This window comes from Nitrincola lacisaponensis (assembly GCF_000691225.1).
Taxonomy (GTDB): Bacteria; Pseudomonadota; Gammaproteobacteria; order Pseudomonadales; family Balneatricaceae; genus Nitrincola; species Nitrincola lacisaponensis.
Map to the genome: position 1 here is coordinate 684213 of NZ_JMSZ01000016.1, position 57671 is coordinate 741883.

The window sequence follows — 57671 nt, forward strand, 5'->3', positions numbered from 1 at the left end:
TTCGGCGGCGTTCAGTCAGCGTATATCCGCTTTCCTGGATCTGTTTCGCGCTCCGGGTCAGTGTCATTTCCGCGTGACGACACGCAACTCGATTCCAACCGCTGCCGGGCTGGCATCGTCGGCTTCCGGGTTTGCGGCCCTGGCCCTGGCGGTCAATGACAGTTTCCAACTGGGACTGAACACTGAACAATTGTCGGTACTGGCCCGTTTAGGCAGTGGCAGTGCCTGTCGTTCCGTGTTCAAGGGGTTTGTTGAGTGGCAGATGGGCCAGCGTGAAGATGGCCTCGACAGTCATGGTGTCGTGCTGCCAGAGACCTGGCCGGGCTTGTGTGTCGGACTGATCAAAGTGGATGCGTCGGTAAAATCCACAGACTCACGCAGTGGCATGAAGCGTACAGTTGAAACCGCACACCTGTATCAAAGCTGGCCCTTACAGGCAGCCGCCGATCTGCAGCAATTGCGGCGCGCGATTACCGTTGGTGATTTCACCCTGCTGGGACAAACGGCTGAACATAATGCGCTGTCGATGCATGCGACCATGATCGCATCCTGGCCTCCGCTGGTGTACTGGCAGCCTGAATCCCTGGCGTGTATGCAGAAAATCTGGCGTTTGCGTCAGGAGGGACTGCCTGTGTATTTCACCATGGATGCAGGCCCTAACCTGAAATTGCTGTTTGAGCGTGATCAGTTGGAAGAGCTGATGCGTCACTTCCCCGATATGGAAGTTATCCAACCCTTCGGTGATGACTGACAGCTGCACCGGGTTTCCACTGACCCGGCATCAGCGCGATACGGCTGCCGGAATTGAGCTGAGCTACTGGCTGGTGACAGATCAGGGACCACGCTGTGTCACCATCCCGGCACAAGAAGCCGTATTCTTTGTCCGTCAGCAGGACCTGGAACGTCTGGCATCTGTGCTGGCCGATCTGTCGGGCTGGCGTTGTCAGCCTCTGCCGTTAAATAATCTGCATAACCAGCCTGTCGCTGCGCTGTACACGCAACGCTTGTCAGTGATGCACAGCATCATAGAGCGCCTGCGCCAGGAAGGTATTCCGATGATGGAAGAGGATATCCGTCCGGCAGACCGTTACTTGATGGAGCGCTTTATCCATGCTGGCGCACGCTGGACGCAGCGCGAAGGGCGCAGTCGGTTGATAGCGGCGGACTACCAGCCACGTTTCCGGGTACTGTCACTGGATATTGAAACCACCCTGCGTGCCGACCGTATCCTGTCGATTGCACTGCAAAGTGAAGAGGCCGCGCAGGTGTTGATGCTGGGGCCAGAGCGCGCTCATGCTGAGATCCGCTACTGTGCCGATGAGAAGCGTCTGTTGCAGGTGTTTGTTGACACGCTTCAGGCATGGGATCCGGATATTCTGATTGGCTGGAATGTGATCGGGTTTGATCTCAGGGTCTTGCAGCAACGTGCAGAAGCCCTCGGGGTCAGGCTGTGTCTGGGACGCGATCAGCAGCCATTGAATCTGGGTCAGTATGGCAGCAATCGTCATTATGCCCGGTTAGCGGGGCGGGTTGTGCTGGACGGAATCGACAGCCTCAAGGGTGCCACCTGGCATTTTGAGCGTTATGCCCTGGAGTACGTTGCCCAGACCTTGCTGGGACGGGGTAAAGCCATTGACTCAGTGTCTGATCGTGGCGCCTCCATTCAGCGTATGTATGCCGAGGATCAGCAGGCTCTGGCGTATTACAACCTGGAAGACTGTCGCCTGGTGAGTGACATTTTTTCCAGAACCGGCCTGATTGAATACTACACGGAACGCACACGTCTGACCGGTCTGGCACTGGACAAAATCGGCGGATCTGCACAGGCATTTGATAATCTCTACCTGCCAGCCCTGCACCGTGCAGGTTATGTTGCCCCTGAATATGCCTCAGGACAGACCGGTGACCATGTGCCAGGCGGGCATGTGATGGATTCACGCCCGGGGTTGTACCGTAATGTGCTGGTGCTGGATTTCAAAAGTCTGTATCCGAGCATCATCCGTACTTTTCAGATCGATCCACTGGGATTGACGTTGGGGCTGCAGCAGTCTGAGTCCTCCTCCAACTGTCTGCCGGGATTTCTGGGCGCCCGTTTTGACCGGCAGCATGCCATTTTACCGGGAATTATTGAGCGTCTCTGGCATGCACGAGATCAGGCCAAAGCCGCCGGGCAGCAGGCCGTTTCTCAGGCGATCAAGATACAGATGAATGCCTGTTACGGAGTATTGGGCTCAGATGTGTGCCGCTTTTATGATCAGCGCTTGTCGGCTTCAATAACCTTGCGTGGTCAGGAAATACTGACACAGACGGCGGCACAGATTGAGGCCGCGTTTGGCTATCAGGTGATTTATGGTGATACTGATTCCGTGTTTGTCTGGCTGGGGGATTCGCTCAGTCCGCAAGCCGCACATGCAGAAGGGCCGCGACTGGCTGAAGCACTTAACCACTGGTGGCAGCAGCGACTCCGGCAGGAGTATGACCTGGAGTCGGCGCTGGAGCTGCAATATGAAACCTGCTATCGACGCTTTCTGATGCCCCGCATGCGTGATTCCGAGCTGGGCAGCAAAAAACGCTATGCCGGATTGCGCTGGTCAGCAGAGGGTGAAGATGTCCTGGTGTTCAAGGGACTTGAACAGGTCCGCAGTGACTGGACGCGGCTGGCAAAAGATTTCCAGCAGGATCTGTTTGCGCAGATTTTTAATGACCAGCCCTGTGCTGACCTGGTAAGGCAGCGAGTGGCCGCACTGCTGGCCGGAGAACTGGATGAGCAACTGGTCTATCACCGGCGCCTGCGCCGACCTTTGCACAGCTATCAGCGTAATGTGCCGCCGCATGTGCGTGCCGCTCGTCAGCTGTGCGAACATTATCAGCAGCAGGGGTTGCCGGTCCCGCTGCAGCAGGGCGACAGTGTGGCCTATGTGATTACGTTACAAGGGCCAGAGGCCTCAGAACTCGGCACCCAAACGCTGGATTACAGCCATTATATTGACAAGCAGCTGCGCCCGGTAGCAGACAGTATCCTGCCCTTTGTCGGTCTGAATTTTGATAGCCTGATTCGGCCACAATTGCCACTGTTTTAACCTCTATTCAGGCAGGCTATTTCCGCGTTACAATAGCGCCAACCTGTTCAGGGTCTTTCAACATTATCTATCCTGTATTGACCATCAGCAGTCGCTGATCAAGCTATAACTCATTATCGCAACACCCAATCAACGTGTATATTGAACCAACGATCTGGTCGCCGACGGCGGAGTGCCTGTATGAAAATTGCTATTCTTTCACGTAACCCCAAGCTCTACTCAACCCGCAGGCTGGTCGAAGCCGCCAGGAATCGCGGGCATGAGGTCAGAGTCGTGGATGCGCTGCGCTGCTATATGAACATTGCTGCGCACAATCCACAGATCCACTATCGGGGCGAGGTGCTGGAAAACTTCGACGCGGTAATTCCGCGTATCGGGGCATCTGTGACCTTTTATGGTACGGCTGTACTGCGCCAGTTCGAGATGATGAACGTCTATCCGCTGAATGAATCCGTCGCCATTTCCCGCTCACGGGATAAACTTCGCAGCCTGCAGCTGTTGTCGCGGCGTGGTATCGGTTTGCCCGTGACCAGTTTTGCCCACTCTCCTGACGATATCGAAGACCTTCTTAGTATCGTCGGCGGAGCACCTGCTGTGATTAAGCTGCTGGAGGGGACTCAGGGTGTTGGTGTCGTGCTGGCGGAAACCAATCAGGCTGCTGAAAGTGTTATTCAGGCGTTTATGGGCCTGAAACAGCACATTCTGGTACAGGAGTTTATCAAGGAAGCCAAAGGCAGCGATATTCGTGCATTTGTGGTTGGCGGCAAGGTAGTCGCAGCGATGATGCGTCAGGCGAAGGAGGGTGAATTCCGCTCCAACCTGCATCGTGGCGGCACCGCAACACTCTGTCGCATTACCCCGGAAGAGCGTGCTACAGCACTGCGTGCTGCCAAGGTGATGGGATTGAATGTGTGTGGTGTGGACCTGCTAAGATCCAATCATGGTCCGGTGGTGATGGAAGTCAACTCATCACCAGGGCTTGAAGGAATTGAAGCGGCTTCCGGTAAAGATATTGCCGACCTGATTATTCAGTTTATCGAAAAAAACGCAAAACCTAACCGTACCCAGACTAAAGGGCAGGGATAAGCATGGCGCGGCGCAATCAACCGATTACTGTTGGATCTGTCACAATACAGCCGGGAGAGCGCTGCACCGTTGATCTGGAAGTGGGTAAACTTTATACCCATACACCTGCTGTCATGCCGGTACAAGTGATCTGTGGACGTCAGGCTGGCCCCGTGCTGTTTGTCTGTGCTGCCTTGCATGGTGACGAAATCAACGGTGTTGAGATCATTCGTCGCCTGATGCGCTTGCCTGCACTGAACCGCATGAAAGGCACTCTGATGGCGGTGCCGGTCGTTAACCTGTTTGGCTTTATTAACCAGAGCCGTTACCTGCCTGACCGGCGCGACCTGAACCGCAGCTTTCCCGGTTCTCCAACAGGTTCGCTGGCGGCCAGAACTGCACGCCTGTTTTTGAAAGAAGTTGTCAGCAAGGCGACTCATGGGATCGATCTGCATACCGGTGCAATCAACCGCTACAATCTGCCACATATTCGTGCCAACCTGGATGACCCGGAAACCCTGGCACTGGCTAAAGCCTTCTCCACCCCGGTCATCCTGAATGCACCCTTGCGACAGGGGTCCTTGCGTCAAACCGCCTTCGAGAAGAAAACCCCGATTCTGGTGTACGAAGCAGGAGAGGCGTTACGCTTTGATGAAGTCTCCATTCGCGGTGGCGTGAACGGTATTCTCAGTGTTATGCGAGCACTGGACATGTTGCCTAAATCACGCAAAGCCGGATTCAAAGAGCCGCTGGTAGCCCGTTCCAGCAACTGGGTCAGATCTCCGCAAAGCGGTATCTTTCGTGCACAGGTCAAGGAAGGGGATCGCGTTACCCGCGATCAAACGCTTCTGGGCGTGGTGGCTGATCCTTTCGGTGAAGCGGAAGAGGAAATCTGGTCGCCCATGAGCGGGATCGTGATCGGTCAACTGAAACTGCCCTTGGTGAATGAAGGTGATGCACTGATTCATATTGCCCAGTTCCACCGTACTGATCTCGTTGCAGATCGTGTGGGAACCTTTCAGGAAACGCTCGAAGCGGATAATCATCCGTTTGCGGATCTGTTGTGATCCTCTGTATCAGTTAATGAAATGATGAATCCGGGTTTACCAATTCATCATTTCATTAATTTTTTCTGCCTTAGCCATCCATTTCAAGGTCGCCTCTAAAAATCTGCCAGTCCTCCTGTTTTGAAAAAACCATTCATTTTTAATGTGTTGAGTTTCTAAATGGCTCTATTTAATCGCTATTTCGAGAAACTGGCACAGCCTTTGCTCTAACACTTCTGACAATGACGATATAACAACATAAAAAGTCAGAGGTTACGCAATGCCAGATTTGCATGTTTACCACAATCCCTTGCCCCGTCTTCGAACAGGTGTCGATGGCCTGAAAAAATATATTCGGGTTCGTAGTGAGCCGGGTGCCCGTTTTGTCGAATTCGATTTTGCGATCGAAGATCCCTCTCTTTTTGTTGAGCTGATTATGCCACCCGTCGCATTTGAAGCCTTCTGCAAAAACAATCACGTCATTCACATGACCGATGAGCAGATGGCGGAAGTTGATGCGGAATTAGAAAAGTGGCGTTACGGCGAAGATACGCTAATGAGCAAGAATCACAACCGTTCTGTTGAATAACAATAACATCAACTTTGAGTGACGCTTATGACCATTGAAATTAAAACTTCAACACTGGAGCCAGTGCGCAATACCTTTGCCAATATCGAACGTCGATTTGGTGATAAACCCGCATCACGTTATCAGGAAGCAACCTATGACCTGCAGGCAGAAACTAACTTTCATTATCGCCCACTATGGCAACCTGAATTTGAATTGAACGATAAAAACCGTACCAAAATCGTCATGGAAGATTGGTATGCGTTAAAAGATCCACGCCAATTCTATTATGGTGCTTATGTTCAACAACGCGCCAAAATGCAGGAATCGGCAGAAAGTAGTTATGGTTTTTTCGAAAAGCGTAACTTGGCAGGCTATTTAAGTGATGATGTTGAAAACTTACTTATTACTTATTTAATACCCCTAAGACATATCGAGAACACTGCTAATTTAAACAATATGTACGGCTGTGCTTTTGGTTATGGTACGGCGATAACTCAAGCCCTGTTATATAACGCCATGGATCGCTTGGGCATTGCTCAATACTTATCACGTATCGGTCTGATGCTGGATGGTAATACCGGTCAATCCTTAATCGAATCCAAGCAGCATTGGATGGAAAATCCTGCCTGGCAGGGTATGCGTGCGCTGTGCGAAGAGATGACCACTGTCGAAGACTGGTTCGAAGTGGTGCTGGCGCAGAACCTGGTCATGGATACGTTGGTGTTCAACCTTTTCTACGAACAACTGGATGGCAAGCTCGCAGCAATGGGTGGTCGTGACATCGCTATGCTGACCGAGTTTATGCAGGCTTGGAACAAGGATGTAAGTAAATGGTTCGATTCTGTGTTGAAAACGGTTGCATCAGAATCAGATGAGAATAAAGCCCTGCTGCATGCTTGGACTGAGAAATGGCAGTCGAAAGTGCTGGATGCCTTGAAGCCTGTTATTCAAGAACTGCTTGAACCAGAAGCGCTTAATTTGGCCGTTGCAGAACTTGAAAAGCGCATTAAAAAAGCCGGAATAACAGCCTAAGGGGTTTAGCAACATGTCCAAAGTATATATCGCGTTACAAGACAACGACGAGTCACGCTACATCATTGAGGCCATTGAACAAGACAACCTGGATGCCACGGTGATTCACCAACCCGCCATGATTCGCATTGAGAATGAAAACTATCTGGTTGTTAAACGTGAAACTGTCGAAGAAAAAATGGGTCGTGATTGGAATGTTCAAGAGTTACATCTCAATCTCATCACGCTGGGTGGCAATGTCGATGAAGATGATGATCAGCTCAGTTTAAGCTGGAATGTTTGATTGTTATTAAAATAAAAAGGGTCAGAAAATGTCAGCTAAAAAACTTAATTTAAAAGACAAGTACAGATTGTTAACTCGAGATCTCGATTGGGAATATTCCTATGTCGATCGTAAAAAAGCATTTCCTTATGAAGAGTTTGAAGGCATCAAAATTACCGATTGGTCTAAATGGGAAGATCCCTTCAGATTAACAATGGATGCCTACTGGAAATATCAGGCTGAAAAAGAGAAAAAACTCTACGCCATATTTGATGCCTTTGCACAAAACAATGGTCATTTAAATGTCACTGATGCGCGATATGTGAATGCCATTAAAATATTTTTAACCGGTGTCTCTCCTTTAGAGTATCAAGCCTACCAAGGTTATGCGCATGTCGGTCGTCAGTTTGGCGGTGCAGGTGCTCGTGTGGCTTGCCAGATGCAATCGATCGATGAGTTGCGTCATGTGCAAACCCAAATTCACGCCATGAGCCACTACAACAAGTACTTTGATGGCTTCCAGGATTGGACACACATGCATGATCGCGTGTGGTACTTGTCAGTGCCGAAATCCTTCTTTGACGATGCGCGCAGTGCAGGGCCATTTGAGTTCCTGATTGCCATCAGCTTCAGTTTTGAATATGTCTTAACCAACCTGCTGTTCGTTCCTTTTATGTCGGGTGCGGCGCATAACGGCGATATGGCGACCTGTACGTTCGGCTTCTCCGCTCAATCCGATGAAGCACGTCATATGACCTTGGGTTTGGAAATCATCAAGTTCCTGCTGGAACAACACGAAGATAACGTGCCGATTGTGCAGAAATGGATTGATAAATGGTTCTGGCGTGGCACGCGCTTGCTATCCATTGTTGCGATGATGATGGACTACATGTTGCCTAATAAAGTGATGTCCTGGAAAGAAGCCTGGGAAGTCTACTTTGAAGAAGCTGGTGGTGCGCTATTCAAAGACTTGGCTCGCTACGGCATCCGTATGCCGAAGTTTGTTGAAGTGACTGAAAAAGAGAAAGAGCACGTTTCTCATCAAGCTTGGTGGATTTTCTACAACTATGGCCACGCCGCTGGTTTCCACACCTGGATCCCCAGTGATGAGGAGCTGGATTGGTTGAGTGAAAAATACCCCGATACCTTCGACAAATACTATCGTCCTCGTTGGGAGCTGGCGAAGAAAATGGAAGCGGAAGGTAAGCGCTTCTACAGCCAGGCACTGCCGCAACTCTGTACTACCTGTCAGATTCCGATGGGCTTTACCGAGATGGATGATCCCACCCAAATTGCCTATCGCTCAAGCGATTACGAAGGGGAGAAATACCACTTCTGCTCTGACGGCTGTAAACACATCTTTGATGAAGAACCTGAAAAGTATGTTCAGTCCTGGTTGCCCGTGCATCAGATTTATCAAGGAAACTGTGGTGGTGCCAGCGTGGAAGAAGTACTGCGCGACTACTACAAACTGAACCTCGGCGCTGACAACTTAGACATTAAGGGTTCACCCGATGAACAGCGCTGGAAAGAGTGGAAGGGTGTCGCTTAATTCTCTTCAGCGTTCATCCCTCAAGGTTAATCCTTAAAAGTAATCCGTAGTAGAGCCACTTCGGTGGCTCCAGAGATAGGAAACGATTATGTCAGTAAGAGCCATTACGCCTGACTACAAAGTGCAGGCACGGGACAGAGTTGAAAATTTTCACGGAAATCAAATTGTGTATGTCGCGTGGGATCGTCATTTGATGTTCTGTGCGCCCTTTGCTTATGCACTGCCCCCGACCATGACCTTTGCCGAGTTGCGTGACCAAGTCATTCCTGAAGCGTTTGGACTGCATGAGGAGTTCGCAAAAATCAATTGGGAAAAAGCGACTTGGTTGCTGGATAACCAGCCTTTCACCCCCGATCTCAACCAGTCACTCCAAGCACAAGGTGTGGGCCACAAATCGGTATTGAGATTCCAAACACCTGAGCTGACAGGGTTTCAGGGCAAAGCGGTTTAAGGAGCAGGTCATGACTTACGAAGTGACAGTGGAACCTACGGGTGATGTGATCGAAGTAGAAGAGGGGCAAACCATCTTGGATGCTGCGCTCCGTCAAGGCGTTTGGTTGCCGTTTGCCTGTGGTCATGGCACTTGTGGTACCTGCAAAGTTCAAGTGGTGGAAGGGGATGCAGATTTGGGTAATGCATCACCCTTTGCCCTGATGGATGTTGAGCGTGATGAAGGTAAGGTGTTGGCCTGCTGTGCCATTCCGGAATCTGACCTAGTGATAGAAGCGGATATCGATGTTGATCCTGACTTTGAAGGCTATTCTGTTGAAGACTTTAGCGCCAAAGTAATCAATATTGATGATTTATCCCCCACTATTAAAGGGATCACGCTTGAATTGGATCATCCGATCACCTTTCAAGCGGGGCAGTATATCAATCTGGAAATACCTGATGTGGAAGGCAGTCGCGCTTTTTCCATTGCTAACTCGCCCTCTCATTCAGCGATTGTCGAACTCCATGTGCGATTAGTACCTGGCGGTGCGGCGACGACCTGGTTGCATGAAACCCTGAAAGAGGGTGATGAGCTGTCACTGTCAGGTCCTTACGGGCAGTTCTTTGTGCGTAAGTCGGATGTTAAAGATGTGATCTTTATCGCTGGGGGATCGGGTTTATCCAGCCCTCAGTCGATGATTATGGATCTCTTGGAGCAGGGAGATACACGTCAAATCTATCTGTTCCAAGGCGCACGAAACCTGTCTGAGCTCTATAACCGGGATCTGTTAACCGAGCTGGCTGAAAAACACAGTAATTTTCATTACATCCCGGCTTTAAATGCCCCTGCGGCTGAAGATCAGTGGCAAGGTTTTACGGGTTATGTTCATGAAGCCGCTATTGATCATTTTGACGGTAAATTTGCAGGCCATAAAGCCTATCTGTGCGGCCCTCCACCGATGATCGATTCTGCCATTAGTGCCTTGATGCAAGGGCGTGTCTTTGAAGCAGATATCCATATGGAGAAATTCCTGACCGCCGCAGATGGTGCTGAGTCTGAAACTCGATCAGCACTGTTTAAGCGAATTTAGGCATGAGGGTCTGATGAGATGAATGCCCAACGTCATTTTCAGATTCAGGTTACCAACCGACAGCAAGCATTTTCAGTGCCCGAAGGTGAGCTGTTGTTACACGCCATGGAGAAAGCGTGTCAACAGGCCATCCAGGTGGGGTGCCGAGGGGGTGGTTGTGGACTGTGCAAAATCAAGGTGTTGGAAGGTGCCTTTCACACCAAGCGGATGAGTAAAGCCCATATCAATGAACATGAAGCAGAGGCGGGTTTTGCTCTCGCCTGTCGAGTCTTTCCAGAGAGTGATCTGGTGATTGAATCAGACTACTTCAACGATCTATCAACACAACAAACAGCGTGACATAACAAATATAAGAGGAAACGATCATGAAAAAAGGTGTAATGCGTCCAGGACATGTTCAAATTCGTGTATTGGATCTTGAAGAAGCCCGTAAACACTATGTTGACCTACTGGGCTTGATTGAGATGGATGCCGATGACCAAGGTCGCGTGTATCTCAAAGCCTGGACGGAAGTGGATAAATACTCCGTTATTCTTAAAGAAGCTGATGAGCCAGGTATGGATTTTATGGGTTTTAAATGCCTAAACGAATCCGTTCTGGACTCTCTGGCTGAAGAAATCCGTGCCTTGGGTATCTCTGTAACCGAATTACCATCTGGTGATTTGAAAGATTGCGGCCGTCGCATGCAGTTTGTGGCGCCGACAGGTCATACCTTTGAACTTTTTGCCACCAAAGAGCAAACAGGCAAGTGGGGAATTAGCAGCGTTAATCCAGAGGCTTGGCCACGCGGCTTAAAAGGAATGCAAGCCAACCGCTTCGATCACTGCTTGCTATACGGCGATGACCTTGAAGGAAATCTGACGCTCTTCCGAGATGTACTCGGCTTTGATTTAGCTGAGCAAGTCGTTGACCCTGAGCAGAATCGCGTTGCGTTGTTTTTAACCGCATCAATGAAAGCACACGACATTGCATTTATTAAACATGCAGAAAAGAACAAGTTCCATCACGCCTCTTTTTATCTTGAAACTTGGCAGGATGTGCTCAAGGCCGCCGATCTCATTTCAATGACAGACACTTCGATTGATATTGGCCCAACCCGTCATGGCTTAACTCATGGCCAAACAATCTATTTCTTTGATCCATCCGGTAATCGTAATGAGGTTTTTGCTGGTGGTGATTATCACTACCCCGATCACGAGACGGTGACTTGGAAAGCGGAAGACCTTGGAAAAGCCATTTTCTATCACGATCGTCAACTGAATGAGCGTTTCTTAACGGCGTTGACCTGATCTTAATCGGCGCTAATGCCGTGTCATTAGCGCCTGTCTTTTAGTCTGTGTATGAGAAAGCACGATGAATGAATTTAAACATTTCATTAACGGGGCCTATGTCGCTTCCGCGAGTGGAAAAACTTTTGAAAACCGTTGTCCGGTGGATAACAGCCTGATCGGTCTGGTACATGAAGCTAGCCGTGAAGAGGTCGACCAAGCGGTAAAAGCGGCTAAAGCCGCCTTAAAAGGCCCATGGGGCAAGATGACTCAAGCCGCTAGAACCGCGATGTTGAATCGCGTAGCGGATCGAATTAATGAGCGTTTTGATGAGTTTTTAGCAGCAGAATGCCGCGATACCGGTAAGCCATACAGTATTGCTAGCCATATCGACATTCCACGCGGTGCGGCCAACTTTACTGCCTTTTCGGAAACCCTGGCCAACCATCCCACGGAAGCCTTCAAACTGGATACGCCTGATGGGTTGGGCGCATTGAATGTCGGACAGCGCACTCCTAAAGGTGTTATAGCTGTTATCAGCCCATGGAACCTGCCGTTGCTGTTGATGACCTTCAAAGTCGGCCCTGCACTCGCTTGCGGTAATACCGTGGTGGTGAAGCCTTCTGAAGAAACGCCAGCCACCACGACTCTGTTGGGCGAGGTGATGAACGAGTGCGGAGTACCACCGGGTGTCTTTAACGTCGTGCATGGCTTTGGTCCTAACTCTGCCGGTGAGTTTTTAACCACGCATCCCTTGGTCAATGCCATCACCTTTACTGGTGAAACCCGTACCGGTGAAGCAATCATGAAAGCGGCATCCGTGGGTTTGCGCAACATCTCCATGGAACTGGGTGGTAAAAACCCGGCCATCGTATTTGCTGATTGTGATCTGGAAAAAGCGGTGGAAGGCACCATGCGTTCCGCCTTTGTGAACTGTGGTCAAGTCTGCTTGGGCACCGAGCGTGTCTATATTGAGCGCCCAGTCTATGACGCTTTTCTCAAGCGCATGAAAGAGCAGGTGGCCAAGCTGAAACTCGGTCGTCCAGAAGATCCTGCCGCCAACTTTGGTCCGCTGGTCAGCTTAGAGCACCGTAATAAGGTCAAGTACTACTATGACCTAGCCGTTGAAGAAGGTGCCACCGTTGAAATCGGTGGGGGTATTCCGGATATGGGTGAAGCGTTAAACGGCGGCGCTTGGATTGAACCGACCATCTGGACAGGTCTATCCGATGATGCCCGCGTCATTCGTGAAGAGATCTTTGGCCCATGCTGCCATATCCGTCCTTTCGATACTGAAGAAGAAGCGATTCAACTTGCCAATGATACGGAATACGGTTTGGCGGCGGCTATCTGGACCGAAAACTCCTCACGCGCCATACGTGTGGCCGAACAGATTGAAGCCGGTTTGGTGTGGGTGAACTCTTGGTTCCTACGCGACCTGCGGACCGCTTTCGGTGGCGCGAAACAGTCAGGTATTGGCCGTGAAGGTGGCGTGCATGGCTTGGAGTTTTACACCGAGCTCAAAAACATCTGTATCAAGCTATAAGGATCACGACGATGGAAAAGCAACAGATTCAAGCCTGCGGTGATGAACTCTTTGAAGCGATGGTGCAGCGTAAGGCGTTGCGCCCTCTGACAGAACGTTTCAGCGATATCACCCTCGATGATGCCTACAACATTTCTCTACGTATGCTGGAGCGTCGTCTTGCGGCGGGTGAGCGCATCATCGGTAAAAAGATCGGTGTGACCTCAAAAGCGGTACAGAACATGCTCAATGTGCATCAACCCGACTTTGGTTACCTGACCGATGCCATGGCCTTTAGCCAAGGCGAAGAGATGCCGATCTCCACGCGCTTAATGCAACCGCGTGCCGAAGGTGAAATCGCCTTTATCCTCAAAAAAGACCTGTTAGGCCCCGGCATTACCAATGCCGATGTGTTGGCCGCAACTGAATGCGTGATGCCCTGTTTTGAAGTGGTCGATTCCCGCATTGAAAACTGGCAGATCAAGATTCAAGACACGGTGGCAGATAACGCCTCTTGCGGTCTGTTTGTTCTCGGTGATCGTGCCGTTGATCCACGCAAAGTCGATTTAGCTACCTGCGGTATGGTGGTGGAGAAGAACGGCTCCGTGATTAGCACCGGTGCCGGTGCGGCTGCTCTGGGCAGTCCGGTGAACTGTGTTACCTGGTTAGCCAATACCTTGGGTCACTTCGGTATTCCACTAAAAGCGGGTGAAGTGATTCTGTCCGGTTCGCTGGTGCCACTGGAACCTGTTCAGGCAGGGGACTTTATGAGCTTGAGTATCGGTGGTATCGGCAAGGCTTCTGTGCGCTTTGTTTGATCCGACACACTTGATTGACTCAGCGAACAGCATAACGACAGGAATATAAATCATGAGTAAAAAACTCAAAGCGATCATCATCGGTCCCGGCAATATCGGTACCGACTTGCTGATGAAAATGCAGCGTTCAGAATGGATTGAACCGGTGTGGATGGTTGGTATTGACCCCGAATCCGAAGGCTTAAAACGTGCGGCCGCAATGGGCATTAAAACCTGTGCCACGGGTGTGGACGGCGTCTTACCTCACGTGATCGAAGACGATATCCGTGTCGCCTTTGATGCTACCTCCGCTTATGTGCATGCAGAAAACAGCCGCAAGTTGAATGAACTGGGCGTGATTATGATCGATCTGACACCGGCGGCGATTGGTCCTTATTGTGTGCCCCCAGTGAATCTAACCGATCATGCCAAAAACCTAGAGATGAACGTCAATATGGTCACCTGTGGTGGACAAGCGACGATTCCGATGGTGGCGGCAGTCTCACGTGTCCAACCCGTTGCCTATGGCGAAATCGTCGCCACCGTCTCTTCTCGATCTGTCGGTCCTGGAACGCGTCAGAACATTGATGAGTTCACCCGTACCACCGCCAGTGCAGTAGAAAAAGTAGGCGGTGCCAAGCAGGGTAAAGCGATCATCATTATTAATCCGGCTGAACCGCCACTGATGATGCGTGACACCATCCACTGCTTGACCGAGAGCGAACCGGATCAAGCCGCAATCACCGAATCCGTGCATGCCATGGTGAAGGAGGTACAGAAATACGTACCCGGTTATCGCTTGGTCAATGGCCCGGTCTTTGATGGCAATCGCGTGTCTTGCTTTATGGAAGTAGAAGGCCTTGGTGACTTCCTGCCTAAATACGCAGGCAACCTCGACATCATGACCGCAGCAGGCCTTCGCACGGCGGAGATGTTTGCTGAAGAAGCTGCCAATGGTGTTATTACATTACCTGCCCGTGGTTGAAGCCCAGCCAAGGTTAAGGAGAAGAAAATGAATTTACAAGGTAAACAGGTCACTCTGCACGACATGAGCTTGCGTGATGGGATGCATGCTAAACGTCATCAAATCAGCATTGAACAGATGGTCGCTATTGCCAAAGGGATGGATGAAGCGGGGATGCCGCTGATTGAAGTCACTCACGGGGATGGTCTCGGCGGTGCGTCCGTGAACTACGGCTTCCCTGCCCACAGCGATGAGGAATACCTCAAGGCCGTGATCCCGCAGATGAAAAACGCCAAAATCTCTGCGTTGCTATTACCTGGTATCGGCACCGTCGATCACTTAAAAATGGCGAAAGACTGTGGCGTCAGCACTATTCGTGTCGCGACTCATTGTACCGAAGCCGATGTATCCGAACAGCATATCGGCATGGCGGCCAAAATGGGGATGGATACCGTGGGCTTTCTGATGATGGCGCACATGGTTGAGCCTGAAAAAGTTCTGGAGCAAGCCAGATTGATGGTCGGTTACGGTGCGAACTGTATCTATGCCACTGACTCCGCCGGTTACATGCTGCCGGATGATGTGACCGCCAGAATCGGCCTACTCAAAGCAGAACTGCCGTCTAACATCGAGATCGGCTTCCACGGTCACCATAACCTAGGCATGGGTATCGCCAACTCACTGGCCGCGATTGAAGCCGGTGCGACACGTATCGATGGCTCGGTTGCAGGTCTTGGCGCTGGGGCAGGGAATACGCCGTTAGAAGTCTTCTGTGCCGTACTGGATCGCATGCAGGTCAGCACTGGAATCGATCTCTACAAAATCATGGATGTGGCCGAAGATCTGGTCGTTCCGATGATGGATCAACCGATTCGCGTTGACCGTGATGCCCTGACGTTGGGCTATGCCGGTGTCTATTCCTCCTTCCTGCTGTTTGCGCAACGCGCTGAGAAGAAATACGGCATTCAAGCCCGTGACATCTTGGTAGAGCTCGGTCGTCGCGGCACCGTGGGTGGACAGGAAGATATGATCGAAGACCTTGCCCTCACCATGGCAAAACAGAAACAAGCCCAAGGAGCCAAGTAATGGGAAATCTAACACGCGCACAAATTGAAGAACTGGCCACCTACTGTGAAGAGGCGGAATTGAAAGCCTACGAAATCACCAAGGTCACCGATCAGTATCCCGAGATGACCTACGAAGATGCCTTTGATGTGCAGTGGGAAGTCAGACGTCGCAAAGAAGCTCGCGGCCATAAAGTCGTGGGCATGAAAATGGGCCTGACCTCTTGGGCGAAGATGGCGCAGATGGGTGTGGAACACCCGTGCTATGGCTACCTAGCGGATTACTTCAGTGTGCCGGAAGGCGGCGAGATCAAGATGGATGAATTGATCCATCCCAAGATCGAAGCGGAAATCGCCTTTGTTACCAAAGCGCCCTTAAAAGGCCCAGGTGTTCACATTGGTGATGTGATGCGCGCTACTGACTTTATCATTCCTGCCGTGGAAGTGATCGACTCACGCTACAAGGACTTTAAGTTCGATTTGAAGAGTGTGATTGCGGATAACTCCAGTTCGACTCGATTTATCACCGGCGGTCGTATGGCCCGTTTGGAAGATGTGGATGTGACCACCTTAGGCGTGGTGATGGAGATCAACGGCGAAGTGGTGGCTACGGGCGCGGGTGCGGCTGTACTCGGACACCCTGCAGCCTCCGTGGCGATGCTGGCAAATATGCTGGGAGAGCGAGGAGAAGAGATCCCTGCAGGTACTTTCATTATGACGGGGGGTATCACCGCCGCTGTCACGGTGAATCGAGGCGATTCGATCAATATCCGTTATCAGGATCTGGGAACGATTACGGCTAAATTTGTTTAACCTGAATGTTGTATTCCAACAATAACAGTAATAAAGGAAACATGATGAATACGTTAAAAGCCTGCGCATTAACTGCGTTACTACTATCCCCCTTAGTCTCTCAAGCCGGGCAATACGTGCCTGGCATTGAGGGGGTGAAATCAGCCGTTGTACCGCCGCCGGGTGTCTATTACCGTGGTTACGCGGTTCACTATGATGCGGATAAAGCGGATGGTTTACCACCGAATAGCAGTGTGAAGGTGGATGCTTTGGCACACCGTTTTATCTGGGTCACCGAAACCGAAGTGCTCGGTGGTCAACTGGGTTTTGAGGCGATTTTGCCCATGGTCAGAACGGATCTGGATATTGGGAATGGTATGGTGCGTGACAAACAAACCGGACTCGGTGACCTGTTCGTCGGCTCCTTGATTGGTTGGCATGGTGATCGCTGGGATGCAGTCGCTGCCGCTGGTATTTGGAGTCCCACCGGTAAAAGCAGTCGTCCCGCTGATCCTGGATTTGGCTATACCGAACTGATGCTGACGCTGGGTGGCACCTATTTCTTCAACGATGAAAAAGATCTTTCTTTCTCGGCTTTATCACGTTACGAAATCGCAGATAAGAGCAGTGTGAATGACGAGTTGGTGGTTGAATGGGGGCTAGGTAAACATCACGGACTGCTGGATCTGGGTCTTGTCGGTTACAGCCGTTGGGAGCTGGAAGGTGGTAAAGCTGAAACCCATGCCGTGGGTGTTTCAGCAGGTTATTTCTGGCCACAACTGATGATGGGAATTGATGCCGGTGTCTACCAAGAACATAGCGTCAAGCAAGGTTTTGAAGGCACTAAGTTTAGAGTCGCGCTAACCAAGGTGTTTTGATCATCTTTATTAATAGGGGATTCATCATGATGCTTAGCTAAACCTGCCAAGTAGATGGTGAATCCCTGATAGGAGAGTGTTATGCCAATTGCTCAGCTCTACATTATGGAAGGGCGTAGTGATGCTCAAAAGGAGCGCTTAATTGAATCTGTGACTGAATCCATCGCTTCATCGCTGGATGCGCCGATTGAAGCAGTGAGGGTTATTATTACCGAGATGCCAAAGCAGCATTTTGGTATAGCTGGAAAATCGGCTAAGGCACTGGGTCGCTAATCTTAAGGCTCTTCACTACGCTTTAATCGATAGGCCAAAGCAGCCCGCGTTAACCCGAGCAATCGAGCGGCAGCAGAAATGTTGCCGTCAGATTTCTGCATCGCTTTGTCGATTAAGGCTTTTTCAACCGCTTCAATACTGATCTCTTGAGACAGTACCTGTTCCGACAGTGAGTCTAATACTAGCGATTCAACAGATCTGTTTTCCAGCTGTCCAGAGCGTGTATTGATCTTTCTGACTTGAGCACTTTCCGGCTTCTCTTGCTTCCAGCGGGTATTGAACAAGCTTTGTTCGTTAATAAAGCCCTGCTCATCGGTCAGAATAATGCCGCGTTCGATGGTATTTTCGAGCTCACGAATATTACCCGGCCAATCATGCTCATGTAGCGCCGCTAATGCCCGATCCGTAAATCCAAGCGTAGCTTTTCGGTACAATTTTTCGTAGCGTTTGCGAAAGTGCTCTGCTAACAATGCAATATCATTTTGCCGCTCTCGCAAGGGAGGAATCACAACCATATAGGCATTAATCCGATAGAAAAGATCAGCTCGAAAACGACCGGCTTTCACGGCTTCTGCTAAGTCCTCATTGGTTGCGGCAACAATACGTACATCGACTTTGCGTGTTTGATCATCACCTACACGCTCGAGTTCGCCTTCTTGAATAACGCGTAACAGGGCGGCTTGTGCTCTTGGTGAAAGCTCAACTACCTCATCTAAAAAAATAGTACCGCCATTGGCACGTTCAAAACGGCCTTTACGAGATTGAGTGGCACCGGTAAATGCACCTTTTTCAACCCCAAAGAGCTCTGACTCAATCAGCTCAGGAGGGATTGCAGCACAGTTAATCGCTACAAAAGGGCCCTCTTTTCGGGTGCTCATACTATGCACGCGTCGGGCGAGTACTTCTTTTCCTGTGCCGGTTTCACCAATCAGAAGCATGGTTACTTCTGCATTGGCGCCACGATCAATCATTTCTAATGCACTGGTAAAGGGCGGTGCTTCACCGATGGCTTTGGGCAGGTCTTCAGGAAAGCCCAGACTTTGCTCTAAATCAGCAATGCGTGATTGAAGCTCATACAGCTCATCAATTAAGGGAGCTTCTCTAAAAAAGTGGCTAAACTCTTCATGATCAGGCCATTCAGTTGCCACCTTGCCAACAATATAGCAATGTTGATCACCTTGGCCGCGACACTCCACTTCACGAAATTGAATATCGAGCCCGGTAAAGTGACTAGAATAGGCACAGGCATAACCCAACAGCATCCAGCAGGCTGGCTCGTTTAATTGCCCTAGGCTCATGCGGCAAATTTCTACTTCAAAGGAGTCAATCCATTCAAATTCGGCATAGAAGTGTTTTTTCTTCGGATCATACTCCAGCACCAAGGGCACGACTTTAACCATACCACGTAAGCAATGCAGTTGAGGGCCGGTTAAAAAGGCTTCATCAGGAGTTGCGTGGGGATTTAGTTTTTTGGCTAACTCGGCATCACGCATCCCGGAATAATAGCCAAGGCGCATGAAAAAGCCTTTGCCACGCTCCATGCCCAGTGTGGTGATAATTTCTTTACGAAAACTGGATAGCGCACCTAAACCCATCAGAACAGTTCGTTGTTCAGCTAACCAGATTTTGCCTTCTTCAGGGTTAAAGTGAAGCTTATCAACTAGGTGTTTTAGGTCTGGAAATGCCAAACGTGTATCAGACATGCTCTACCTGTTTTTGTATTTATTATATGCATTTACAGGTTATATCATTTACATGTACATGTGTACAGGCGGGGCCTTCATCTTAAGAAGAATACACCCGCCTTACCTTGAACCCGGGTTGATCAGGCCACCAGAAAAATCACCAGCCGACGAGGTCCATGTGCACCCATCTGCAGTTTTTGCTCTATATCTGCACTGCGTGATGGACCTGTGATCATGTTGACGGTACGCGGAAGGCTATCCGGGTAACGTGCTCTGAGTTGGCTCCAGGCTTCTTCATAGACACCGACGATATCACTGCGCTGCAGGATGACCAGGTGATTGTCGGGCAGGAAATTCAGTGTAGTGGGGCTCTCAGGGCGGGAGTAGAGCATCAAGGTGCCGGTTTCCGCAATGCCCAGAAAGGACAGGGTCAGGCTGGCCAGGTCACCTGCCTGAGCGACTCCCTGACGCACCCGCAGTGTCTCCGGCAATTGTTTGCACAGCTCCGGTAACGGATTATCACTGGCCACCACCAGCTCATCAATACCGGTTTGTTGCAGCCAGTTGGCGACAGCCGATGGCACCTGTTGCAGGCTGGACAGTTCAATCACTTCTGCAGCAGCTTCACGCGCCATCTCAATAAACAGTGCCTGACGTTCCGCCTCGGGTAGCTGTGCACGTGCCGGAATCGCATTACGGGCTTTGGCAGCCAGACGCGCGGCAACCCGTTCACGCTCGGCGGCTGTGGGTTCAATACGCCCGAGTCCACGGCCAATACGGCCCAGTATTTCTGCTTTACTCATGATGACTGTCTCGCTTTCTGCTGTTCCTGCCACTGTTGCATAAAGGTTTTGCCACTGGGTGCGGGCATCTCCCGTCCATCTGTCCAGCCACTGGCCAGAGGCAACTTGCTGATACGGCCCTTCTTGCCTGCCAGACTGCGCAGTACCCGACTGCCGATGCGGGTCAGTTGTCGATACAGGGCAGGACGCCTTGCTACAAAGCTCCATACGCCTAAGCCCCAGCGTGCAGCGCCTGGAGTCAGGTGCTTTTCAAACTCATCACGGCGCCAGTGGCGCATCAGCTTGGGCAGTGGAATACGAACAGGGCAGACTGATTCACACTTGCCGCAGAAGGTCGATGCATTGGGGAGCAGGGCTGCCTGTTCGATACCGATCATCTGAGGTGTCAGTACCGACCCCATCGGACCGGGATAGACCCAGCCATAGCTGTGTCCACCGATGGCCCCATAGACCGGGCAGTGATTCATGCACGCCGCACAGCGAATGCAGCGCAACATCTCACGCAGCTCACTGGCGATCATGTCACTGCGGCCATTGTCGACCAGGACAACATGATAGTCTTCCGGACCATCCTGATCACCGGGACGTCGTGGACCGGTAGACAGGGTGTTGTATACGGTGAACTCCTGTCCGGTAGCGGAACGGGCCAGCAGGCGTAAAAACAGCGTCATGTCTTCCAGTGTCGGCACCACTTTCTCGATAGAGGTGACGACGATGTGTGTTTTTGGCAGTGTCTGGGTCAGGTCACCATTGCCTTCATTGGTGACAATAATACTGGAGCCGGTTTCGGCGACCAGAAAGTTGGCTCCGGTAATGCCGACATCTGCGGCGACAAACTTGGTACGCAGTTCTTCACGCGCCTCCTGCATCAGTACTGCAGGGTCCATGGACTTGGGCTTGTGGTGATGAGCGTGAAAGGTTTCCGAGACATCTTCGAGGTTCAGGTGAATAGCGGGTGCAATAATATGACTGGGGTGTTCGCCCCGCAGTTGCAGAATATATTCGCCCAGATCTGTTTCAACAGGCGTGACGCCGTTGGCTTCCAGATACTCATTCAGATTGATCTCTTCGGTCACCATGGATTTGCCTTTGGTCACCGTGCGAGCCTGTTTGTCCTGACAGATTTTCAGAATTGTCTGACGGGCTTCATCTGCGGTGCGACACCAGTGTACATGGCCACCGTTTTCCAGCACTTTGGCTTCAAAGGCCTCCAGATAGAGGTCCAGGTGTTCGATGATATGGTTTTTCAGATCTCGCGCTTCATCACGGAGCTGCTCGAATTCCGGCAATCGGGCGATAGCGGCAGCGCGTTTGTGCGGGAAGCCGGTTTTGACATTCCCCAGCGCTTTCTGCAGGCCGACATCCTGCAGTGCAATACGCGCATTATCTTTAAAGTCGGGACTGGTAATCTGCATGCTAATTTCCCTTATCCGGCTTTGATGGACGACTGGGTTTCGCCCAGTGCAGGCTGATCGGTCATGCCAGCCAGTACTTCAACAACGTGACGGACTTCAACCGCATGACCCTGGCGTTGCAGTTTGCCTGCCATGTTCAGCAGGCAGCCGAGGTCACCACCCAGTAGCGTTTTGGCACCGGCATTAACAATGTTGTCGGTCTTGTTGCTGACCATGCGGTTGGATATATCCGGGTATTTGACACAGAAAGTACCGCCAAAGCCGCAGCAGGTTTCGCTTTCTTCCATCTCTTTCAGCTCCACACCCTCAAGCTGGGCGAGCAGCTGGCGTGGCTGTTGCTTGATGCCCAGCTCACGCAGTCCGGAGCAGGAGTCATGATAGGTCACAGTACCGGAATAGGGTTGATTGGGCAGTTCTGCATGCAGTACATCAACCAGGAAGCTGGTGATCTCATACGCGCGTGCTTTCAATGATTCTGCACGTGCCTTCCAGGGGTCCTGGTCATCAAACAGCTCCGGATAATGGTGCAGCATGCTGATGCAGGAACCGGACGGTGCTACAACATAGGCATAGCCATCCAGCGCCGCAATTGTCTGGCGAGCGATATCGGCACTGGTACTGAAATCACCACTGTTAAAGGCCGGTTGACCACAGCAGGTTTGTTGTTCCGGTACTTCTACACGACAGCCTGCCTGCTCCAGCAGTTTGATGGTGGCAAAGCCAACCTCGGGGCGGTACAGATCGGCCAGACAGGTTATGAACAGGCCAATGACAGGTGGGTTATTATTAGGTTTCACACTGAGTCCTCAAAGGGCAACAACATAGATAACGGTAAACCGCCATAGATCACTACAAGATAGGCGAGAAGCCGGTTAAAATAAATGCAGATGCGCAAACTGGTCTGACCAAGATGAATTCAGAGACACCTGTAACGCCACGCGAACGGCTCCGGCAACAGCTGACACAGCAAATCGCAACCGGGGCACTGATTCCCGGAGCACCATTACCTTCGGAGCGTGCTCTGGCGGCGGAATACAGCATGTCGCGTGCCTGTGTGCGCGAGGTGGTACAGGGACTGGTTGCTGACGACCTGATCGAAACAACGCAGGGCGGACGCAGTCGTTGTGCAAATCTGTTGCAGTCACATCTCAGCTTGCCGGTGGCAACCGAGTCGAGCCTGGCCTTGCAGCTGGAGGTGATGGAAGCGCGAGCCTTGCTGGAAGGTGAGGCGGCGTACTATTGTGCGCTGCGTGCAACTGATGCGCAGTTGGCGGCGCTTGATGCTGAGTATCAGGCCATGCAGCAGCGCAGTCGGGGGCAGTCTACCCTGCACAAAGCCAAGGCTGATCTGACGTTTCACATGATGATTGCAGAGTCCAGTCATCACCTGTTGGTGATCAGCTTCAGCCAGTTATTCTATGCCCGTTATTTCAATGCGATTCATGGTGCCTTATCCAGCACGCTGAAGCGTTATGGACGTTATCCGGATGGCATTGCCCAGCAGCATGGCCGTATTCACCGGGCCATCCAGGCGCGTAATCCTGAACAGGCGCGCCTGGAAGCCAGTGAACATATCTTATATACCCGACGCCTGCTTGAGACAGCCTGATGCGACCGGGCTGCGGGCAAAGGCACTCAGCACAGCCTGCAGGGTGGCGGCTGACGTGTCTTCAGCCGAAGTCACTGCTGCGTAGCTGTGTCCTGACACCTTCAATGCGACACACGCCTGAGCCAATGCATGGGTACCCTGAGTCAGAGCGCGTTCATCAAACTGGGTTACTTCAATGCTGACGCCAAAGCGTTTTTCCAGTGCCTGTACCAAGGCTTCGACTGCACCGCTGCCCTGGCCTTCAAAGGCAGGCTGCTGACCATCCACATTGAAGCTGCCCTTTACGATGCCCTGGGTGGTATGCAGGTCATAGCCCAGCAAGGTCCAGCCCGGTACGGCGGCATGGAAGTGCTCATCGAACAGTGACTTGATCTGCAAAGAGGTGATTTCGGCACCTGTCTGTTCCGATGCTTTCTGCACGACACGGCTGATTTCGCCGTGCATCCATTTCGGCAATTCAACACCATAGTCGCGTTCCAATACCAGTGCGACACCCCCTTTACCACTCTGACTGTTGATGCGCACAACCGCTTCATATTCACGTCCGATATCCCGTGGATCAATCGGCAAGTAGGCCACTTCCCAGTGAGGCAGCTGATGTTGCTCGTGGTAGTTGATGGATTTGCGAATCGCATCCTGATGGCTACCGGAAAAGGCGGTGTAGACCAGCTCACCTGCCCAGGGGTGACGGGCTGCAACTGGCAGTTCAGTACAATACTCGACCACTGAAATGATCTCCTTGATATTGGAGAAGTCCAGTTTCGGATCGATACCCTGGGAGTAGAGGTTCATCCCCATGGTGACAATATCCATATTACCGGTACGCTCACCATTACCGAGCAGTGTGCCTTCAATACGATCAGCACCGGCCATGACACCCAGCTCCGCAGCCGCTACACCGCAACCGCGGTCATTGTGTGTGTGCAAGCTGATAATGACCTGATCACGCTGTGCCAGGTGGCGACAGAAATATTCGATCTGATCTGCGAACACGTTGGGGGTCGACATCTCGACAGTCGCCGGCAGGTTGATAATGACACGACGTCCCTGCTCGGGCTGCCACTCTGCAATCACGGCATCACAGACTTCAACAGCATAGTCGAGCTCGGTACCGGTGAAGCTTTCCGGAGAGTACTGGAATGCCCAGTCTGTCTGGGGATAACGTGTCGCATACTCACGCACCCAGCGTGCGCCCTGAACAGCAATGGATTTGATGCCGTCACGATCCAGTCCGAACACCTGCTCACGCTGAACCGTTGATGTGGAGTTGTACACATGCACAATCGCACGTTTAACATCTTTTAAGGCTTCATAAGAGCGTGCGATCAGGTCTTCACGTGCCTGAGTCAAGATCTGAATGGTGACATCATCGGGGATCAGGTTTTCTTCGATCAGCTTGCGCACGAAGTCAAAGTCCGGCTGAGAGGCCGAAGGAAAGCCAACCTCGATCTCTTTGAATCCCAGTTTAACCAGTAGCGTGAACATCCGTGTTTTCTGCTCAACGTTCATCGGATTGATCAGCGCCTGATTGCCGTCACGCAGGTCAACACTGCACCAGAGCGGCGCTTGGGTGATTTGCTGATCAGGCCAGGTGCGATCGGTCAGACGCACGGGTGTGAAAGCACGATATTTACGATGGTCAAACATATTGGAGTCCTTTGAATCGGAATGACTGATGACAAGGACTAGTCTACGCCGATCCTGGCGCAATAGGGTTGCGAAAAAACTTTCATTTGCTCTTTTTACGCAATAATATGTAGATTATATGGATTTTTTATTTTTAAATATTGCGCAGAATGTTGAATGGGTGATGTATGCATGTTGAACTGGACCGATTTGATATAAAAATATTGCAGCAGTTGCAACAGGATGCGTCCATCTCAAACCAGGATCTGGCGGACCGTATCGGTTTGACGGCAGCACCCTGTTCGCGTCGTGTGAAGCAGTTGCTCGATAGTGGTGTCATTGAACGTCAGGTGGTGCGTGTGAATGAACGCAAGGTAGGTTTAAACCTGATTGCCTTGTTGCATATCATTATGGACAAGCACATTCCCGAGCGCTTTGAGGCCTTTGAAACCGCCATTGCCGCGATACCTGAAGTGATGGAGTGCTACCTGATTACCGGCCATGATGCGGACTATCAGTTGAAAGTGGCGGTGGCTGATATGGACAGCTATCACGATATCCTGTTGGGCAAGATTACCCGTATTACCGGTGTCAGTGGAGTGAAGTCATCCTTCATTATGCGCAAGGTGGTCGATACCACGGCGGTGCCGTTACATTATATCCGCTAAGGATATGTGTGAGTAGCGCACCTACACCTACTACCCCCCTGCAACGCTAGAAAAAACAACCAGAATCTGTATAATATTCACCCGCTGTACTTGGTTTGTACGGCTTTTTATTTTCCAGCATTCACAATGCTTATGTGGCCTGTCGTAGGGGTCACCACTGAGATAAGGATTTTATCATGCCTGTTATTACGCTCCCGGACGGCAGTTCGCGCCAGTTCGATCGTCCTGTTTCTGTTTTTGATGTTGCCGCCGATATCGGCGCGGGTCTTGCCAAAGCCGCGTTGGCTGGCAAGGTTGACGGCCAGCTGGTTGATACCAGTTACACCATTGAGCACGATGCTAACCTGGCTATTGTCACGGCCCGGGATGAAGAGGGTGTGGATGTTATTCGCCACTCGTGTGCCCACCTGATGGCTATGGCCGTACAGGATCTGTTTCCGGGTGCTCAGGTGACGATTGGTCCGGTGATTGAAAACGGCTTCTACTATGACTTTGCTTATGAGCGTCCGTTTACTCCTGAAGATCTGGAGAAAATTGAAGCACGCATGAATGAGTTGTCCAAGCAGAACCTGCCGGTTGAGCGTTCTGTCATGAGCCGTGACGAGGCGGTCGCCTTGTTTGAAGAGATGGGCGAGTCCTATAAGGTTGAGATCATCAGTGATATCCCTTCGGACCAGCCGCTGTCTTTCTATAAGCAGGGTGAGTTTATCGATCTTTGTCGGGGGCCTCACGTTCCCTCAACCGGCCACATCAAAGTCTTCAAATTGATGAAGGTGGCGGGTGCCTACTGGCGTGGCAATTCAGAAAATGAAATGCTGCAGCGTATTTACGGCACTGCCTGGGGTGACAAAAAAGACCTCAAGGATTATCTGTTCCGTCTGGAAGAAGCTGAAAAGCGCGATCATCGCAAGCTGGGCAAGTCCCTGCACCTGTTCCACATGCAGGAAGAAGCTCCAGGTATGGTGTTCTGGCATCCGAACGGCTGGAAAATCTACCAGCAGATCGAGCAGTACATGCGTGCCAAACAGATCAGGCATGGCTACCAGGAAATCAAAACACCGATGGTGGTAGAGCGTACTTTGTGGGAAAAGTCCGGTCATTGGGACAAATTCCATGAAGAGATGTTTACCACGCACTCTGAGAGCCGTGACTTTGCCATCAAGCCGATGAACTGCCCGTGTCATGTGCAGGTATTTAATCAGGGGCTGCGTTCTTATCGCGATCTGCCGTTGCGCCTGGCGGAGTTTGGTTCCTGTCACCGTAATGAACCATCCGGTGCGTTGCATGGCATCATGCGTGTGCGTGGCTTTGTTCAGGATGATGCGCATATCTTCTGTGCGGAAAACAGCATTCAGCCAGAAGTGGCCAGCTTTATCGACTTCCTGCATGAAGTGTATAACGATTTTGGCTTCACCAATGTCATCTATAAGCTTTCTACCCGCCCGGAAAAGCGTGTGGGTTCAGATGAAAGCTGGGACAAGGCAGAAAAAGCCTTGGCAGATGCATTGAACGCCGCCGGTCTGGATTGGGAAGAGTTGCCGGGTGAAGGTGCTTTTTATGGGCCGAAAATCGAGTTTTCGTTGAAAGATTGTCTCGGTCGCGTGTGGCAATGTGGTACTATTCAAGTGGACTTTTCAATGCCGGGCCGATTGGGTGCTCAGTTTGTGAATGAAGCAGGTGATCGCGAAGTGCCAGTAATGTTGCACCGTGCGATTCTGGGTTCATTCGAGCGCTTTATTGGTATTCTGATTGAGCACTATGCAGGTGCTTTGCCGCTCTGGCTGAGCCCGTTGCAGGCTGTGGTGCTGAATATTACCGATAAACAGGCTGATTTCTGTCATAAAGTGAACGAAAAACTGCTCGAAGCGGGTATTCGGTCACAGATAGACTTGAGAAACGAGAAGATCGGCTTTAAAATCCGCGAGCACACTTTACAGAAAGTTCCCTACCTGTTGGTAGTGGGAGACAAAGAAGTGGAATCCGGCAGTGTCGCAGTACGTACACGTACCGGTCAGGATCTTGGCAGTATCGCCGTTGATGACCTGATCGCACAACTGAATGCCGAGATCAGCCGCAAGGCGGCTCAAGAATAAAGAACTCGTCAGGAGATAGTATTATCAGGCGTGATAACAGAAGAGGTGGCCGTGCGCCGTTGCCACCCATTAATGAGAATATCCGTGCAACAGAACTGCGTCTTATCGGTGCAGATGGTTCACAGGTAGGTATCGTAACGATTGATCAGGCGCTTGAGATGGCTCAGGCGGCTGAACTTGACCTGGTTCAGATCTCTGATTCTGATCCCATTGTCTGTAAGATTATGGACTATGGAAAGCATCAGTATGAGCTGAAGAAGAAAGCAAATGAGGCTAAGAAGAAACAGACTCAGATGCAGGTCAAGGAAGTGAAATTCCGTCCCGGTACGGATGAAGGGGATTATCAGGTAAAACTGCGCAACCTGATACGTTTCCTTGAAAGCGGAGACAAAGCCAAGGTAACCCTGAGGTTCCGTGGTCGTGAGATGGCTCACCAGGAGCTGGGCATGCAACTGCTGAAGCGGATCGAAGCCGATCTGTCTGAACATGGCAGTGTTGAACAGCATCCGAAAATGGAAGGTCGTCAAATGGTCATGGTCGTGGCTCCGAAAAAGAAATAGTCACCCGTGCAGCAGACCCGCAAGCCGAACAGTATTCTGAACGGTGTGTGGGTTTTGTTGTTTCGCGCGTGGCCGATTAATAAACGAATGCGTGGAGAAGAGTAATGCCAAAGATCAAAACAGTCCGCGGTGCGGCAAAGCGTTTCAAAAAAACTGCGAATGGCATCAAGCACAAGCAGTCCTTTAAAAGCCACATTCTGACCAAGAAGAGCACCAAGCGTAAGCGTCAGCTGCGCCCAATGGCCCAGGTTCACGAGAGTGATGTGAAACTGGTTAAACGTATGCTCCCGACACTGTAAGTGTCCCTTGTGTCAAGACTGAAATTTTATAGGAAGGAAATGCTATGCCTCGCGTAAAACGTGGTGTTGTGGCGCGTCGTCGTCATAAGAAAATTCTGAAACTGGCCAAGGGTTACTACGGTGCTCGCAGCCGTGTATTCCGTGTAGCCAAGCAAGCGGTTATCAAAGCTGGTCAGTATGCTTACCGTGACCGTCGTCAACGTAAGCGTCAGTTCCGTGCATTGTGGATCGCGCGTATCAACGCAGCTGCACGTATTAATGGTCTGTCTTACAGCCGTTTCATTGCTGGCCTGAAAAAAGCCAACATCGAAATCGACCGTAAAGTACTGGCTGATCTGGCTGTAAACCAGCAGAACGCATTTGCTGCCGTGGTTGAAAAGGCCAAAGCAGCACTGGCGTAAGCCAACACCCGCCTATTGGTAGGTTAAAGACTGACAGATAAGGGGAGGGGTGCATACCTTCCCCTTTTTTATGCGGAGTTTGAACGATGGAAAATCTTGCACAGTTGTTGGAGCAGGGTAAACAGGCAGTCGCACAGGCAGATAATGTCAGACTGCTGGACGAAGTACGTGTTCAGTATCTGGGTAAGAAAGGTGAGCTTACCCAGCTATTGAAGGGTTTGGGCAAACTCTCCGCTGAGGAGCGTCCGGCAGCGGGCGCAAAGATCAACGAAGCCAAGGAGGCTTTGCAGGTCGAACTGGATGCGCGTCGCGCGCAGCTGGAAACGGATGCGCTCAGTGCCAAACTGGCAGCTGAGAAGATCGATGTCACCTTGCCGGGTCGTGTGGCTGATCTGGGTGGCATGCATCCGGTCACCCGGACTCTGGAGCGTATCGAAGCCTTCTTTGGCAGTATCGGTTTCAGTGTCGCTGAAGGGCCGGAAGTGGAAGATGACTATCACAACTTCGAAGCGCTGAATATCCCGGCGCATCATCCGGCACGTGCCATGCACGATACCTTCTATTTTGATGCCCACACGCTGTTGCGCACGCACACCTCACCTGTGCAAGTACGCACGATGGAAAGCACACAGCCTCCGATCCGCATTATCTGTCCGGGCCGTGTGTACCGTTGTGATTATGATCAGACCCACTCACCCATGTTCCATCAGGTGGAAGGTCTGCTGGTCGACAAAAATGTCAGCTTTGCCGACCTTAAAGGCACGCTGGAAGAGTTTTTGCGCGAGTTCTTTGAAGAAGATGTCAAAGTCCGCTTCCGCCCGTCCTATTTTCCATTCACAGAGCCATCTATCGAAGTGGATATTGACCGTGGTGATGGCAAGTGGCTGGAAGTGCTGGGCTGTGGCATGGTTCACCCGAAAGTTTTCCAGTACTCCGGTATTGATCCCGAAATCTATACCGGCTTTGCCTTCGGTATGGGGGTAGAGCGCTTGGCGATGTTGCGTTATGGCGTGAATGATCTGCGCCTGTTCTTTGAAAACGACCTGCGTTTCCTTGGTCAGTTTCGTTAAGTCGCCGTCATCGTCAGCTTCAGGATTAACAGGATATAGCAATGAAATTCAGTGAACAGTGGTTACGTGAGTGGGTAAAGCCCGCTCTGGCGACACAGGCGCTAGCCGATCAGTTGAGTCTGGCAGGTCTTGAGGTCGACGAGATCAGCGCGGTTGCCGGTCAGTTTGATGGTGTGGTTGTTGCAGAAATTATCGCTGCAGAACAGCATCCGGATGCTGATAAGCTGCAAGTGTGCCAGGTCAGTGATGGACAGGAGACCTTTCAGGTCGTCTGTGGTGCGGCCAATGCGCGCGCCGGTCTGAAAACTGCCTTTGCCCGCGTCGGTGCCAATCTGCCCGGTGACTTCCGCATCAAGCGCGCCAAACTGCGTGGTGTGGAGTCCATGGGGATGCTTTGTGCAGAGGATGAGTTGGGTATTTCCGATGATCACGGTGGTATCATGGAGCTGGCCGCGGATGCGCCGCTGGGCATTGATCTGCGTGATTATCTCAACCTGAATGACAGCCTGATTGATGTTGATCTGACACCCAACCGTGGTGATTGTCTGAGTATTGCCGGTTTGGCCCGAGAAGTGGGTGTGTTGAATCAGGTGCCGGTCAATCCGGTGACGATTACAACGGTTGCACCGACCTGTGCAGATACCTTCCCGGTAACACTGTCTGCACCCCAGGCCTGTCCGCGTTATATTGGCCGTGTTATTCGTAACATCAATCTGGATGCACAGACGCCCTTGTGGATGCAGGAAAAGCTGCGTCGGTCAGGTATTCGCAGCATCGATCCGGTAGTGGATGTGACTAACTACGTCTTGCTTGAGCTGGGTCAGCCAATGCATGCGTTCGATCTGAATCAGTTGAGTCAGGGGATTGACGTGCGTCTGGCGCAGGCAGGGGAAACCCTGGTGTTGCTGGATGAAACCGAAGTGACCCTGAATGCTGATACCTTGCTGATTACCGATGCCAATGGCCCTCTGGCAATGGCCGGTATCATGGGTGGTGCCGCCAGTGGCGTGACGGCAGAGACACGGGATATCTTCCTGGAAAGTGCATTCTTCAATCCATTATCGATTGTCGGCCGTGCGCGTAATTATGGTTTGCATACCGATTCCTCGCACCGTTTCGAGCGCGGCGTGGATTGGCAGTTGCAGCGTCAGGCGATTGAGCGCGCAACGGCCTTGTTGCTGGATATTGTGGGGGGTGAGCCGGGTCCCGTGACCGAAGCGGTCAGTGCAGCCGATCTGCCGGAAACACCGGTCGTGCGTCTGCGTGACGCCCGTGTCAATGCGATGCTGGCGATGGAGATGCCGCTAGAGACGGTTGAGGATATTCTGACTCGTCTGGGAATGCAGTTGTCACGTCGGGAAGATCAAGCCTGGGATGTCACCGTACCGTCCTGGCGTTTTGATATCACGTTGGAAGTGGACCTGATCGAAGAAATTGCACGCGTCTATGGCTATGACAATCTGCCGGTGCGCACACCGATCGCCCAGTTGCCGATGCCACCAATCGCTGAAAAAGAGGTTAGCCTGAGCCGTGTACGACGTCACCTGATCAGTCGTGACTATCAGGAGGCCGTGACCTATAGCTTTATTGAAGCTGGCCTGTCAGCGCTGTTTGACCCCAAGACCCAGCCGCTGGCGCTGGCAAACCCTATTTCAGCTGAGATGGCGGTCATGCGTACCAGTGTCTGGCCTGGGTTGATCAAGGCTGTTCAGTACAACCAGAACCGTCAGCAGTTACGTATTCGTCTATTTGAGACAGGTCAGCGCTTCCTGCCTCAGGCTGAAGGTGGTCTGTTGCAGGAAAATGTGATTGCAGGTGTGATCACCGGTAACCGTGATGCCGAAGGCTGGGTTGCCGGTAAAGATAAAGTGGATTTCTTTGATATTAAAGGTGATGTCGAAAGTCTGCTGGCATTGGGTGGCAGTCCTGCTGAGTTCCGTTTTGTGGCTTCAGAACACCCGGCGTTGCATCCTGGCCAGTGTGCGCGGGTTGAGCGTCAGGGCGAAGTGATTGGTTATGTTGGCGCTTTGCATCCCCAGCTGTTGAAACAGCTGGATCTGAATGGTCCGGTGTATCTGTTTGAATTACAACAGGATGCTGTGACAGCAGGGCGTTTGCCACGCTATGCCGCCTTGTCGAAGTTCCCGGAAATGCGTCGTGACCTGTCGCTGCTGGTTGATGAGCAGGTCAGTTATGATGCTATCCGTGAGGTTGTGACGGCAGCTGCAGGCGATGCCCTGAAAAAGGTCACACTATTTGACCTGTATCAGGGACAAGGTATTGAAGCAGGAAGAAAAAGTCTTGCTTTGGGCTTGACCTGGCAGCATCCTTCGCGCACTCTTACTGATGAAGAAATAAACAATAGCGTATCTGCTGTTGTGGTCGCACTGACAACCCATTGCGGTGCATCGTTAAGAGAATAAAGACAGGGTGATTGTCATGGGCTCTTTGACCAAAGCCGAGATGGCTGAGCGTTTGTTCGAGGAATTAGGCTTGAACAAACGTGAAGCTAAAGAGATGGTGGAATCTTTTTTTAACGAGATACGTGAATGTCTGGCGTCAAATGAACAGGTCAAGCTTTCCGGATTCGGAAACTTTGATCTGCGTGACAAGCGTCAACGCCCTGGCCGTAACCCGAAAACGGGTGAAGAAGTGCCAATATCGGCGCGGCGGGTGGTCACGTTCAGGCCTGGCCAGAAACTGAAGGAGCGCGTGGACACCTATGCCGGCAGCCGGAGAGAAGAGTCCTGAGCTGGAACCCATTCCGGGAAAACGCTATTTCACTATCGGTGAGGCCGCTAAACTCTGCGATCTCAAGCCGCATGTATTGCGTTACTGGGAACAGGAGTTCAAGCAGATACAACCGGTCAAACGGAATAATCGCCGTTATTATCAGCGACAGGACCTGTTGCTGATACGGCAGATCCGTAGCCTGTTATATGATCAGGGTTTTACCATCACCGGGGCACGTCAGTGGCTCAGCAGTGATGAAGCCAGTGATGATACTACGCGTTATCAGCAGTTGATTCGTCAGACTATTAATGAACTTGACGATATCCTCAAACTGCTAAAATCTGCCAAATAAATGCTTCACAGATTCAATCCCTTAGTGTAGTATTTGCAACCTCTCTCGGATCAGTTTACTTACTGATCCCGCCTAGTCGGGGCGTAGCGCAGTCTGGTAGCGCACTTGCATGGGGTGCAAGGGGTCGCAGGTTCAAATCCTGCCGTCCCGACCAATTAAATCAAAGAGTTACATGAATCGCCGCCTGGCGATTTTTTGCTTTTTGGGGTTTTAGTCCTTTCTGGTGACCGTTCCGTGACCGTTTGAGATTCGCTCATCCTTTGATGAGTTGTATGTCGTTTTAAGAGAGAGTTCTGTCCGTTCTCAACGACTTCCGCTCGAAAGGCTTGTAGATGATGCCGCTGTCTTGTTTAGCACTTCTAAAAGAAACATCTTCCAGGTAAAGCGGTATACGCAACTCTGATGCCTTAAGCAAATCCGGATCGGCGAAGCAGCCGATCAGTACAACAGCGCTCATTTACACCTCAAAATTAAACTGTATGTATATACAGTATCGCTCAGGGTGTTTGAATTAGGCAAGTGATATAGGGCAGCAAGGGCTTCATTTTTAGATTCTGCGACAGATATCGTCGCATGCTCTCGTTAGCATACTCACCATGTCTCATGACATCGATTAACGTCAGGGAGGAAGTGTTAATGAAGTTCACAAAACAGACGCAGGCTTTACGGTTAGTTCGCCAACATAATGGTCAAACAGCTGATCAGGATGAACAGGATACAGATCTATTACTCGGTGCGTTATACCAGGCCCTGGCTCAGCGAGAAAAGCGTAAGTGGCCCGAAGGTGACAAGTGTTTTTACCATCCGGCGTTTTCGAATACGGATCATTCATTAGAGCGGCTGACTCAGGTGCTAGCGTGTAGCCGTACTGCACGTATCTGCCTGGCTGGGCCACCGGGAACCGGAAAAACACGTTTTGCACAACATTTGGCTGTTCAGCTACAACGGCCCTTGATGGTTGAAAATGCATCAAACCTGAGGGATATATCGGTTGAAGGAGTTGGACAATCCTGGGTAGATGCCGTTGCTGAGGCGCGTCGCAGGAATGCCGTACTACTGATTGATGACGCGGATAATCTTCTGGCGGACCTATCCCACACACAATACCCGGTGGATGGATACGAAGGCATTCTGGTTCTGACAGTTCAAAGTAGGGAGCCGCTCAGTGCGCGAGTACGGCGCTATTTCGATTTCCACGTTTGTTTCAACTTCCTGAATCCAGAACAGACATGGATGTTGTTTAACCATCTACTTGGGCGCTGTGACCAGGAAGGGGGTGTGCTGGCATTGAGTAAAAAGATGCGATCTGCACTGGATCAGCTTAATCAGCTCACCCCGGCTGATTTTAGGCGTATTGAGCAGCAATATCAGTTATCGAACCAACGACTGACTCCAGAAGGGTTGTTACTTGGATTACAGCAAGAACATGCAAAAAAGACACATCATCAGTTTAATGTGACGGGGTGTATCAAATGAATTGTAAGCTGAAATTACGCCAAAGTTGTTTTAAAACACAGAATAGGTCTATGATGATCAAGTCATACAAGGAGGTCTCATGACACAACAGCGCGATACCCTTTTCAGAACACTGGCCATGTTGCAGTTAATACCCAGGTCTCCAGGGTTTCGGGCAACCTCAACGCTCTGTGCTCTACTGGAAGAGCGGGGGTTCCGAGTCGATATGCGCACAATTCAGCGCGACCTGGAAAAATTATCAAGCCACTTCCCGCTTCTGTGTGACAAACAACGCAAACCGTATCGTTGGTCGTTTGATCCTGCCTTCAAGAGTAACTTACCTGCACTGGATACCCCAACGGCACTGGCCTGGGTGCTGGCTGAAAGTTATTTACAGAATTTATTGCCCCAGGTTGCAGTGGAACAACTGAGTAACCAATTCAGTTCGGCGCGAAAATATCTGGAGCAGCTCAGTGAAAATGGTTTTAGTCATTGGAGTCGTCAGGTTAAAGCTATTCCCAATGGAAAGGCACTCATTCCCGCCTTGATAGACCCGCACGTCTGGGCCAAGGTCACAGATGCACTGCTAAATGCGCGGGCATTGGATGTGACCTATTTGAGCCGGGCCAAGGGGGCGTTCAAAACCTACACCTTACACCCTCAGGGTCTTGTTGCACGGCATAGTGTGACCTATCTGCTTGCCACTGTGAATGAATATGACGACATACGTCAGTTCGCACTGCATCGTATACAGCAGGCAAATGAGAGTGGCGACGCCTACAAACCCAAGGCCGACTTTGATTTGGATGATTACTTAAGCCAGGGAGCGTTTGGATATCCACTGGATGGGAAGCCGGTTGAGCTGGTGGCACGTGTGCGGCCTGAAGTTGCCTGGCTATTGTCCGAAACACCGGTCAGTGAAATACAACAGTTATCTGAACCAGACATTGAGGGTTGGGTCACCCTCACAGCAACACTGCCAAATGATCAGCAAACACTTTGGTGGATTATGGGGTTCGGTGCATCCATCCAAGTGATTGAGCCAGCAAGTTGGCGAGATATGATTTACCAGAATGCACAACAGATTGTGGACTGGCAACAGTCTGCTGTGGTTTGAGATGATGAGGTGAGCATGAAACTTATCTTTAAAGCCGTTTTTGTACTCATCCTGGTATCTTCTAATGCCTCTGCCTGGCCGACCAGAGATCATTTTAACGCTATGTATCAAGAGTGTGTTACCAGGGAGGGAGGATACCTAACCAATGGTATTATCTCTATGTGCACGAACGAAGTGTTAGTAGAAGTGATTGATCGGCTTGAACTTCGTGTTGAAGAAATGTCGCAACCTGAAGATTATGACCAGGTTAATGAAAGGTTCGAAGCTTATGATCTTGAACAGCGAACATTGTTTCAATCCGGTGTTGAAGATTACAAGAAATCCATCGTCCAGGTGTGCAATTTTATGGGGTATCACGTTGGTGGTCCAGCCAACCCATTATGTGTAATGGATATGATGGTTAATTTAGTTACGATATTGGAGCGATATGATTAAGGCGATGCGTTATACATTAGAGCTTGATGGGCATTGATCGAGTCAATGTAGTGCGATGATATTTATGTAGGTGAGCTTATGAAGCTTGAACCTCTCGTTGGAGTGTGGCTCGCTGAGGTGAGGAAATAGAGAGTTGTTGCTCATAGGTATGCGCTCTCTGATGGTGAGTTTTCAATACGCGATACGCTTGAGACTAAAAACAGAATATTCAGGAGAACATGGATGCCGGACACAAAACAAGATGTTTTGGTCAGTTGGATTGGTGGCAACGATATTGTTTCAGCCCAAAGAGGCCAAGATGGTCCAATCCTGTCAACAATCAAAGCTAATACGTTTGATCGTATTGAGCTTTTGTACAACTACCCCGATGAAGAAGTGGCTAGTTTCCTAGACTGGTTAACGTCACAAGTTGTTACACCTATTAACGTAACTAAAGTAATCCTATCCTCACCTGTGGATTTTGCTGATATCTATCAAGCGGCATCAGCTTTGTTGAATGATCTCTCTAATCAAAAAACTAAGCTATCAATTTTACTCAGCCCCGGAACACCAGCAATGCAAGCTGTTTGGATTCTTTTGGGGAAAACCCGCTACGAGTGTTTATTTTACCAGTCATCTAAAGAACAGGGAGTGGAGCTGGTTGAGATACCTTTTGAGTTATCAGCGGAATATATCCCCAAGGTTTCAAAAATTGCAGATGAAAAGCTTATCAACATGGCTGATTCACAAGTGCCGATTGATGCCGCTTTCGACAATATCATTACTCGCAATCCACGGATGATGGCTTTAAAATCGCAAGCTCAAATTTTGGCTCAAAAAACTGTTCCTGTGCTTATTTATGGTGAAACAGGGACTGGCAAGGAACTCTTTGCGCGTGCTATTCACAATGCCAGTTCAAGACAAAATAAACCTTTTGTTGCCATTAACTGTGGTGCTATTCCAAAAGACCTCGCGGATTCTGTTCTTTTTGGCCACAAAAAAGGTGCGTTCACCGGAGCTGTGTCGGATAAACTAGGCGTCTTTCAGCAGGCTAATGGGGGTACTTTGTTCTTGGATGAATTTGGCGAACTAACGCCAGAAGTTCAAGTGCGTCTACTAAGGGTGCTGCAAGAGAGTCGACTCACACCTGTTGGTGCAACGTCGGAGATATCAGTCGATGTTCGTATCATTACGGCGACCCATAAAAACCTGATGGACGGTGTTATCCAGGGAACATTTAGAGAAGATCTTTTCTATCGTATCGCGGTAGGCGTTCTTCATTTACCTCCCATTCGTCATCGGGAAGGTGACTTAATTTTACTAACCGAGATGTTATTAGAGTCACTCAGCAAACAAGATGAATCGCTGAGTAAGAAACTTTCCGTTGAAGCAAAAAATCTTATCTTAAAGCATCCTTGGCATGGAAATATTCGTGAACTGCAGTCAACACTTCTCCGCGCGGTGCTATGGAGTGATACTGACTCTGTTACTGGTAGTGATTTAGAGTCTGCCTTATTTAAAATGCCGACTAAAGAAAACGACCTGCTATCTCTCGATGTTTCACAAGGAGTTGATATACAAAAGGTTATCGGTGACTTAGTAAAGCATTACGTTCTGGAAACCCTCGCTTTTACTGGTCAGAATAAAACGCAAGCGGCACAGCTATTAGGGTTAAAGAGTCAGCAAACACTGACAAATTGGATGGAAAAGTACGGTATTTCTCAGTCATAGACTCACTTGGCACGCTCTTCGCATTGTGAAGGGCATGAATAGAATTATAGATATGAAATCAGTGAACTTTGAATTTCTACGACCAGAAAACGATGTACTGGCTAATTTGGGCGGATTGGCAGAAGCTGTGCTGCACATAGATCCGGGCAGCGCCCTGACTCGTCTGCGTAGTTTTGCTGAAGAGCTGACCAAGGCTATCTACAAAGAAGAACTGTTGCCACGTATGCCGCAGTCCAGCTTTTATGAGCTGATCAAAAGTCCAGTATTTGAAGACTGCGTTAGCAAGTCTCTCATTCACCAAATCAACTTCTTGCGTATACAAGGAAACGATACCGCTCATGGTGCGGAAGGTGAATTGCGTAATGCTCAGATGGCCTTAGGCACAGCGCATCAATTAGCCATGTACATGGCTGTTAAATACTATGGTAAAAAGAAAGAACAGCTTTCAGTGTTTCAAGAGGTCAAAGACCCAACATCCACGCTGAATCAACTGCATAAATCTGTCTCAACCTATGAGAAAGAACTACAGAAACAACAAGAAGAATTACAGCGCGTTATCGAACAGTTAGAGCAGGAACGGACTCGGAATATAGAAAAACTGGAAGCACCTGCCAAGCCAGATCAGCACAAGCGGCAACAGCAGAGCCAGCAAGTCGCAGACAGTCTCCAGTGGAATGAGACTAAGACCCGAGCACTTCTGATAGATGCCATGCTATTACAGGCAGGCTGGGATGTAAAAAATGCTGCAGAGGTTGGATTAGAGGTTGAAGTTCCTTTTAAATACAATCCAAGTGGCAAAGGTTACGTTGATTATGTCTTATGGGGCGATAATGGCCAACCGTTAGCCGTGGTTGAGGCGAAAAAGTCTGGTAATAAAAATCTGCAGGCAGGCCGCGAGCAAGCACGTTTATATGCTGATGCTATGGAGGAACAAGGGTTTCAGCGTCCCGTTATTTTTTATTCCAACGGTTATGAAACCTTTATCTGGGATGATCAGCAGTACAATACCTACCGCCCAGTATATGGTTTCTATCGTAAAGATAGTTTGGAATATCTTATATACCAGCGTCATTATCGTGCTGCTGAATTGGAGCAGTTTAATCCAGAATTGAGTATTGCTGACCGGCCTTATCAGATTGAGGCGATCAAAACGGTAGCGGCACATTTCCAGAATCAGCGTCGTAAAGCGCTTATCATTCAAGCAACAGGCACTGGTAAAACGCGGGTTGCTATCGCGCTGACCGAACTGCTACTGCGCACTGGCTGGGCAAAACGTGCGCTATTTTTGTGTGATCGTAAAGAGCTACGAACGCAGGCCGACGAGGCATTCAAGCAGAACCTTCCATCTGAGCCTCGTTGTGTCATAGGTGAAACGAATAAAATCGATCAGAGTGCCCGCATTTACATTGCCACGTATCCCGGCATGATGAACCGTTTCGCTCAGTTGGATGTGGGCTTCTTTGACCTGATTATCGCGGATGAGTCACATCGCAGTATCTACAATAAGTACCGTGACCTGTTTGACTATTTTGATGCCCTACAGGTAGGACTGACCGCTACGCCGGTAAAATTTATCAGCCGCAACACCTTCGATATCTTCGATTGCGAAACTACTGACCCGACATTTGAATTTGGACTGGATGCCGCCATAAACAATGAACCGCCATACCTTGTGCCTTTCCGTGTAAAAGACCTCACCACCGATTTTCTTCGAGATGGGATACATTACAACGATTTGACGGATGCACAAAAACGACAGCTAGAAGAAGACCTCGGAGAGGAAGAAGCGAAGATCACGACTATTGCTGGCAAAGATATTGGCCGTAAAATTTTCAGTGAAGACACAGACCGCATCATACTTGAGAACCTTATCAATAATGGCATCAAGGATGAGACGGGCTCATTGGTCGGCAAAACTATTGTGTTTGCTCAGCGCCAGGATCATGCCGAACATCTTGAAAAGCTGTTCTGTGATCTTTACCCGCAATACGGCACAAAAGTTTGCAAGGTCATCCACAACGGGATTCCACATGTGGAAAGTCTGATTAAGGAGTTTAAAAAAGCGGATAATGAGTTTCGTATCGCCATTTCTGTTGACATGCTGGATACGGGTATAGACGTACCAGAAGTGGTTAACCTTGTATTTGCCAAACCGGTTAAAAGCTGGGTGAAATTCTGGCAGATGATCGGAAGAGGAACGCGCTTGCGTCCAAACCTTTTTGGGCCGGGGAAACATAAAACCGAGTTCCTGATTTTTGATCACTACGGCAACTTTGATTTCTTTGAACAGGAGTACAAAGAGCCAGAAGATACCGGCAGCAAATCACTGCTACAAACTACCTTCGAAACTCGCTTAGAACTCGCGCAGGCTGCTCTCAAGCAGAATCATGCTGCGGCATTCGATACCGCAATTGAGTTGCTGAAAGCGGATATAAATGATCTGCCCGATACCAGTATTGCGGTGAAGCGTGAATTGCGTACAGTACACCAGTTGCAACAAACAGATCTGTTGCAAAAACTGGATGCCAGAACCCAACACCTACTTGCCAATACCCTGGCTCCGTTGATGTCCGCAAGGGTGCTGCGAGATAAACACGCCACCCAGTTAGATAAGCTGATAGCGGGTATTCAACGCTGTCTAGTGGAAAGGGCGAGCTGTTTTGATGATGGGCGTGATGAGCTATTGAGTGAACTGGATAAGCTAGCCATTAATATTCAGGCTGTTCGCCAGAAAGATACCCATATAGCTGAAGTACGCAGTGCCGACTTTTGGCAGAACCCAACAATCGAGAAGTTGGAAATGGTACGCAAAGAACTGCGCGGTATTATGAAGTATCGTCAGCAGAAAGTTGGACCAGGTTATGAAATCGCTAGCACGCGAACAGGCGATGCTGGCGTTAAAGAACATGAACGAGTCGTTAAGATCTCTGGTGCCAGTGAAGCCATGATGTATCGACGCAGGCTGAAAACGATTCTCGATAATATGGTGGCTGAAAACCCAACCTTGCAAAAAATCCGCAAGGGTGAATCCATCGCTGAGCTTGAACTCAAGTCTTTAACCTCTACCATCTTGACTAGCCACCCCGGTGTAAACCTGGATGTGCTAAATGAGTTTTATGGTCGTACCGCAGATCAGCTGCACATGACTGTGAGAGAAATTATTGGTCTTGATCCGCAAGCGATTGAAGAACATTTCAAAAACTTCTTACATGCTCATCCAACACTTAAAGCCAAGCAGGTACAATTTATGAACCTGCTGAAAAACTACATTGCCCAGCACGGCTCTATCGTGATCGAAACCCTGTACGATGCGCCATTTACCTCCGTATCGCACGAAGGCATTGATGGCGTATTCACCCCCGATGACGTAGGCGAGCTGATTACCGTGTTGAAACCCTTTATCAAGCAGGATGCACAACATGACCAATAAGGAGCTTATCTCGAATAATCTGTATACCGCCATTGCAGACGTTGTTCAGCACGCTCGCCAGCAGGTAAAACAGGCCGTCAACCAGCAGATGGTGCAGGCATACTGGCATATTGGACGCTTGATTGTTGAGCAGGAGCAACAGGGGCAGGAGAGAGCCGAATACGGCAAACAGCAGCTCGGCCAGTTATCCAAGCGCCTGCAAAGCGACTTTGGCAAAGGCTTTGATGTCACCAATCTGCGTAATATGCGCCAGTTCTATCTGACGTTTCCAAAACGCGACGCACTGCGTCTCGAATTGAGTTGGACACACTATCGCAGCCTGATCCGTATAGAAAATCCACAGGCTCGCGATTGGTATGCTAACGAGGCGGCAACACAAAATTGGAGCGCTCGTGCTCTGGAGCGCCAAATCGGTGTGCTGTATTACGAGCGCCTGCTCTCCAGCAAAGAAAAATCGCCGGTTGAGCAAGAAGCACAAACCAAAACCGCAGAACTGGCGGAAAGCCCCAAAGATTATCTGCGTGACCCATACATACTCGACTTTCTTAACCTGCAGGACAAAACCTATCAGGAAAGCGATTTAGAACAGTCCATTATCAGCAACCTACAACAGTTTCTGCTTGAATTGGGGAAAGGCTTTGCCTTTGTAGAGCGCCAGCAACGCATTCGCACTGACGATGGCGATTATTTTATTGATCTGGTGTTCTATAACTTCCATCTCAAATGCTTTCTGCTCATCGACCTGAAAATGCACAAGTTGACGCATCAGGACGTGGGGCAAATGGACATGTACGTGCGCCTGTACGAAGAGCAAAAACGCCGACCTGATGACAACCCAACCATCGGTTTGATTTTATGCAGTGAGCGCAACAACACCGTTGCCAAATACTCCGTACTCAATGAAAGCAAACAGCTTTTTGCCTCAAAATACGTTACCGAACTGCCCAGCGAAGAAGAGCTGCAACAAGAGCTGGCGCGCGAACGGGAACGCGCACGGAAAAAAATGCTGCGTATTCAAGAAGCTAACACTACTTATCGAACAGACACCCAGGAGTAAACATGCAATCACCCGAATGGACAACGGAACTCATTATTATTGCTTGTGTTGCTGGCCTAGTGCTCGCTGCACTGGGCTATTTATTGGCGATGGTCTTGTTGGGCCGCAAGAACACCGAGCTGAGTAGCCAGCTTCAGCAAGCGCTGGCATCTGCCAATGCGCAAAGCCAGCAACAACTGGATGAAATCAAGCAACTCAGCGCCACCGTGCATGCAAAAGAACTTGCAGAAAGCAAGCTGCAAACCCAGCTCGATAATGTGGAAGCTGTCGGACAAAGTACAGAGCAACGCCTAAACCACACACTGGCTGAACAAAAGGCGGAGTTAGAAGCCACTAAACGCACCCTCGACGAGTTGCGTCAGCAGCATAGAACCACAGAAAACGAGTTAAAAACCACGCAAGCGGAGAAGCGCTCGTTTGAGGAGAAAACCGAGAGCCTGAACGAACGCTTAGAGAACACAGAGCAATCCTTGCTGCGCGAGCGTGCATCAGTCAGCGACCTCAAAGATAAGTTGGCGCACGAGGGCAAAAAGTCAGAGTCGCTCGAAAGTAAGCTGGAAGAAGTGCGCAACCAGTTACAAGAGACAAAAACATCACTAGAAGCCGAAAAACAGCGCCTTGAAGCTTTACAAAACACGCATCAAGCGCTGGTGAAAACCCATACCCAGCTTAAAACCGAACTGGACGAGCGTGAAGCCAGTCATGCTCGTGAGCTCGCTAATTTTGAGAAGCAAAAGAACAGCCTAGCGGAGCACTTCAAAGTGCTGTCGAATGAGATTCTGGAAGCAAAATCCAAGTCACTTCAAGAAAGCAGCAAGCTCACGCTCAGCTCAGTCATGAGCCCATTCCAGCAATCCATTGATAGCTTCAAAAAAGAAGTGCAAGAAATTCACCACCGCGAAACCAGTCAGCAGGGTGAACTGCGCAAAGAGCTTGAATCTCTGAAAGAGCTGAATCAAAAAATCACCACGGAAGCCCACGAACTTTCAACCGCCTTACGCGGCCAGAAAAAACTGCAAGGCAACTGGGGTGAACTCGTACTGGAAAACGTCCTCGACCGCTCGGGTTTGCAACTGGGTAAAGACTACAAACGCGAAGTCAGCTTTACCACTGAAGAAGGTCGCCAGCGCCCCGATGCCGTTGTGTACTTGCCACAGGGTAAGCACCTGATCATTGATGCCAAGGTGTCACTCAATGCCTACACCCGCTTCGTGAATGCCGAAGCCGAGCTTGAGCGCAGCCAAGCACTGAAAGAGCATGTTCAGGCCGTGGGTAGCCGTATTAAAGAGCTAGCAGACCGCGACTACTACAAGCTACCCGGCTTGAACTCACCCGAAATGGTGTTTATGTTCATCCCTATCGAATCCGCCTTTGTCGAGGCGCTTAAAGCCGACGAAACCCTGTTCCAGCAAGCCATTGAAAACAACGTACTGGTGGCCACACCAACAACCCTGCTCACCAGCCTTAACATTGTGCGCCAGCTGTGGCGCTATGAGGACCAGAACAAGCACACCGCCGCGTTGGCCAGCCGAGCGGAAGGCGTGTTCAAAAAACTAAATGGTTTTCTAGCCAGCTTTGAAAAAATTAAAAAAGGCTTAGACAGCGCAACCAACGCGTATAGCACCGCAGAAGGTCAATTGATTAGCGGCAAAGGCAACCTAGTGAAGCAAGTCAGCGACTTCAAAAAACTAGCTCCCGCCATTAAAGCGGAACTGCCCAGCTACTTTACCGACAAAGCCGACCTGGAAATCGACTTCATTGCGGCTGAAACACCCGACATCACAGAGCAAGACATCACGCTTATTACTGATAACAACCTGACCGAGACTGAGAACACAGCATGCTAACCGGCAAAATACGTAACGATATCGACAAACTCTGGGAAAAATTCTGGACAGGCGGTATCACCAACCCCTTAACTGTGATCGAGCAGATCAGCTACCTCATGTTTGCTCGCATGCTCGACATGCAAGAAGAAACCGCCGAGCGCAAAGCCAGCCGCACCGGTAAAGACTTCGACCGCTTGTTCCCCAACACCCCTGAAGGCCAGCTGCTGCGCTGGAAAAACTTTAAAAACCTCAGTGGCAAAGAACTGCACAGCCACCTGAAACAACAGGTATTTCCTTTCTTTGCTACCCTGGGCGAGATCTCCGAACAGAAAGACGGCTTGGGCGAAGAGGGCAGTGCCAAGCAAGCACTGGGGCACATTGGCGAATACATGCAAGACGCCGATCTGGAAATTAAAAACGAATCGGTACTGGTGAGTGCCATAGAAATGGTCGATGCTCTGCCATTGACCCAAAGCGACGTCAAAGGCGACATTTACGAATACCTGCTCAGTAAACTCACCACCGCAGGCATTAACGGCCAGTTCCGTACTCCGCGCCACATCATCGATGCCATGATCGAGCTGATGGACCCGCAGCCAGACGAAATGGTTTGCGACCCTTCCTGTGGTACCGCCGGCTTTTTAGCCCGAACGATGGAATATTTGAACAAAAAATATTCCAGCGCACACGGCACCTTTACCGACGAAGACGGCAACATCCATTACAGTGGCGACCTGCTAGAGCCCTACCGTGAGCACATCAGCACACAAATGTTTTGGGGCTTCGACTTCGACACCACCATGTTGCGCGTATCCAGCATGAACATGGCCCTGCATGGCGTCAACGGCGCGAATATCTTGTATCAAGACTCCTTGAGCAAATCGATAAAAGAAAACTTCCCCCAGCAGGAAGAAAACTTCTTCGATGTCATCCTCGCCAACCCACCGTTTAAAGGCAGTTTGGACGAAACCAACACCAACCCCGATGTGTTGGGCTTGGTGAAAACCAAAAAAACCGAGTTGCTGTTTGTCGCGCATATTCTGCGTTCGCTCAAACTCGGTGGCCGCGCCGCTGTGATCGTACCCGATGGTGTACTCTTCGGCTCATCCAAAGCGCACCAGCAGTTACGCCAAGAACTCATTGAAAACAACCAGCTTGAAGGCATCGTCAGCCTGCCCAGCGGCGTATTCAAACCCTACGCCGGAGTGAGTACCGCCATCCTCATGTTCACCAAAGGTGGCAGCACCGAACGCGTTTGGTTTTATGACTTACAAGCCGATGGCTATTCGCTAGACGACAAGCGCACACCACTCAAAGGCGACAACAGCAACGACCTGCCAGATGCCATCGCTCAGTGGAAGCAATACCGCAAGCTGGTTGAAAGCAATTTCGACTTTAATGCCCTTGGTGATGCCGCACAGGGAAGTGCTAATCCCGAAAATGCAGGAGCATATTTTCGGGACAAAACCCAAAAGGCGTTTGTGGTCGATGCTAAAGACATTGCCAGCAATAAATACGACCTCAGCATCAACCGCTATAAAGAAGTAGTGTACCAGCAGGAAGAATACGAAGACCCGAAAGTGATATTGCAACGGCTGAAAGGGCTGGAACAGGAGATTCTGGCGGATCTGGATGAGCTGGAGAAAATGTTGTGAAGTGGCCGATGGTTAAAATTGGGGATGTGTCTGAAATACTATCGGGGAATGCATGGAAGTCTTCAGGATTTACACCGGATAAAGGTAGTCTGCTACCTGTTATTAGGATTCAAAATGTCTCAAATCAAGAAACAGAATTTGTCTATTGGGGCGGTGATGTACTTGATAAGTACAGAATCGAAAATGGCGATTTGCTATTAAGTCTTTCGGGTAATGTCAAACTATGCCAATGGAAATTTGGTTCAGCTCTTTTGAATCAACGCGTTGTTAGATTGACTCCGTTGAAAATGTTGGATAAGCGATATTTCTATTGGGCTTTGGATCGTGTTGTTCTACAGCTAGAAGCTTTGGCAAAGCATGCGGTTATTGCAAATGTGTCTGTTGCAGATTTAAAGTCGTTTGAAATCCCCCTCCCACCTCTGGCCGAACAAAAACGCATCGCCGCCATCCTCGACAAAGCCGACGCCATCCGCCGAAAACGCCAGCAAGCCATCCAGCTCGCCGACGACTTCCTCCGCGCCGTGTTTCTGGATATGTTTGGTGATCCTTCCATGCAAGGGTGGAAGTGGGCGACTGTAGAGGAGGTGGCTGACTTAGCCAAGGGAAGTATGAGAACAGGGCCATTCGGTAGTGATCTTAAGCACAGTGAATTTGTGGATTCAGGTGTGGCCGTGCTCGGTATAGATAATGCGGTTCAGAATCGATTTGTCTGGGGAAAAGAACGTTTTATTACCAATGAAAAGTATGAGAAGCTCAAACGCTATACGGTAAAAGCTGGGGATGTGATTATCACGATAATGGGGACTTGTGGGCGATGTGCCGTTGTGCCCGATGACATTCCTTTGGCGGTTAATACAAAGCATCTTTGTTGTATAACATTGGATCGGAAAAAGTGTCTTCCTGAGTTTCTTCATTCTTATTTTTTAATGCATCCAACCTCTAAAGAGTATTTAGGAGTTAGGGTAAAAGGAGCAATCATGGATGGTTTGAATCTGGGAATGATTAAAGAGATGCCAATCCCTTTGGTACCGATAGACACCCAGATCAAATATGTTGAGATATCTAAATCAGTAAAGAGATCACTTGATAACTTAAATCTGGTGGGCCAAGAGAATTTAGACCTTTTTTCTTCTCTTAGCCAACAAGCCTTCCGGGGCGAGCTGTGAAAAACCAAAATACATTTACTCGCACATCCCTGTGCTCGGGGCTTCGCCTCAGCCTGCGGCTGTGCCCATGTGATCCGGTCATATAGATAAGGAAATCCCCATGCACCTTAAGTCCGTCAAACTCACCCATTTTCGAGGCTACCGCGCCACCACCGTCATTCCCATTGACGAAGCCATGACAGGAATCGTCGGTCGCAATGACGACGGCAAATCGACCATTCTCGAAGCTCTGGCGATCTTCTTTGGCAGCGGCGCTGTGATGGCGTATAAATACGGTAGGAAGGGCTTCAGCCTGGCTGTCGGCGTGGGGGTACTCATGACTTACTTAAAACTTTTGCCAAGAATTTGAATTAATTTTACTCATTACAGGGACTATCCATGAGCCACACAGACCAGTCTGCCGTTGCGATCAATGTTACCTTGCTGGAAAAAATCAACTTCGCCTGTCATCAGAGTGCGTTTTCGGTGCTGCGTGAGCTGATTATTTGCAATACGGGTGACGAGTGCGCGCTGGAGAACCTGGTTTTACGCATGGAGTCGTCTCCTGCCTTTGTGGCGGAAAAAAGCTGGAAAATTGATCGACTGAGCGCCGGTTCTGAATTGATGGTCAAAGATCGTGATATTCAGCTGGATGGCGGGTTCTTGCTGGGTTTAACCGAGTCAATGAAAGGAACTGTGCGGTTTTCGCTGGTGCAGAACGGGGAGGTTCTTTGCGAGCGCACACTGCCAGTGGAATTGTTGGCGCATAACGAGTGGGGCGGCAATCAGTATATGCCGGAGTTGTTAGCGGCATTTTGTACCCCTAATGATCCGGCTGTCGATCGCTTACTGGGCAAGGCCAGTCAGGTATTACGAAAGGCCGGTAAAACAGATTCAATTGATGGTTATCGCGGCGGTAACCGCCAGCGGGTATGGGAGTTGGCATCGGCTATTTATTCCGCCATAGTGCATCAGCAAATTGGCTACGCCTTACCGCCTTCCAGTTTTGAACATAATGGTCAGAAAATTCGCTCCCCCGGTGCCATAGACGAAAGCAAGGTGGCCACTTGCCTGGATACCACTCTGCTGTTTGCTGCGGCGTTTGAACAGGCCGCTTTGAATCCGATTGTAGTGCTCACTGAAGGACATGCCTTGGTGGGGCTGTGGTTAGAACCGGAAGATTTCAGCAGTGTGATGATCACTGATGCCGAGTTGCTCAGACAGCGGCTGGCCTTGAAAGAGCTGATTCTGATTGAAACGACATTAGCTACTCATCACCCATCAGTGCCTTTCTCGCAGGCTGTGCAGGCGGGTAATAAAACGGTTTCTCTGGATAACGATGAAAAATTTGTGGCCGCAGTGGATATTCGCAGAGCGCGTGACCACCGCATTAATCCGTTAGCACTGGTTGTTCAGCGTCGTAACGATACTTCCGGTGAGCTGGAAGAATCGATTGAACCTGCGTTTGAAGAAGCGCCACTGTTGCCGTCGTTTTCGGTGCCATTCCACGATGATGAAATGCCGGACACTGCTGCAGGTAGACTGGAGCGTTGGCAAAGCAAACTGCTGGATTTATCGGCGCGAAACCCGTTGCTGAATCATCGGCCAGGAAAAAGCAGTTTGTCGTTTGTTCACGCTAATCCTGCGGAACTGGAGGATATGCTGGCAGCCGGTGCCCGAATTACGATTTCGCCATTTCCAAAGCTGAACGGTGGTGATCAGGACGAAGAAATTTATAGCCAGCGCAGCGGTGACGATCTGAAAGAAAGTTACGCGCGCGATGCGCTGCAGAAAAAGCAGCTACTGGTTGATAGAAGCCCGGAGGAACTTGATAAATCGACCGTTGAGATTTATCGAAAAGCGCAGACTTCGTTGAAGGAAGGTGGCTCGAATACCTTGTTTCTGGCGATTGGCTTTTTGCTGTGGAAGCAGAATGAAAAAGATTCTAAGCGTTATCGTGCTCCGCTGATTCTGCTGCCGGTGACGCTTGAGCGTAAATCCGTTCGCAGTGGTATTAAGATTGCTGCCAGCGATGATGAACCCAGATTCAATACAACGCTGCTGGAAATGCTGAAGAAGGACTTTGGTATTGAGTTGCGTGGTTTGCATGGGGCTTTACCCGAAGATGCCAGCGGCGTTGATGTTGAGGGTATATGGCATCAGGTGCGTCTGGCGATTAAAGATGTGCCGGGCTTTGAAGTGATTGAAGAGGTGGTGCTGGGACATTTTTCATTTGCCAAGTATTTGATGTGGAAAGATCTGGTCGATCGTGCAGATGCTTTGCGTGAAAATCCGGTTGTTCGACATTTGCTTGATACCCCCAGAGAACCTTACGAAAGTGATATTCGTTTTGTGGATGCCGATCATATTGATCGTGATTATGCGCCGTCGGATTTGCTTACGCCGCTGCCTGCCGATTCTTCACAGATGGCGGCAGTAGCGACCGCTGATCGTGGCAAGGATTTCGTTATTATCGGGCCGCCTGGCACGGGTAAAAGTCAGACCATCAGTAACCTGATTGCCCATATGTTGGGTAAAGGTAAAAAGGTGTTGTTTGTTTCAGAAAAAACGGCAGCACTGGAGGTGGTTCATCGCCGTCTGAAAGACATTGGTCTGGGTAATTTCTGTCTTGAGTTACATTCCAATAAGGCACGTAAAGCTGATGTTCTGGATCAGTTACGTTCTTCCTGGACTCAGGCTGGCAAGTCATCGGCAGAAGAATGGCAGAGCGAGGCTTTACGCCTGAAATCGTTACGGGATCGGTTGAATACGCTGGTAAATAGCTTGCATCAGCGTTATGCCAATGGTCTTACCCCACATTACGCCATGGGCGTGAGCATTCGTGATAAAGACTTAGCCGCTAAAGCAGAGTTCAGTTGGAGCTCTGCCAACGTGCATACGCAGGATGATCTGAACCGATTGCGTGACGTGGCCGAAACGCTACAAATTCAGGCGCTGGCGATTGGTGATGTATGCCAGCATGAGTTGGCCTCGATTGATCATTCGGTTTGGACGCCGCAGTGGCAAGAGAGGCTGGTCGCGCAGGTGCAGCAGCTCGATCGCTCGGCAATTACTTTGGATAAGCGCTTTTCGGAGTTGCTGGCAGCATTAGGGCTTGATATCCGGGTTCGGGAATTTGAGCGTTTGTATGCTTTAAGGGAGCTGGGTCAGGTATTGCTGGACTCTTACCGGCAATCTTCGTCTTTCGCTCTGGAGCCCGATGGGGTAGACCGTCTTGAGGCGATGGAATCCGTCATCCGGTTGCTGAAGGATTATGTGAAAGCTCAGGCTGGCTTGAGCTGTCAGTACGCATCGCGTGCCTGGCAAAACCTCGATCCGATTCAATTGGAGCAGCGCTGGCAGGATGCCAACGCTATGTGGTGGCCTAAGCGCTGGTTTGTCAAACGAGCATTGATTAAGCAGACCGTGCAAGCCGGCGCAAAGGGCAAGCCCGATCTCAGTGTGGATATAGAGCTGCTGAAGCAGATGAAGTCATCGGCCGAGAAAATTGATCAGCTGGAGAATATGCTTGCCGGACTGAAAGGATGGCAATCCTACGAGACTGATCCCGATGCATTAAGTCAGCTGCAACTGTTGGGTGCCCGTGCCCGTAATGCCGTGGGTAAGTTAGCCGACGATGCAGAAATGCTGATGGCCTTCAGAAGCCGGATTAGAACCTTGCTGTACGATGGTAATGATCTGTTAGCTGCCGATGCTCCGGTAGGTCGTAGTGTGTTGGCGTTCATAGAAGAGTTGACACGATTCGATGACTTGAAAAATCAGGTCGAACAGTTGGCTGGTGCATCGGTATGGTCAAACCTGGATAAATCTGAATCTCTTTTACCTGCTATTTCTGTATGGTGCCAACGTATCTGCAGTCAGCAACAGTCATTACGTGACTGGTGTGCCTGGGTTCGTCGGCGTAATGAAGCAATTGATTTGCAGCTTGGCTCATTGGTTTCCGGCATTGAACAGGGACTTGTTGCTGCTGAGGATATTCGCGATACCTTTGAGGCTGCTTACTGTCAATGGTGGTCGAAAGCCGTTATTGGTGAAAACAGTTTGCTGAGTTCATTTTCGTCTGCAGAACACGAAGCCGCCATCCAGTCTTTCCGCGAGCTGGATACTCGTTTTAGCCGACTCACTGCTGAGTACATTGCCGCTAAGTTGTCCGGCCAGATTCCGGATCAGGATGATGTGCAAAAAAGTTCTTCATGGGGAACTTTGCGCCACGAATTGCAGAAGAAAACCAAGCATAAGCCGGTACGCGAGATGTTGGAACTCATGCCTGATGTGGTGACGACTCTTGCTCCTTGTTTAATGATGTCGCCGTTGTCCATTGCTCAGTTCCTGTCGGCTGATCAAGCGCTATTTGATGTGGTGATTTTTGATGAGGCATCGCAAATCACCGTTTGGGATGCCGTTGGTGCTTTGGCCCGAGGTAAACAGGTGATTGTTGCCGGTGATCCGAAGCAGATGCCTCCTACCAATTTCTTCGCTCGTGCTGACAGTGATCCGGATGGTGATTTGGATAGCGAAGGCGATTTGGAAAGTATCCTGGATGAACTGATTGGTGCCAGCATTCCATCCCGTGTGCTGAATCTCCATTACCGCTCTCGTCGTGAGAGTCTGATTGCCTTTTCAAACAGTCGTTACTATGACAATTCGCTGGTGACATTCCCGGCGCCTGTTCATCCGGATAAAGGGGTTCGGTTGGAAAAACCTGATGGCTTTTATGCGAGAGGTAAAGCCCGGCATAACCAAGGTGAGGCAAAAGCGATTGTTGCGGAAATTCTTAGCCGCCTGACGTCATCAGACGAAAACGTCCGTAACCAGTCGATAGGTGTCGTAACCTTTAATACCGAGCAACAAAGTCTAATTGAAGACTTACTGGATAAGGCACGTTCCGGTGATCCGTCGATTGAATGGGCATTTTCGGAAGAGCATTCACTGGAGCCGGTTTTTGTGAAGAATCTGGAATCGGTTCAGGGGGATGAGCGTGATGTCATTTTGTTCAGCATTACTTATGGCCCGGATGAAGCTGGCCATGTCACGATGAATTTTGGTCCGCTTAACCGAACTGGCGGTGAGCGTCGATTGAACGTTGCAATGACGCGAGCGCGTTCTGAAATGGTGGTATTTTCAACCTTATCTCCAGACCAGATTAACCTGGCTCGTACCAAGGCGACGGCTGTGGCTGATCTGAAGCATTTCCTTGAATATGCAGAGCGTGGCGCTCCTGCGCTTGGTGCAGCGGTGCATGGTTCGTTGGGGGACTTTGAATCACCGTTTGAAATTGCAGTTGCAAGGGGCTTGCAGCAAAAAGGCTGGACAGTTCATCCGCAAGTGGGGGTTTCGGCTTATCGGATTGATCTTGGCGTTGTGCATCCGGATATTCCCGGGATTTACCTGTCTGGTGTGGAGTGTGATGGTGCGATGTATCACAGTTCAGCTTATGCCAGAGAACGCGACAAGATTCGTCAGCAAGTTCTGGAAGGCTTGGGTTGGCATATGGTGCGAGTCTGGTCGACTAACTGGTGGGTAAATCAGAAGTACGAAATCGATTTGTTACATACAAAACTTACTGAACGTTTGGCTGATGATCGCAAACGCCGTGAGGATCAGAAAGGCGTTAAGTCTCCTGGTGATGTGGTGGCTTCAGATACTCAAGAAGCACAGATAGAACCTAGGGCAATTGGTACGCAAATTGCGGGAATGGTTGCCGCTTCTGTATCCGAGCATCCGTTAGAGAACAACTCAGAGTCTGGAGCTATTGAAAGCTATAGGGTTATGGATTTTTCAGGCTATACCATGGATCCTGCCCAGTTTTATGAAGACAGTTACGACGCTTCTTTACAGGAAATGATTAGGGGGGTAATCAATACAGAAGGCCCGATTCATGAATTACTGCTTTTACAACGTATTGCCAGAGCGCACTCTTTCAAGCGTGCAGGAACAAAGATGCTTGACCGAGTGAATCAGCTAGCCTCTGCTCATTGTGAATTGAGTGAAGAGAGCACAGGTAAGTTCTGGTGGCCACAAGGGATTGGTGAGAAAGGCAAGGAGCGATATGCCCGGATAAGTAATCGCCCAGAAGAAGCGTCCAAACCCGAATGGGTTTGCGACACTGAAGTACGAAATATCATCAGGGTCAAAGGGCTGGATAATGATCTGGTTGGATTGTGTCGGGTGCTTGGTATTCAGCGACTGACAGCCAATGTGAAAGAGCGTCTCGATGCGCTGCTACAAATGGAGGACGCGTTTTAGGTTATGCCATTCCCCATCGAAGACAAACTCGTTATCGCCGTATCGTCCAGTGCGCTGTTTGATCTGTCGGAATCCGACAAGGTATTCCGCGAGCAGGGTCCGGCAGCTTATAAACAGTTTCAGGAAGATCAGTTAAATACCGTGCTGAGCACGGGGGTAGCGTTTCCGTTTATTCGTCGCTTTCTGGCGTTTAATCAGTATTTTCCCAATGAAAGCCCGGTCGAGGTGGTGCTGCTGTCGCGTAATTCCACGGCCACTGGGCGCCGTGTGTTCCGCTCCATCGCTCACTATGGGCTGGATATAACCCGCGCAGCGTTCACGGGTGGTGCATCGCCCTTTCCCTATATTCCTGCGTTTAATGCTTCATTGTTCTTATCAGGCAATGAAGAGGATGTGCGTTCCGCGGTATCGGCAGGGTCGCCGGCGGGCTTATTGTTACCCGGTGCTGTAACCGATCAGCAGGATGATAAAGAGCTTCGCATCGCATTCGACTTTGACGGTGTATTGGCCGACGACGAAGCAGAAACCGTGTTCAAACAGGAAGGGTTAGAGCGCTTCCATGAATACGAAGCACTGCACGCCGAGAAAGAACATAACCCGGGCTTGTTGGCGGATTTATTTCGTAAGCTGTCGAAGCTGCAGGAACTGGAAGACAGGCTACGTGCTAAAAACCCGGATTATCAGCGTTTGCTGCGTACGGCGATTATTACCGCCCGCAATGCACCTGCCCACGAACGCGTAATTACCACATTGAAGAGCTGGGGCGTTGAAGCCAACGAAACCTTTTTCCTGGGTGGCATGGATAAGCGCCGGATCTTGAATGTACTCAAGCCACATATTTTCTTCGATGATCAGCTGGACCACCTTCAAGCCAAAGACCTGGCCATGGTTCATGTGCCGTTTGGTGTCGCTAATAATGATAAGAAAAGTAGTAGTGAGTTGTTACAAAAGTAAGGAAAATTATTCTTCGAGTGGACATTTCATGGAGGAAAAGCAGTGCCTATCCAACAGCAAAGCTACGGCCTAGAAAGCATCATTCTGCATAATTCGTTCAGCCAGGTAAAAGGACGAACCATCAAGATTGATTGCCGCGAACGAACCGATGTAGGGGGCGTAAACGGTGCAGGTAAAACATCCATCTTGTCGTTAGTGCCTGCGTTTTATGGCGAAGAGCCTGAGCGCCTTGTCACCAAAGCTTCTGGCAAGCTGTTTGCCTGACTGCAGTCATTATCAGACCTGCCAAGGTACACCTTGGCGTGCTGATAAAAAGCTCAATTTAAGCGTTAACTAAACGGTTCATTTATTCTGCACTTCAGCAGGTATATTCGGTAACATCAGTGATCAGAATTCGAAGCCGCATTGCAGGAAGTGTCCAATGAACAGCGATAGCCTTATTTTATCTCAGCTTAGCGAAACCGGCGTTTTACGTTTAACGCTTAATGATGAATCGCGTCGTAATGCCTTGTCTGAAGCGATGCTGAATCAGCTTCAGAAGGTGATCAGTGATGTGTCTGAAGACCCGCAAGTTCGCGTCGTGATTCTGGCTGCCTCGGGGCCTGCCTTTTGTGCAGGGCATAACCTGAAAGAGATGACGGCGGGACGCGCGGCTGAAGATCAGGGGCGCGCTTACTTTGCCCGGATCATGCAGCTCTGCTCGTCGGTGATGCAATCCATTGTGAATTGTCCGAAGCCCATTATTGCCGAGGTAAAGGGTATTGCCACTGCAGCCGGGTGTCAGTTGGTAGCAAGTTGTGACCTTGCTGTCGCGTCCACGGAGGCAAAATTCAGTACACCGGGTGTGCATATTGGACTTTTCTGCTCAACGCCCATGGTAGCTCTATCAAGGAATTTATCTAATAAACACGCCATGGAAATGCTGTTGTTAGGTGACATGGTTTCGGCTGAGCGTGCTGCTGAGATGGGGCTGGTTAATCGTGTTGTTCCTGAAGGGGTGTTACAGCAGGTGACACAAGACATGGCGGATAGAATTGCATCTAAATCCAGTAAAACCCTGGCGATTGGAAAGCGAGCTTTCTATGTTCAGCGTGAAATGTCTCTGTCGGATGCCTATGAATATGCCTCGGCTGTAATGGTAGACAATATGCTTGAAAGTGACGCTCAAGAGGGCATCCGTGCATTTATGGAGAAGCGTGAGCCGAAATGGCAGGACTGACTAGCCCTGTGTATGGCTGGCAGTCTTGCTCATGGCGTAAAAAACAAACGCTACCACTCGGGAGGTAGCTCAATAAACTCAACATCATCTCCCGGTACTTTGGGAAACCGGCCTTGCTGCCAGTCCTGTTTCGCTTGAGCAATTCGCTCTTTACGGCTGGACACGAAGTTCCACTCCATAAAGCGTTTGCCTATGGATTCACCACCGATCAGCGCTATACGGCTTGGCGCGCTGGCGGTGATGCTGATGTTATCGGCAGTTTTCAATATGACCAGCTGGTGTTCCTGTATCTGGTTATCCTGCAGTGCTATTTGACCTGATACCAGGTAGAGCCCGCGCTCTTCTGAGTCAGGTAAAATAAGACTTTGGCCAGCTTGCAGTTCGGCTTCAAGGTACAGGGTTTCATAGAAGGTTTTGACAGGTGAAGTCAGGCCATAGGCTGAACCGATCAGTACTCGCACCGGAACGTCATTGATCCGGGTGGCCGGGATGCTGGTTGCTGGATAGTGGAAAAATGCGGGTTCCATTTCTTCATCCGCTTCCGGTAGTGCCATCCAGAGTTGCAAGCCGTGTAACCGATGCTGCTGAGCGGTGACTTCCGGACGCTCGCGTTCGGAATGCACGATGCCTTTTCCTGCTACCATCAGGTTAATCGCTCCCGGGGTGATAGGTTGACAGCTGCCGAGGGAGTCTCGATGCAGTATTTCACCTTCAAACAGGTAGGTCACAGTAGCCAGGTTGATATGAGGATGTGGCCGAACATTGATACCAGTGCCTGCGGTAAACTCGGCCGCACCCATTTCATCAAAGAACAGCCATGGACCTACGCTACGTTTTTGACGCACAGGCAGACATCGACGTACAGAAAAGCCGCCTAAATCCGTGTCTTTGGGTTCTATGATTAGCTCGATGGCTGCACAGCCCTGCTGGATCTTGCAGTCTGACTCTAATTGCGTGTCTTGAGTACTCATGGAAGCCTCTTTCTGTGATGGACGGTTAGTCTGGCCACTATTTAAATTTAGGAGCCGATCTCGGGTAAATCAAACCACAGCGCGCGTACCGGTTCTGTACCCGCCTGAACGCTGAGTTCCTGTATGCCGGATAATTTGATGCCATCACCTGCTGTGAGCCTGTTGCCAGCCAGTTCCAGCTCGCCGTCAATCAGATGCAGGTAATAGCAGCGATGGGCCAGGGTGGGGATCAAGCAGGTGTCCTGCACAGGCAAGATCAATTGTGAAAGACTGGCATCCTGTTTGATTTTCAGGGTTCCATTGCGTCCATCTGGTGTTATGACCGTGGTTAATCCAGATTTTTCATCAAAGTGTTTTTGCTGATACTCTGGTTCTCCATCGAGCTGATTGGGCTCGATCCAGATTTGTAAGAACGCCAGTTTGTCCTGTTGGCTGGCATTGTACTCGCTATGATAAATGCCTCGTCCTGCACTCATGAGCTGAAACTCTCCTGCCGGCAGTACCTTTTGATTACCTGCAGAGTCTCTGTGAGCAATGGCACCGTTCAGCACGTAGCTGATAATTTCCATATTGCGATGGCCATGCGTTTCAAATCCGGCACCGGGCGCTACCTTGTCATCATTGATCACCCTGAGTTTGGAAAAACCCATCTGCCTGGGATTGTAATAGTGTCCAAAGGAAAAGGTATGGCGACTGTTGAGCCAGCCAAAACTGGCACGACCACGTTCATGACTGCGAATGATTTCAAGCATGTCGTACTCCTGAGTTGTTACCTGTTCCTTTTACTTTAGCCTGAGTTAATGAATGATTATATTGGATAAAAATGATCGAATTGTTCGCTAATATGAATCATTAAGATTGCCCTGCACAGCATACAGTGCAGGGCTGTCATTACTTACCGGCAGTCAGCGTTGTAAAGCTGTTTATCAGGTTTCGGTAATCGGGGATATGATTTGAGAAGAGCTGTCCAAGTCCTTCTACATCATTACGCCAGTCTCTGTGTAGCTCGCATGCAACACCAAACCAGGTCATTAGCTGGGCGCCTGCATCGGACATGCGTTGCCATGCAGAATCTCGGGTCAATTCATTGAATGTTCCTGAGGCATCTGTAACCACAAAGACATCATAGCCTTCGGCAAGCGCGGACAGAGTTGGAAATGCAACGCAAACCTCCGTTACAACTCCGGCGATAATTAATTGTTTCTTGCCTGTGGCTTTGATAGCGGCAACAAACTCCTCATTGTCCCATGCGTTGATTTGGCCTGGACGTGCAATAAACGGGGCATCCGAGAATTGTTCTTTCAACTCGGGGACTAATGGACCATTGGGACCATCTTCAAAGCTGGTGGTGAGAATGGTTGGAAGCTTGAAATATGCTGCCAAATCGGCAAGAGCCAATACATTGTTTTTGAATTTATCCG

Annotated in this window: 51 protein-coding genes and 1 tRNA gene (2 of these 52 cut by a window edge); 44 read left to right on the forward strand and 8 right to left on the reverse strand. The window is 50.1% G+C overall.

The genetic code is table 11. The features are described from left to right. The 19 genes from mvaD to ADINL_RS06590 form a co-directional block, all read left to right on the forward strand. Positions 1–751: the 3' portion of a diphosphomevalonate decarboxylase gene (gene mvaD, locus ADINL_RS06500; RefSeq protein ID WP_051632609.1), read on the forward strand. Its footprint begins 245 nt before the window's first position; only the last 751 of its 996 coding nucleotides appear in the window; its start codon lies beyond the left edge, outside the window; its stop codon occupies positions 749–751. Continuing rightward, complete coding sequence (locus ADINL_RS06505) at positions 744–3080, forward strand: DNA polymerase II (RefSeq protein WP_036545038.1); 2337 nt, start codon at positions 744–746, stop codon at positions 3078–3080. The genes mvaD and ADINL_RS06505 overlap by 8 nt, the downstream gene beginning before the upstream one ends. Before the next feature lie 180 nt (positions 3081–3260). After that, positions 3261–4166, forward strand: a complete 906-nt coding sequence (gene rimK, locus ADINL_RS06510; RefSeq protein WP_036545040.1) for a 30S ribosomal protein S6--L-glutamate ligase — start codon at positions 3261–3263, stop codon at positions 4164–4166. A 2-nt stretch (positions 4167–4168) separates the two neighbouring features. Continuing rightward, complete coding sequence (locus ADINL_RS06515) at positions 4169–5212, forward strand: succinylglutamate desuccinylase/aspartoacylase family protein (RefSeq protein WP_036545042.1); 1044 nt, start codon at positions 4169–4171, stop codon at positions 5210–5212. Positions 5213–5471: 259 nt separating this feature from the next. After that, positions 5472–5780, forward strand: a complete 309-nt coding sequence (locus ADINL_RS06520; RefSeq protein WP_084154415.1) for a phenol hydroxylase subunit — start codon at positions 5472–5474, stop codon at positions 5778–5780. A 27-nt stretch (positions 5781–5807) separates the two neighbouring features. Next, positions 5808–6794 carry an aromatic/alkene monooxygenase hydroxylase subunit beta gene (locus ADINL_RS06525; RefSeq protein WP_036545043.1) on the forward strand — a complete coding sequence of 329 codons (987 nt, stop codon included), beginning with the start codon at positions 5808–5810 and terminating at the stop codon, positions 6792–6794. Positions 6795–6807: 13 nt separating this feature from the next. Then, positions 6808–7077, forward strand: coding sequence for an MmoB/DmpM family protein (locus ADINL_RS06530; protein ID WP_036545046.1), 270 nt, complete (start codon positions 6808–6810; stop codon positions 7075–7077). Positions 7078–7105: 28 nt separating this feature from the next. Further along, a complete protein-coding gene (locus ADINL_RS06535; RefSeq protein WP_036545048.1) occupies positions 7106–8608 on the forward strand; it encodes an aromatic/alkene/methane monooxygenase hydroxylase/oxygenase subunit alpha in 1503 nt (500 codons plus the stop codon). Positions 8609–8696: 88 nt separating this feature from the next. Next, a complete protein-coding gene (locus ADINL_RS06540; RefSeq protein ID WP_036545050.1) occupies positions 8697–9059 on the forward strand; it encodes a phenol hydroxylase subunit P4 in 363 nt (120 codons plus the stop codon). Positions 9060–9069: 10 nt separating this feature from the next. Continuing rightward, positions 9070–10131 carry an NADH:ubiquinone reductase (Na(+)-transporting) subunit F gene (locus ADINL_RS06545; protein ID WP_036545052.1) on the forward strand — a complete coding sequence of 354 codons (1062 nt, stop codon included), beginning with the start codon at positions 9070–9072 and terminating at the stop codon, positions 10129–10131. Positions 10132–10149: 18 nt separating this feature from the next. Further along, positions 10150–10470, forward strand: coding sequence for a 2Fe-2S iron-sulfur cluster binding domain-containing protein (locus ADINL_RS06550; protein ID WP_036545054.1), 321 nt, complete (start codon positions 10150–10152; stop codon positions 10468–10470). 26 nt (positions 10471–10496) lie between these two features. Then, the gene (locus ADINL_RS06555; RefSeq protein WP_036545056.1) at positions 10497–11420 is read left to right on the forward strand and encodes a catechol 2,3-dioxygenase; all 924 of its coding nucleotides are present in this window, start codon (positions 10497–10499) and stop codon (positions 11418–11420) included. A 64-nt stretch (positions 11421–11484) separates the two neighbouring features. Then, entirely contained in the window at positions 11485–12945 is a 1461-nt protein-coding gene (locus tag ADINL_RS06560) for a 2-hydroxymuconic semialdehyde dehydrogenase (RefSeq protein WP_036545058.1), read from the forward strand. An 11-nt stretch (positions 12946–12956) separates the two neighbouring features. Beyond that, positions 12957–13742: a 2-oxopent-4-enoate hydratase gene (gene dmpE / locus ADINL_RS06565; RefSeq protein ID WP_036545060.1), complete on the forward strand. Its 786-nt coding sequence runs from the start codon at positions 12957–12959 to the stop codon at positions 13740–13742. Between the two features lie 52 nt (positions 13743–13794). Next, on the forward strand, positions 13795–14706 hold the full coding sequence (locus tag ADINL_RS06570; protein WP_036545062.1) for an acetaldehyde dehydrogenase (acetylating): 912 nt from the start codon (positions 13795–13797) through the stop codon (positions 14704–14706). Between the two features lie 27 nt (positions 14707–14733). After that, entirely contained in the window at positions 14734–15771 is a 1038-nt protein-coding gene (dmpG, locus tag ADINL_RS06575) for a 4-hydroxy-2-oxovalerate aldolase (protein WP_036545064.1), read from the forward strand. Then, the gene (gene dmpH / locus ADINL_RS06580) at positions 15771–16562 is read left to right on the forward strand and encodes a 2-oxo-3-hexenedioate decarboxylase (RefSeq protein WP_036545066.1); all 792 of its coding nucleotides are present in this window, start codon (positions 15771–15773) and stop codon (positions 16560–16562) included. Before dmpG ends, dmpH begins: the two co-directional genes overlap by 1 nt. 44 nt (positions 16563–16606) lie before the next feature. Further along, on the forward strand, positions 16607–17419 hold the full coding sequence (locus tag ADINL_RS06585; protein WP_161667736.1) for a SphA family protein: 813 nt from the start codon (positions 16607–16609) through the stop codon (positions 17417–17419). An 81-nt stretch (positions 17420–17500) separates the two neighbouring features. After that, positions 17501–17692: a 2-hydroxymuconate tautomerase gene (locus ADINL_RS06590; RefSeq protein ID WP_036545068.1), complete on the forward strand. Its 192-nt coding sequence runs from the start codon at positions 17501–17503 to the stop codon at positions 17690–17692. Between the two features lie 2 nt (positions 17693–17694). Here ADINL_RS06590 and ADINL_RS06595 read toward each other — a convergent pair whose 3' ends face one another. The 4 genes from ADINL_RS06595 to ADINL_RS06610 all read right to left on the reverse strand — a co-directional run bounded on the left by ADINL_RS06595 (position 17695) and on the right by ADINL_RS06610 (position 22392). After that, a complete protein-coding gene (locus ADINL_RS06595; RefSeq protein ID WP_036545070.1) occupies positions 17695–19395 on the reverse strand; it encodes a sigma-54-dependent Fis family transcriptional regulator in 1701 nt (566 codons plus the stop codon). A gap of 122 nt (positions 19396–19517) precedes the next feature. Beyond that, entirely contained in the window at positions 19518–20180 is a 663-nt protein-coding gene (locus tag ADINL_RS06600) for a LutC/YkgG family protein (RefSeq protein WP_036545073.1), read from the reverse strand. Further along, positions 20177–21595 carry a LutB/LldF family L-lactate oxidation iron-sulfur protein gene (locus tag ADINL_RS06605; protein ID WP_036545075.1) on the reverse strand — a complete coding sequence of 473 codons (1419 nt, stop codon included), beginning with the start codon at positions 21593–21595 and terminating at the stop codon, positions 20177–20179. The genes ADINL_RS06600 and ADINL_RS06605 overlap by 4 nt, the downstream gene beginning before the upstream one ends. A gap of 11 nt (positions 21596–21606) precedes the next feature. Continuing rightward, on the reverse strand, positions 21607–22392 hold the full coding sequence (locus ADINL_RS06610; RefSeq protein WP_036545077.1) for a (Fe-S)-binding protein: 786 nt from the start codon (positions 22390–22392) through the stop codon (positions 21607–21609). 113 nt (positions 22393–22505) lie between these two features. Between ADINL_RS06610 and ADINL_RS06615 the strand changes: the two genes are divergently transcribed. Then, positions 22506–23204, forward strand: a complete 699-nt coding sequence (locus tag ADINL_RS06615) for a FadR/GntR family transcriptional regulator (protein ID WP_036545079.1) — start codon at positions 22506–22508, stop codon at positions 23202–23204. On the opposite strand, the gene leuA is transcribed toward ADINL_RS06615, so the two are convergent. Beyond that, entirely contained in the window at positions 23172–24851 is a 1680-nt protein-coding gene (gene leuA / locus ADINL_RS06620) for a 2-isopropylmalate synthase (RefSeq protein WP_036545081.1), read from the reverse strand. The two genes, ADINL_RS06615 and leuA, sit on opposite strands and share 33 nt — an antisense overlap. A gap of 167 nt (positions 24852–25018) precedes the next feature. On the opposite strand from leuA, the gene ADINL_RS06625 reads away from it, so the two are divergent. The 24 genes from ADINL_RS06625 (at position 25019) to ADINL_RS06740 (ending at position 55279) form a co-directional block, all read left to right on the forward strand. Further along, positions 25019–25498, forward strand: coding sequence for an Lrp/AsnC family transcriptional regulator (locus tag ADINL_RS06625; RefSeq protein ID WP_036545084.1), 480 nt, complete (start codon positions 25019–25021; stop codon positions 25496–25498). 176 nt (positions 25499–25674) lie between these two features. Continuing rightward, positions 25675–27591: a threonine--tRNA ligase gene (gene thrS, locus ADINL_RS06630; RefSeq protein ID WP_036545087.1), complete on the forward strand. Its 1917-nt coding sequence runs from the start codon at positions 25675–25677 to the stop codon at positions 27589–27591. A gap of 59 nt (positions 27592–27650) precedes the next feature. Continuing rightward, positions 27651–28151 carry a translation initiation factor IF-3 gene (gene infC / locus ADINL_RS06635; RefSeq protein ID WP_239644344.1) on the forward strand — a complete coding sequence of 167 codons (501 nt, stop codon included), beginning with the start codon at positions 27651–27653 and terminating at the stop codon, positions 28149–28151. 104 nt (positions 28152–28255) lie between these two features. Beyond that, positions 28256–28450 carry a 50S ribosomal protein L35 gene (rpmI, locus tag ADINL_RS06640; protein WP_036545092.1) on the forward strand — a complete coding sequence of 65 codons (195 nt, stop codon included), beginning with the start codon at positions 28256–28258 and terminating at the stop codon, positions 28448–28450. A 44-nt stretch (positions 28451–28494) separates the two neighbouring features. After that, complete coding sequence (rplT, locus tag ADINL_RS06645) at positions 28495–28851, forward strand: 50S ribosomal protein L20 (protein ID WP_036545094.1); 357 nt, start codon at positions 28495–28497, stop codon at positions 28849–28851. 86 nt (positions 28852–28937) lie between these two features. Beyond that, positions 28938–29921: a phenylalanine--tRNA ligase subunit alpha gene (gene pheS, locus ADINL_RS06650; protein WP_036545096.1), complete on the forward strand. Its 984-nt coding sequence runs from the start codon at positions 28938–28940 to the stop codon at positions 29919–29921. Positions 29922–29962: 41 nt separating this feature from the next. After that, the gene (pheT, locus tag ADINL_RS06655) at positions 29963–32344 is read left to right on the forward strand and encodes a phenylalanine--tRNA ligase subunit beta (RefSeq protein WP_036545098.1); all 2382 of its coding nucleotides are present in this window, start codon (positions 29963–29965) and stop codon (positions 32342–32344) included. Between the two features lie 16 nt (positions 32345–32360). After that, positions 32361–32672, forward strand: coding sequence for an integration host factor subunit alpha (gene ihfA, locus ADINL_RS06660; protein ID WP_036545100.1), 312 nt, complete (start codon positions 32361–32363; stop codon positions 32670–32672). After that, the gene (locus ADINL_RS06665) at positions 32644–33006 is read left to right on the forward strand and encodes a MerR family transcriptional regulator (RefSeq protein WP_036545102.1); all 363 of its coding nucleotides are present in this window, start codon (positions 32644–32646) and stop codon (positions 33004–33006) included. The genes ihfA and ADINL_RS06665 overlap by 29 nt, the downstream gene beginning before the upstream one ends. 77 nt (positions 33007–33083) lie before the next feature. After that, a tRNA-Pro gene (locus ADINL_RS06670) sits at positions 33084–33160 on the forward strand. A 482-nt stretch (positions 33161–33642) separates the two neighbouring features. Continuing rightward, positions 33643–34482: an AAA family ATPase gene (locus ADINL_RS06675; protein WP_036545104.1), complete on the forward strand. Its 840-nt coding sequence runs from the start codon at positions 33643–33645 to the stop codon at positions 34480–34482. Between the two features lie 79 nt (positions 34483–34561). Further along, positions 34562–35578, forward strand: coding sequence for a helix-turn-helix transcriptional regulator (locus tag ADINL_RS06680; RefSeq protein WP_036545106.1), 1017 nt, complete (start codon positions 34562–34564; stop codon positions 35576–35578). Between the two features lie 15 nt (positions 35579–35593). Next, a complete protein-coding gene (locus tag ADINL_RS06685; protein ID WP_036545107.1) occupies positions 35594–36013 on the forward strand; it encodes a hypothetical protein in 420 nt (139 codons plus the stop codon). Positions 36014–36235: 222 nt separating this feature from the next. Next, a complete protein-coding gene (locus ADINL_RS06690) occupies positions 36236–37723 on the forward strand; it encodes a sigma-54 interaction domain-containing protein (RefSeq protein WP_036545109.1) in 1488 nt (495 codons plus the stop codon). Positions 37724–37775: 52 nt separating this feature from the next. Further along, positions 37776–41153, forward strand: a complete 3378-nt coding sequence (locus ADINL_RS06695) for a DEAD/DEAH box helicase family protein (protein ID WP_036545111.1) — start codon at positions 37776–37778, stop codon at positions 41151–41153. After that, positions 41143–42210: a PDDEXK nuclease domain-containing protein gene (locus tag ADINL_RS06700; RefSeq protein ID WP_036545113.1), complete on the forward strand. Its 1068-nt coding sequence runs from the start codon at positions 41143–41145 to the stop codon at positions 42208–42210. The genes ADINL_RS06695 and ADINL_RS06700 overlap by 11 nt, the downstream gene beginning before the upstream one ends. A 2-nt stretch (positions 42211–42212) precedes the next feature. After that, entirely contained in the window at positions 42213–44057 is a 1845-nt protein-coding gene (locus ADINL_RS06705) for a DNA recombination protein RmuC (protein ID WP_036545115.1), read from the forward strand. Beyond that, positions 44051–45694, forward strand: coding sequence for a type I restriction-modification system subunit M (locus tag ADINL_RS06710; protein ID WP_036545117.1), 1644 nt, complete (start codon positions 44051–44053; stop codon positions 45692–45694). Before ADINL_RS06705 ends, ADINL_RS06710 begins: the two co-directional genes overlap by 7 nt. Further along, positions 45691–46860: a restriction endonuclease subunit S gene (locus ADINL_RS06715; RefSeq protein ID WP_204368201.1), complete on the forward strand. Its 1170-nt coding sequence runs from the start codon at positions 45691–45693 to the stop codon at positions 46858–46860. The genes ADINL_RS06710 and ADINL_RS06715 overlap by 4 nt, the downstream gene beginning before the upstream one ends. A 100-nt stretch (positions 46861–46960) precedes the next feature. Continuing rightward, positions 46961–47209 carry an AAA family ATPase gene (locus ADINL_RS16545; RefSeq protein ID WP_036545119.1) on the forward strand — a complete coding sequence of 83 codons (249 nt, stop codon included), beginning with the start codon at positions 46961–46963 and terminating at the stop codon, positions 47207–47209. A gap of 29 nt (positions 47210–47238) precedes the next feature. Then, positions 47239–53106, forward strand: a complete 5868-nt coding sequence (locus ADINL_RS06725) for a DUF3320 domain-containing protein (protein ID WP_036545122.1) — start codon at positions 47239–47241, stop codon at positions 53104–53106. 3 nt (positions 53107–53109) lie between these two features. Continuing rightward, positions 53110–54060, forward strand: a complete 951-nt coding sequence (locus tag ADINL_RS06730; protein WP_036545124.1) for a 5'-nucleotidase — start codon at positions 53110–53112, stop codon at positions 54058–54060. A gap of 42 nt (positions 54061–54102) precedes the next feature. Further along, positions 54103–54324 (forward strand): ATP-binding protein, encoded by a 222-nt coding sequence (locus tag ADINL_RS06735; RefSeq protein WP_036545127.1) that lies wholly within the window; start codon positions 54103–54105, stop codon positions 54322–54324. Between the two features lie 157 nt (positions 54325–54481). Further along, positions 54482–55279 (forward strand): enoyl-CoA hydratase, encoded by a 798-nt coding sequence (locus ADINL_RS06740; RefSeq protein ID WP_036545129.1) that lies wholly within the window; start codon positions 54482–54484, stop codon positions 55277–55279. A gap of 50 nt (positions 55280–55329) precedes the next feature. On the opposite strand, the gene ADINL_RS06745 is transcribed toward ADINL_RS06740, so the two are convergent. The 3 genes from ADINL_RS06745 to ycaC form a co-directional block, all read right to left on the reverse strand. After that, positions 55330–56250, reverse strand: a complete 921-nt coding sequence (locus ADINL_RS06745) for a pirin family protein (protein WP_036545130.1) — start codon at positions 56248–56250, stop codon at positions 55330–55332. 47 nt (positions 56251–56297) lie between these two features. Beyond that, on the reverse strand, positions 56298–57002 hold the full coding sequence (locus ADINL_RS06750) for a pirin family protein (protein WP_036545132.1): 705 nt from the start codon (positions 57000–57002) through the stop codon (positions 56298–56300). 139 nt (positions 57003–57141) lie between these two features. Beyond that, positions 57142–57671: the 3' portion of an isochorismate family cysteine hydrolase YcaC gene (gene ycaC, locus ADINL_RS06755; protein ID WP_036545134.1), read on the reverse strand. It continues 97 nt past the right edge of the window; only the last 530 of its 627 coding nucleotides appear in the window; its start codon lies beyond the right edge, outside the window; its stop codon occupies positions 57142–57144.

Bases quoted from the DNA above. Each gene is read 5' to 3' on its own strand.
- ADINL_RS06505 (WP_036545038.1), top strand. From the start codon at position 744: ATGACTGACAGCTGCACCGGGTTTCCACTGACCCGGCATCAGCGCGAT.
- rimK (WP_036545040.1), top strand. From the start codon at position 3,261: ATGAAAATTGCTATTCTTTCACGTAACCCCAAGCTCTACTCAACCCGC.
- ADINL_RS06515 (WP_036545042.1), top strand. From the start codon at position 4,169: ATGGCGCGGCGCAATCAACCGATTACTGTTGGATCTGTCACAATACAG.
- ADINL_RS06520 (WP_084154415.1), top strand. From the start codon at position 5,472: ATGCCAGATTTGCATGTTTACCACAATCCCTTGCCCCGTCTTCGAACA.
- ADINL_RS06525 (WP_036545043.1), top strand. From the start codon at position 5,808: ATGACCATTGAAATTAAAACTTCAACACTGGAGCCAGTGCGCAATACC.
- ADINL_RS06530 (WP_036545046.1), top strand. From the start codon at position 6,808: ATGTCCAAAGTATATATCGCGTTACAAGACAACGACGAGTCACGCTAC.
- ADINL_RS06535 (WP_036545048.1), top strand. From the start codon at position 7,106: ATGTCAGCTAAAAAACTTAATTTAAAAGACAAGTACAGATTGTTAACT.
- ADINL_RS06540 (WP_036545050.1), top strand. From the start codon at position 8,697: ATGTCAGTAAGAGCCATTACGCCTGACTACAAAGTGCAGGCACGGGAC.
- ADINL_RS06545 (WP_036545052.1), top strand. From the start codon at position 9,070: ATGACTTACGAAGTGACAGTGGAACCTACGGGTGATGTGATCGAAGTA.
- ADINL_RS06550 (WP_036545054.1), top strand. From the start codon at position 10,150: ATGAATGCCCAACGTCATTTTCAGATTCAGGTTACCAACCGACAGCAA.
- ADINL_RS06555 (WP_036545056.1), top strand. From the start codon at position 10,497: ATGAAAAAAGGTGTAATGCGTCCAGGACATGTTCAAATTCGTGTATTG.
- ADINL_RS06560 (WP_036545058.1), top strand. From the start codon at position 11,485: ATGAATGAATTTAAACATTTCATTAACGGGGCCTATGTCGCTTCCGCG.
- dmpE (WP_036545060.1), top strand. From the start codon at position 12,957: ATGGAAAAGCAACAGATTCAAGCCTGCGGTGATGAACTCTTTGAAGCG.
- ADINL_RS06570 (WP_036545062.1), top strand. From the start codon at position 13,795: ATGAGTAAAAAACTCAAAGCGATCATCATCGGTCCCGGCAATATCGGT.
- dmpG (WP_036545064.1), top strand. From the start codon at position 14,734: ATGAATTTACAAGGTAAACAGGTCACTCTGCACGACATGAGCTTGCGT.
- dmpH (WP_036545066.1), top strand. From the start codon at position 15,771: ATGGGAAATCTAACACGCGCACAAATTGAAGAACTGGCCACCTACTGT.
- ADINL_RS06585 (WP_161667736.1), top strand. From the start codon at position 16,607: ATGAATACGTTAAAAGCCTGCGCATTAACTGCGTTACTACTATCCCCC.
- ADINL_RS06590 (WP_036545068.1), top strand. From the start codon at position 17,501: ATGCCAATTGCTCAGCTCTACATTATGGAAGGGCGTAGTGATGCTCAA.
- ADINL_RS06595 (WP_036545070.1), bottom strand. From the start codon at position 19,395: ATGTCTGATACACGTTTGGCATTTCCAGACCTAAAACACCTAGTTGAT.
- ADINL_RS06600 (WP_036545073.1), bottom strand. From the start codon at position 20,180: ATGAGTAAAGCAGAAATACTGGGCCGTATTGGCCGTGGACTCGGGCGT.
- ADINL_RS06605 (WP_036545075.1), bottom strand. From the start codon at position 21,595: ATGCAGATTACCAGTCCCGACTTTAAAGATAATGCGCGTATTGCACTG.
- ADINL_RS06615 (WP_036545079.1), top strand. From the start codon at position 22,506: ATGAATTCAGAGACACCTGTAACGCCACGCGAACGGCTCCGGCAACAG.
- leuA (WP_036545081.1), bottom strand. From the start codon at position 24,851: ATGTTTGACCATCGTAAATATCGTGCTTTCACACCCGTGCGTCTGACC.
- ADINL_RS06625 (WP_036545084.1), top strand. From the start codon at position 25,019: ATGCATGTTGAACTGGACCGATTTGATATAAAAATATTGCAGCAGTTG.
- thrS (WP_036545087.1), top strand. From the start codon at position 25,675: ATGCCTGTTATTACGCTCCCGGACGGCAGTTCGCGCCAGTTCGATCGT.
- rpmI (WP_036545092.1), top strand. From the start codon at position 28,256: ATGCCAAAGATCAAAACAGTCCGCGGTGCGGCAAAGCGTTTCAAAAAA.
- rplT (WP_036545094.1), top strand. From the start codon at position 28,495: ATGCCTCGCGTAAAACGTGGTGTTGTGGCGCGTCGTCGTCATAAGAAA.
- pheS (WP_036545096.1), top strand. From the start codon at position 28,938: ATGGAAAATCTTGCACAGTTGTTGGAGCAGGGTAAACAGGCAGTCGCA.
- pheT (WP_036545098.1), top strand. From the start codon at position 29,963: ATGAAATTCAGTGAACAGTGGTTACGTGAGTGGGTAAAGCCCGCTCTG.
- ihfA (WP_036545100.1), top strand. From the start codon at position 32,361: ATGGGCTCTTTGACCAAAGCCGAGATGGCTGAGCGTTTGTTCGAGGAA.
- ADINL_RS06665 (WP_036545102.1), top strand. From the start codon at position 32,644: ATGCCGGCAGCCGGAGAGAAGAGTCCTGAGCTGGAACCCATTCCGGGA.
- ADINL_RS06675 (WP_036545104.1), top strand. From the start codon at position 33,643: ATGAAGTTCACAAAACAGACGCAGGCTTTACGGTTAGTTCGCCAACAT.
- ADINL_RS06680 (WP_036545106.1), top strand. From the start codon at position 34,562: ATGACACAACAGCGCGATACCCTTTTCAGAACACTGGCCATGTTGCAG.
- ADINL_RS06685 (WP_036545107.1), top strand. From the start codon at position 35,594: ATGAAACTTATCTTTAAAGCCGTTTTTGTACTCATCCTGGTATCTTCT.
- ADINL_RS06690 (WP_036545109.1), top strand. From the start codon at position 36,236: ATGCCGGACACAAAACAAGATGTTTTGGTCAGTTGGATTGGTGGCAAC.
- ADINL_RS06695 (WP_036545111.1), top strand. From the start codon at position 37,776: ATGAAATCAGTGAACTTTGAATTTCTACGACCAGAAAACGATGTACTG.
- ADINL_RS06700 (WP_036545113.1), top strand. From the start codon at position 41,143: ATGACCAATAAGGAGCTTATCTCGAATAATCTGTATACCGCCATTGCA.
- ADINL_RS06705 (WP_036545115.1), top strand. From the start codon at position 42,213: ATGCAATCACCCGAATGGACAACGGAACTCATTATTATTGCTTGTGTT.
- ADINL_RS06710 (WP_036545117.1), top strand. From the start codon at position 44,051: ATGCTAACCGGCAAAATACGTAACGATATCGACAAACTCTGGGAAAAA.
- ADINL_RS16545 (WP_036545119.1), top strand. From the start codon at position 46,961: ATGCACCTTAAGTCCGTCAAACTCACCCATTTTCGAGGCTACCGCGCC.
- ADINL_RS06725 (WP_036545122.1), top strand. From the start codon at position 47,239: ATGAGCCACACAGACCAGTCTGCCGTTGCGATCAATGTTACCTTGCTG.
- ADINL_RS06730 (WP_036545124.1), top strand. From the start codon at position 53,110: ATGCCATTCCCCATCGAAGACAAACTCGTTATCGCCGTATCGTCCAGT.
- ADINL_RS06740 (WP_036545129.1), top strand. From the start codon at position 54,482: ATGAACAGCGATAGCCTTATTTTATCTCAGCTTAGCGAAACCGGCGTT.
- ADINL_RS06745 (WP_036545130.1), bottom strand. From the start codon at position 56,250: ATGAGTACTCAAGACACGCAATTAGAGTCAGACTGCAAGATCCAGCAG.
- ADINL_RS06750 (WP_036545132.1), bottom strand. From the start codon at position 57,002: ATGCTTGAAATCATTCGCAGTCATGAACGTGGTCGTGCCAGTTTTGGC.